The 57,671-nt window shown below is 42.7% G+C and carries 56 protein-coding genes (1 of these 56 running past the window's edge); 41 read left to right on the forward strand and 15 right to left on the reverse strand.

From position 1 onward, the window contains the following. The 7 genes from ACYVGZ_RS00440 to ACYVGZ_RS00470 all read left to right on the forward strand — a co-directional run. A partial coding sequence (locus tag ACYVGZ_RS00440) for a tandem-95 repeat protein (protein WP_460749635.1) occupies positions 1-1,510 on the forward strand: 1,510 nt, incomplete at its 5' end. A gap of 23 nt (positions 1,511-1,533) precedes the next feature. Next, complete coding sequence (locus ACYVGZ_RS00445; RefSeq protein ID WP_460749638.1) at positions 1,534-3,036, forward strand: TolC family protein; 1,503 nt, start codon at positions 1,534-1,536, stop codon at positions 3,034-3,036. Between the two features lies 1 nt (position 3,037). Continuing rightward, the gene (locus tag ACYVGZ_RS00450; RefSeq protein ID WP_460749641.1) at positions 3,038-3,865 is read left to right on the forward strand and encodes an efflux RND transporter periplasmic adaptor subunit; all 828 of its coding nucleotides are present in this window, start codon (positions 3,038-3,040) and stop codon (positions 3,863-3,865) included. Continuing rightward, positions 3,862-5,211: an efflux RND transporter periplasmic adaptor subunit gene (locus ACYVGZ_RS00455; protein WP_460749644.1), complete on the forward strand. Its 1,350-nt coding sequence runs from the start codon at positions 3,862-3,864 to the stop codon at positions 5,209-5,211. Before ACYVGZ_RS00450 ends, ACYVGZ_RS00455 begins: the two co-directional genes overlap by 4 nt. After that, positions 5,212-7,326, forward strand: coding sequence for a site-2 protease family protein (locus tag ACYVGZ_RS00460; RefSeq protein WP_460749647.1), 2,115 nt, complete (start codon positions 5,212-5,214; stop codon positions 7,324-7,326). Positions 7,327-7,353: 27 nt separating this feature from the next. Further along, positions 7,354-8,343, forward strand: coding sequence for a Bug family tripartite tricarboxylate transporter substrate binding protein (locus ACYVGZ_RS00465; RefSeq protein WP_460749649.1), 990 nt, complete (start codon positions 7,354-7,356; stop codon positions 8,341-8,343). Between the two features lie 317 nt (positions 8,344-8,660). After that, positions 8,661-10,052, forward strand: a complete 1,392-nt coding sequence (locus tag ACYVGZ_RS00470) for an L-cystine transporter (protein WP_460749652.1) — start codon at positions 8,661-8,663, stop codon at positions 10,050-10,052. 53 nt (positions 10,053-10,105) lie between these two features. Here the strand turns inward: ACYVGZ_RS00470 and ACYVGZ_RS00475 are convergent, their stop codons facing one another. From ACYVGZ_RS00475 to ACYVGZ_RS00485, 3 genes are all read right to left on the reverse strand, one after another. Further along, positions 10,106-12,247 (reverse strand): methyl-accepting chemotaxis protein, encoded by a 2,142-nt coding sequence (locus tag ACYVGZ_RS00475; RefSeq protein WP_460749656.1) that lies wholly within the window; start codon positions 12,245-12,247, stop codon positions 10,106-10,108. 313 nt (positions 12,248-12,560) lie between these two features. Beyond that, complete coding sequence (locus ACYVGZ_RS00480) at positions 12,561-14,150, reverse strand: sensor domain-containing diguanylate cyclase (protein ID WP_460749659.1); 1,590 nt, start codon at positions 14,148-14,150, stop codon at positions 12,561-12,563. A gap of 183 nt (positions 14,151-14,333) precedes the next feature. Next, positions 14,334-15,494 carry an iron-containing alcohol dehydrogenase gene (locus tag ACYVGZ_RS00485; RefSeq protein ID WP_460749662.1) on the reverse strand — a complete coding sequence of 387 codons (1,161 nt, stop codon included), beginning with the start codon at positions 15,492-15,494 and terminating at the stop codon, positions 14,334-14,336. A 179-nt stretch (positions 15,495-15,673) separates the two neighbouring features. Here ACYVGZ_RS00485 and ACYVGZ_RS00490 point away from each other — a divergent pair, with 179 nt between their 5' ends. Beyond that, positions 15,674-16,558, forward strand: coding sequence for an AraC family transcriptional regulator (locus ACYVGZ_RS00490; protein WP_460749665.1), 885 nt, complete (start codon positions 15,674-15,676; stop codon positions 16,556-16,558). Between the two features lie 126 nt (positions 16,559-16,684). Next, positions 16,685-16,930: a hypothetical protein gene (locus tag ACYVGZ_RS00495; protein ID WP_460749668.1), complete on the forward strand. Its 246-nt coding sequence runs from the start codon at positions 16,685-16,687 to the stop codon at positions 16,928-16,930. 51 nt (positions 16,931-16,981) lie between these two features. On the opposite strand, the gene leuA is transcribed toward ACYVGZ_RS00495, so the two are convergent. Next, complete coding sequence (leuA, locus tag ACYVGZ_RS00500) at positions 16,982-18,631, reverse strand: 2-isopropylmalate synthase (RefSeq protein WP_460749671.1); 1,650 nt, start codon at positions 18,629-18,631, stop codon at positions 16,982-16,984. 191 nt (positions 18,632-18,822) lie between these two features. Here leuA and ACYVGZ_RS00505 point away from each other — a divergent pair, with 191 nt between their 5' ends. Then, a complete protein-coding gene (locus ACYVGZ_RS00505; protein WP_460749674.1) occupies positions 18,823-19,296 on the forward strand; it encodes an Lrp/AsnC family transcriptional regulator in 474 nt (157 codons plus the stop codon). A gap of 72 nt (positions 19,297-19,368) precedes the next feature. Continuing rightward, on the forward strand, positions 19,369-19,974 hold the full coding sequence (ribA, locus tag ACYVGZ_RS00510; protein WP_460749678.1) for a GTP cyclohydrolase II: 606 nt from the start codon (positions 19,369-19,371) through the stop codon (positions 19,972-19,974). Positions 19,975-20,094: 120 nt separating this feature from the next. Here ribA and ACYVGZ_RS00515 read toward each other — a convergent pair whose 3' ends face one another. Together ACYVGZ_RS00515 and ACYVGZ_RS00520 are read right to left on the reverse strand one after the other, a co-directional pair. Beyond that, positions 20,095-22,896, reverse strand: a complete 2,802-nt coding sequence (locus ACYVGZ_RS00515) for a bifunctional aconitate hydratase 2/2-methylisocitrate dehydratase (protein WP_460749681.1) — start codon at positions 22,894-22,896, stop codon at positions 20,095-20,097. Positions 22,897-23,077: 181 nt separating this feature from the next. After that, positions 23,078-24,826, reverse strand: coding sequence for an SUMF1/EgtB/PvdO family nonheme iron enzyme (locus tag ACYVGZ_RS00520; protein WP_460749682.1), 1,749 nt, complete (start codon positions 24,824-24,826; stop codon positions 23,078-23,080). Positions 24,827-24,914: 88 nt separating this feature from the next. On the opposite strand from ACYVGZ_RS00520, the gene ACYVGZ_RS00525 reads away from it, so the two are divergent. Further along, a complete protein-coding gene (locus tag ACYVGZ_RS00525) occupies positions 24,915-25,523 on the forward strand; it encodes a MiaE family protein (RefSeq protein ID WP_460749685.1) in 609 nt (202 codons plus the stop codon). 76 nt (positions 25,524-25,599) lie between these two features. Further along, positions 25,600-25,911: a hypothetical protein gene (locus tag ACYVGZ_RS00530; RefSeq protein WP_460749688.1), complete on the forward strand. Its 312-nt coding sequence runs from the start codon at positions 25,600-25,602 to the stop codon at positions 25,909-25,911. 77 nt (positions 25,912-25,988) lie between these two features. Here the strand turns inward: ACYVGZ_RS00530 and ACYVGZ_RS00535 are convergent, their stop codons facing one another. The 3 genes from ACYVGZ_RS00535 to queC form a co-directional block, all read right to left on the reverse strand. Continuing rightward, the gene (locus tag ACYVGZ_RS00535) at positions 25,989-26,756 is read right to left on the reverse strand and encodes a UDP-2,3-diacylglucosamine diphosphatase (RefSeq protein ID WP_460749691.1); all 768 of its coding nucleotides are present in this window, start codon (positions 26,754-26,756) and stop codon (positions 25,989-25,991) included. Beyond that, positions 26,756-27,259 carry a peptidylprolyl isomerase gene (locus tag ACYVGZ_RS00540; protein ID WP_460749694.1) on the reverse strand — a complete coding sequence of 168 codons (504 nt, stop codon included), beginning with the start codon at positions 27,257-27,259 and terminating at the stop codon, positions 26,756-26,758. Before ACYVGZ_RS00540 ends, ACYVGZ_RS00535 begins: the two co-directional genes overlap by 1 nt. Positions 27,260-27,368: 109 nt before the next feature. Continuing rightward, positions 27,369-28,031, reverse strand: a complete 663-nt coding sequence (gene queC, locus ACYVGZ_RS00545) for a 7-cyano-7-deazaguanine synthase QueC (RefSeq protein ID WP_460749697.1) — start codon at positions 28,029-28,031, stop codon at positions 27,369-27,371. A 121-nt stretch (positions 28,032-28,152) separates the two neighbouring features. Here queC and ACYVGZ_RS00550 point away from each other — a divergent pair, with 121 nt between their 5' ends. From ACYVGZ_RS00550 to cysS, 5 genes are all read left to right on the forward strand, one after another. Further along, positions 28,153-29,097, forward strand: a complete 945-nt coding sequence (locus tag ACYVGZ_RS00550) for a bifunctional helix-turn-helix transcriptional regulator/GNAT family N-acetyltransferase (RefSeq protein WP_460749700.1) — start codon at positions 28,153-28,155, stop codon at positions 29,095-29,097. Continuing rightward, on the forward strand, positions 29,094-29,819 hold the full coding sequence (locus tag ACYVGZ_RS00555) for an AzlC family ABC transporter permease (RefSeq protein ID WP_460749703.1): 726 nt from the start codon (positions 29,094-29,096) through the stop codon (positions 29,817-29,819). Before ACYVGZ_RS00550 ends, ACYVGZ_RS00555 begins: the two co-directional genes overlap by 4 nt. Next, the gene (locus ACYVGZ_RS00560) at positions 29,806-30,132 is read left to right on the forward strand and encodes an AzlD domain-containing protein (RefSeq protein WP_460749706.1); all 327 of its coding nucleotides are present in this window, start codon (positions 29,806-29,808) and stop codon (positions 30,130-30,132) included. Before ACYVGZ_RS00555 ends, ACYVGZ_RS00560 begins: the two co-directional genes overlap by 14 nt. Before the next feature lie 158 nt (positions 30,133-30,290). After that, positions 30,291-31,964, forward strand: coding sequence for a glutamine--tRNA ligase/YqeY domain fusion protein (locus ACYVGZ_RS00565; protein WP_460749709.1), 1,674 nt, complete (start codon positions 30,291-30,293; stop codon positions 31,962-31,964). 6 nt (positions 31,965-31,970) lie between these two features. Continuing rightward, complete coding sequence (cysS, locus tag ACYVGZ_RS00570) at positions 31,971-33,353, forward strand: cysteine--tRNA ligase (protein ID WP_460749712.1); 1,383 nt, start codon at positions 31,971-31,973, stop codon at positions 33,351-33,353. A gap of 68 nt (positions 33,354-33,421) precedes the next feature. On the opposite strand, the gene ACYVGZ_RS00575 is transcribed toward cysS, so the two are convergent. Continuing rightward, positions 33,422-33,856, reverse strand: coding sequence for a universal stress protein (locus ACYVGZ_RS00575; protein ID WP_460749714.1), 435 nt, complete (start codon positions 33,854-33,856; stop codon positions 33,422-33,424). A gap of 61 nt (positions 33,857-33,917) precedes the next feature. Between ACYVGZ_RS00575 and ACYVGZ_RS00580 the strand changes: the two genes are divergently transcribed. Then, positions 33,918-34,421, forward strand: a complete 504-nt coding sequence (locus ACYVGZ_RS00580; RefSeq protein WP_460749717.1) for a hypothetical protein — start codon at positions 33,918-33,920, stop codon at positions 34,419-34,421. A 1-nt stretch (position 34,422) separates the two neighbouring features. Here ACYVGZ_RS00580 and ACYVGZ_RS00585 read toward each other — a convergent pair whose 3' ends face one another. Beyond that, entirely contained in the window at positions 34,423-35,199 is a 777-nt protein-coding gene (locus ACYVGZ_RS00585) for a DNA topoisomerase I (protein WP_460749719.1), read from the reverse strand. 180 nt (positions 35,200-35,379) lie between these two features. Between ACYVGZ_RS00585 and topA the strand changes: the two genes are divergently transcribed. The 3 genes from topA to ACYVGZ_RS00600 are packed head-to-tail and all read left to right on the forward strand — an operon-like array spanning position 35,380 to position 38,748. Continuing rightward, entirely contained in the window at positions 35,380-38,010 is a 2,631-nt protein-coding gene (topA, locus tag ACYVGZ_RS00590) for a type I DNA topoisomerase (protein ID WP_460749722.1), read from the forward strand. Further along, positions 38,007-38,474: a DUF6586 family protein gene (locus ACYVGZ_RS00595; RefSeq protein WP_460749724.1), complete on the forward strand. Its 468-nt coding sequence runs from the start codon at positions 38,007-38,009 to the stop codon at positions 38,472-38,474. The genes topA and ACYVGZ_RS00595 overlap by 4 nt, the downstream gene beginning before the upstream one ends. Position 38,475: 1 nt before the next feature. Beyond that, on the forward strand, positions 38,476-38,748 hold the full coding sequence (locus tag ACYVGZ_RS00600) for a hypothetical protein (RefSeq protein WP_460749727.1): 273 nt from the start codon (positions 38,476-38,478) through the stop codon (positions 38,746-38,748). Positions 38,749-38,809: 61 nt separating this feature from the next. Here ACYVGZ_RS00600 and lexA read toward each other — a convergent pair whose 3' ends face one another. Next, the gene (gene lexA / locus ACYVGZ_RS00605) at positions 38,810-39,430 is read right to left on the reverse strand and encodes a transcriptional repressor LexA (RefSeq protein WP_460749730.1); all 621 of its coding nucleotides are present in this window, start codon (positions 39,428-39,430) and stop codon (positions 38,810-38,812) included. 70 nt (positions 39,431-39,500) lie between these two features. On the opposite strand from lexA, the gene dinG reads away from it, so the two are divergent. The 8 genes from dinG (at position 39,501) to ACYVGZ_RS00645 (ending at position 47,958) form a co-directional block, all read left to right on the forward strand. Continuing rightward, positions 39,501-41,621 (forward strand): ATP-dependent DNA helicase DinG, encoded by a 2,121-nt coding sequence (gene dinG, locus ACYVGZ_RS00610; RefSeq protein ID WP_460749732.1) that lies wholly within the window; start codon positions 39,501-39,503, stop codon positions 41,619-41,621. 94 nt (positions 41,622-41,715) lie between these two features. Further along, positions 41,716-43,008, forward strand: coding sequence for a DEAD/DEAH box helicase (locus ACYVGZ_RS00615; RefSeq protein WP_460749735.1), 1,293 nt, complete (start codon positions 41,716-41,718; stop codon positions 43,006-43,008). Positions 43,009-43,031: 23 nt separating this feature from the next. Next, the gene (locus ACYVGZ_RS00620) at positions 43,032-44,450 is read left to right on the forward strand and encodes a protein adenylyltransferase SelO (RefSeq protein ID WP_460749737.1); all 1,419 of its coding nucleotides are present in this window, start codon (positions 43,032-43,034) and stop codon (positions 44,448-44,450) included. A 28-nt stretch (positions 44,451-44,478) separates the two neighbouring features. Then, complete coding sequence (locus ACYVGZ_RS00625) at positions 44,479-45,501, forward strand: NAD(P)H-dependent glycerol-3-phosphate dehydrogenase (protein WP_460749741.1); 1,023 nt, start codon at positions 44,479-44,481, stop codon at positions 45,499-45,501. Beyond that, positions 45,501-45,785 (forward strand): DUF4389 domain-containing protein, encoded by a 285-nt coding sequence (locus tag ACYVGZ_RS00630; RefSeq protein WP_460749743.1) that lies wholly within the window; start codon positions 45,501-45,503, stop codon positions 45,783-45,785. Before ACYVGZ_RS00625 ends, ACYVGZ_RS00630 begins: the two co-directional genes overlap by 1 nt. Continuing rightward, entirely contained in the window at positions 45,772-46,263 is a 492-nt protein-coding gene (sixA, locus tag ACYVGZ_RS00635; protein WP_460749746.1) for a phosphohistidine phosphatase SixA, read from the forward strand. Before ACYVGZ_RS00630 ends, sixA begins: the two co-directional genes overlap by 14 nt. Next, entirely contained in the window at positions 46,263-47,141 is an 879-nt protein-coding gene (locus tag ACYVGZ_RS00640) for an alpha/beta hydrolase (protein WP_460749749.1), read from the forward strand. Before sixA ends, ACYVGZ_RS00640 begins: the two co-directional genes overlap by 1 nt. A 19-nt stretch (positions 47,142-47,160) precedes the next feature. Continuing rightward, entirely contained in the window at positions 47,161-47,958 is a 798-nt protein-coding gene (locus ACYVGZ_RS00645; protein ID WP_460749751.1) for a DUF4892 domain-containing protein, read from the forward strand. Here the strand turns inward: ACYVGZ_RS00645 and ACYVGZ_RS00650 are convergent. Beyond that, the gene (locus ACYVGZ_RS00650) at positions 47,936-48,544 is read right to left on the reverse strand and encodes a Maf family protein (protein WP_460749754.1); all 609 of its coding nucleotides are present in this window, start codon (positions 48,542-48,544) and stop codon (positions 47,936-47,938) included. The two genes, ACYVGZ_RS00645 and ACYVGZ_RS00650, sit on opposite strands and share 23 nt — an antisense overlap. Positions 48,545-48,659: 115 nt before the next feature. On the opposite strand from ACYVGZ_RS00650, the gene ACYVGZ_RS00655 reads away from it, so the two are divergent. The 7 genes from ACYVGZ_RS00655 to fabF all read left to right on the forward strand — a co-directional run bounded on the left by ACYVGZ_RS00655 (position 48,660) and on the right by fabF (position 53,759). Continuing rightward, positions 48,660-49,202, forward strand: coding sequence for a YceD family protein (locus ACYVGZ_RS00655; protein ID WP_460749757.1), 543 nt, complete (start codon positions 48,660-48,662; stop codon positions 49,200-49,202). A gap of 18 nt (positions 49,203-49,220) precedes the next feature. Further along, positions 49,221-49,400 (forward strand): 50S ribosomal protein L32, encoded by a 180-nt coding sequence (rpmF, locus tag ACYVGZ_RS00660; RefSeq protein WP_460749759.1) that lies wholly within the window; start codon positions 49,221-49,223, stop codon positions 49,398-49,400. A gap of 11 nt (positions 49,401-49,411) precedes the next feature. Beyond that, entirely contained in the window at positions 49,412-50,362 is a 951-nt protein-coding gene (locus ACYVGZ_RS00665) for a phosphate acyltransferase (RefSeq protein ID WP_460749762.1), read from the forward strand. After that, entirely contained in the window at positions 50,359-51,285 is a 927-nt protein-coding gene (gene fabD, locus ACYVGZ_RS00670) for an ACP S-malonyltransferase (protein ID WP_460749764.1), read from the forward strand. Before ACYVGZ_RS00665 ends, fabD begins: the two co-directional genes overlap by 4 nt. A 30-nt stretch (positions 51,286-51,315) precedes the next feature. Continuing rightward, complete coding sequence (gene fabG, locus ACYVGZ_RS00675) at positions 51,316-52,050, forward strand: 3-oxoacyl-ACP reductase FabG (RefSeq protein ID WP_460749767.1); 735 nt, start codon at positions 51,316-51,318, stop codon at positions 52,048-52,050. Positions 52,051-52,180: 130 nt separating this feature from the next. Continuing rightward, on the forward strand, positions 52,181-52,414 hold the full coding sequence (gene acpP / locus ACYVGZ_RS00680; protein ID WP_115896560.1) for an acyl carrier protein: 234 nt from the start codon (positions 52,181-52,183) through the stop codon (positions 52,412-52,414). 103 nt (positions 52,415-52,517) lie between these two features. Next, positions 52,518-53,759 carry a beta-ketoacyl-ACP synthase II gene (fabF, locus tag ACYVGZ_RS00685; RefSeq protein ID WP_460749771.1) on the forward strand — a complete coding sequence of 414 codons (1,242 nt, stop codon included), beginning with the start codon at positions 52,518-52,520 and terminating at the stop codon, positions 53,757-53,759. Between the two features lie 79 nt (positions 53,760-53,838). Here fabF and ACYVGZ_RS00690 read toward each other — a convergent pair whose 3' ends face one another. Continuing rightward, complete coding sequence (locus ACYVGZ_RS00690) at positions 53,839-54,246, reverse strand: PA2817 family protein (RefSeq protein ID WP_460749774.1); 408 nt, start codon at positions 54,244-54,246, stop codon at positions 53,839-53,841. Between the two features lie 58 nt (positions 54,247-54,304). Here ACYVGZ_RS00690 and ACYVGZ_RS00695 point away from each other — a divergent pair, with 58 nt between their 5' ends. The 3 genes from ACYVGZ_RS00695 to queF are packed head-to-tail and all read left to right on the forward strand — an operon-like array spanning position 54,305 to position 56,823. Next, a complete protein-coding gene (locus ACYVGZ_RS00695; protein WP_460749776.1) occupies positions 54,305-55,219 on the forward strand; it encodes an ABC transporter ATP-binding protein in 915 nt (304 codons plus the stop codon). A 4-nt stretch (positions 55,220-55,223) separates the two neighbouring features. Further along, complete coding sequence (locus ACYVGZ_RS00700; RefSeq protein ID WP_460749779.1) at positions 55,224-55,997, forward strand: ABC transporter permease; 774 nt, start codon at positions 55,224-55,226, stop codon at positions 55,995-55,997. Positions 55,998-56,007: 10 nt separating this feature from the next. Further along, on the forward strand, positions 56,008-56,823 hold the full coding sequence (queF, locus tag ACYVGZ_RS00705; protein WP_460749781.1) for an NADPH-dependent 7-cyano-7-deazaguanine reductase QueF: 816 nt from the start codon (positions 56,008-56,010) through the stop codon (positions 56,821-56,823). Between the two features lie 62 nt (positions 56,824-56,885). Here queF and bcp read toward each other — a convergent pair whose 3' ends face one another. Beyond that, positions 56,886-57,335: a thioredoxin-dependent thiol peroxidase gene (gene bcp / locus ACYVGZ_RS00710; RefSeq protein ID WP_460749784.1), complete on the reverse strand. Its 450-nt coding sequence runs from the start codon at positions 57,333-57,335 to the stop codon at positions 56,886-56,888. Between the two features lie 195 nt (positions 57,336-57,530). Between bcp and dapA the strand changes: the two genes are divergently transcribed. Beyond that, positions 57,531-57,671: the start of a 4-hydroxy-tetrahydrodipicolinate synthase gene (dapA, locus tag ACYVGZ_RS00715; RefSeq protein ID WP_460749787.1), read on the forward strand. 738 nt of this gene lie beyond the right edge of the window; 141 of the gene's 879 nt are visible here — the first part of the coding sequence; it begins with the start codon at positions 57,531-57,533; its stop codon lies off the right edge, out of view.

Below are 57,671 nucleotides of genomic sequence, written 5' to 3' on the forward strand. Positions count from 1 at the left end.
AACGGTCTCTAATCCTGTGTTGGACTCGGGTCAAGGTAGTGTGCAGGTTAGTGATAATAAAATTGTCTATACGCCAGCCTTAAATTTTAATGGTGAAGCGCAAATCAGCTACACCATATCAGATGGCAATGGTGGTAGTGATACGGCCACAGTGAGGGTAACTGTGTCGCCTGTTAACGATTCTCCAGTTGCTAGTGATAGTAGTGCAGATGCACGTTCAGGTATTAGCACTGTTCTGGATGTGTTATCGAACGCAAGTGATATTGAGGATAACACCTTGATGGTTTCCAACCCAAGTTTGGTTTCCGGTTCTGGCAGTGTATCAATCGAAAATAATAAGTTGGTTTTCACTCCTGATTCTAGTTTTATTGGCAACGCGGTAATAGATTATCAAGTTGTTGATTCTGAAGGAGGAAGTGATACAGGCTCAATTACGGTGACAGTAACTGAAAATCATACTCCCGTGGCCAATGATGTCTCTGTTAGTAGTAATGAGGACACCACAGTTGTTATTAATGTATTAGAACAGGCGTCTGATGCGAATGGAGACAGTTTATCGGTTTCTGAGGCAGCACTTGTGTCCGGGCAAGGCTCAGTTAGCATTGAGAATGGTAATATCATCTTTACCCCTGCGGAAAATTATAATGGTTCTGTACAAATTACCTATATGGTAGTTGATCAATATGGAGCTAGTGATAGTGCTACCGTCTCTCTAGATGTTGAGCCTGTGAATGATCAACCAGAAGTTGGGTCAAGTACTGGTTCAGCAACTGCCGGTAACAGTGTAACCATAGATGTATTAGCAGCTGCAGATGATGCGGAAGGGGATGAACTAACATTAAGTAACCCCATTTTGATCTCTGGTGAAGGCGAGGTTAGTGTTTCGGATAATAAAATAGTTTATGAACCGGATGAAAACTTCAGTGGCCAAGCTGTTATTCAATATACGGTAACTGATTCAAATGGTGCAAGTACAACCGCCACCATCACAATTAATGTCACTGGTAATGCACCGACACTTCTAAATGATCAGTCTGTAAACCTAAACTTCATAGAACAGGTTCTTAATCGTACAGATAATTTTAGCTATCAAGCAATTGATTATGACCCAGTTTTGCTGGATGCGGTTAATAGTATTTCGCTACTGCCTACTCAAGCAGATGTATCAGCAAATCAACCAAATCTTAATGTTATTAACAATTTTTCTGTTTTTGAAGCAGCAGATCAACTCGATACCTTAGCGGACATTGATACGGGCAACAACTTTGATTTAAGTGAACCCCTTAATCTAGAAGACAACCCTAATATTGAAAATGACACTAATGAGCAAGAAGAGTTTACAGATCCAGAGTCTTTGCAAAGCCCCGCTAATGAAGAAAGTGAGCTGGTGAATATTCAGGGTCAAGAATATCTTCAGAGAACCAACAACTCAGGCTTTTCTAATGAACTAGAAATAATTTCAAATCAACAACTTGAAGAGCTAAAAGCATTGCGAGATATGTTGGCATAATTTAACGATTGGAGTAGTACCATATGGTAGTTATGTGCAAGAAAACGGTTTTAGCTGGCATGCTTTTAGGGCTTGCAGGTTGTGCACCTAAAGTTGTACAGCTAGATATGAATAAGCTATCTGTTCAAGCTCATAGGGAGCTGCTGGCAAGTATTAGTACAAATGAACCAATTGTTGAACCTATTTCTCTCTATGAGGCGATGGCTAGAGCGCTTAAATATAATCTTGATGCGCAGATAGAAATCAAAGATGAAGAGTTTCGAAGAAGACAAAACCTTGTCATTAATACCGGCATGTGGCCAAGTTTGCTAGCAACTTTTGGGATTCAATCTAGGGATAGTGTTGCTGCTTCAAGTAGCCGATCTATTGTAACGGGGCGTGAGTCGTTAGAGCCATCAACGTCATCAGAGCGCTCTTATAGTACTGCAGATTTAACGGCTAGCTGGGACCTCCTTGATTTTGGCGTTGCTTATGCAGAAAGCCAACAAGGTGTGACGGAAGAAAGTATTGCTAGGGAAAGGCGCCGTAAGGTAGTTAATAGGATTATTGAAAATGTCAGGACAGCCTACTGGCGTGCTGTAAGCGCTGAACGGACGTTTAGCAAACTATTAGAGTTGGAGAGCCTAGCGCAACAGGCCTTAATGCAAACAAGGGCTTTAGAGGAGGGAAGAAGAACCCCAATCCTCTTTGCTCTGGAGTATCAAAGAGACTTGTTGCGTATTCAAAAAAATGTACAAAAATTACAAAGAGAATTGATATTAGCTAAACACCAGTTAGCAACTCTCATTAATCTACCTCCTAACTCAGACTTTGAATTGGCAATACCAAAGCGAACTGACATCGTTCCTGTGTTACCTGGTTCAGCGCGCCAAATGGTGCGCTATGCATTGTATTACCGTCCTGAACTTAGAGAAGTTTTCTTCCAGCAGCAAATTGAAGAGTACAAAGCTGATATCGCTTTGTATGAAAGCTTGCCGGGCTTTAACGTTTTGTTCGGTGCTAATTACAGTTCAAATGACTTTCTATCAAATAGCCAATGGTTGAGTTTGAGCACCAATGTGAGCTGGAATTTAATGTCATTGTTTCGATACCCCTTAAAAATGGATGCACTAGAAGCGGAATCGGAAGTGATTTTAGCGCGTCGTCAAGCGATTACCATGGCAATTATTACTCAGGTGCATGTGGCCCGTGCAAGATTCATTCGTTTATCACAAGAGCTCAGTACGATTCGCAAGAGTCATCAGGTGCAAACGCGTATCTTGGCTTTAACGGAAGCTGGGCACAACGCCAATCAAATTAGCCAACGTGAGCTAGTAATGGAGAAGATGAACGAAATTCTTGATGAAATTAGCTACGACGCAGCTTATGCAGATTTACAAAATGCTTATGCGGGTTTATATGCCTCAATGGGGATTGCAAATTTTGATATTGAAATTGGTGACGATCAAGATTTATACGATTTGGCCGAGCAACTGCGCTTAAGATGGACCCAGTATTCACTTGTGTTGCCAGAGTTAGGGGGTTGATATGAGGAAACAGCTTTTAAGCAGCATTATTTTTTTCATTATCTCATCAAGCGGTTTTGCCGAAATGCCCACACAATTAAAAGAAAAGTATGGGTTGCTTTCTGCCACGCAAGATAAAGTGAAAAACTCGGTAAGCAAAAAAAGTCAGTTATCTGCGAGAGGGGTAATTCAGGCTCAGTTTCAGGCAACCCTAGCATCGGGCTTAGAAGCACAAATTAGCCAATTTAAGTTCCGACAAGGAATGAAATTTAATGAAGGCGAAACGTTGGTGAAATTTGACTGCCGTAAGCCAGAAGCAGAGATTAGGAAGATTCAAACAGGAATCAAGATTCACGAGCAAAAAGTAGCCATGAACGAAGAGATGGCCAAATTTGATTCCATTAGCGACTATGAGCTGAAACTTTCAAGAATTGAACTAAGTCAAGCTAAAGCAGAGCAGGATGCCAAGCAAATCGAGCTTGAAGCTTGCCAAATCAAAGCGCCATATGAAGGCCGTGTAGTAGAAACGTTCGTAAATCAATATGAGGTTGTTGGCAAGAATGAGCCGCTGCTAAGCATAGTAAATACCAGCGTGTTAGAGGCCGTAATTATTATTCCATCACAATGGTTAGTTTGGCTACAGAGAGGAACAACTATCTATTTTTTCATAGACGAACTTAAACAAAGTTTAAAGGCAGAAGTTAGTTATATTTCTCCAGTTGTTGACCCTGTCAGCAAAACCGTGAATATCACGGCTGAATTTGAAAATGGGTCCATAGCCGAATTAAATATTTTACCAGGAATGAGTGGAACGGCGAGGTTTACGTCTAAACAGGAGGCTTCGCTATGACGATTAGAGAGCTTAACAGTAGTCAGCCTTCTAAACCTAACAAATTAGATATCGCAACACCTGCTTTGAAACTATTGCAGTTCGAAGCAGATGTACGTCATTGTAATACTACGAAAGAGCTCATATTTGATTTAGCAAATCATTTAAATACTATTTTGCCCTATGAAAAGGCCTTTATTTTTGCAGAAGGGCAAGGTTCCAAAAGAGAAGTCGTTGCTGCGAGCGCTGCCTCCTACATTGAAAAAAGCAGCCCTCTTATTAAAGAACTTAATCTGTGGGCAAAACAGTATGAACACCTTCTTGTTGCGTCCAGTATCAAAGTAAAAGATATCCTTAGTACTACGGAGTTACCTTATAGTGAAGCGTATTGGTTGCCCATAAAAGGAGAGTCAGAAGAAGCGCAGTATTACTTATTGTTGTTTGCAAGTAAGGGGTATACGGACAATCAAAAAGCATTACTTCAACGTTTAGCATTTACTTATCAGCATGCTTTTCGTGCTGTTCAAGCTAACCCCATGTCTTCTTTACCTTGGTGGAAGCAGTATTGGGTAAAACTTATTGTGTTGGTAAGTTTTATTATCATCGCTTCTCACTCAATGCCCATAAACGTTTTAGCTCCAGTAGAAGTTGTGGCGAATAAGCCTTTCATTGTAACGGCGCCTTTTAATGGGGTGGTGAAAGAAGTGGTTGCCCTCCCGAATAGTGAGGTGACAAGTGGAGACATAGTTGTAGAGTTTGAAGATCTCGAACTCAGAAACGAATTTCTTTTAAGTCAACGAAAACTTGCAGTCGCTAAAGCGAAATATGACAAAGCTCAAGCGGCATCTTTTGTGCAAATAAGTGGTACTGAAAGCGTTGCGGTGAGTCGTGCAGAGTTAAATCTTGCGCTAATAGAAAGTGAGTATGCACGTGAAAAACTCGCAAAGTCGGTCATTCGAACACCCCAATCGGGAGTTGTCATATATAACGATAAAGAAGAGTGGCAGGGTAAAGCGGTTCAAGTAGGAGAGCGCTTAATGCAGGTTGCCGATACAGGTGATGTTCGTTATAGAATTTCAGTTCCTACAGGCCAGATGATGGAATTTAATCATAATGCGGACATCATGATATATCTTGATAACTCGCCCTTAGGAGGTCATACAGCTCGCCTAGAAAGCATAGGTTATCAAGCAGTAGTCACTCCAGAGGGAGTGGCAAGCTATATTTTGACGGCAATGCCTAGTGAAAATCAGTTAGCAGCCATTGGGACAAGAGGTACAGCAAGAATTTATGGTGAAGAAGCCCCGCTCATTTGGCACTTAATTAGACGACCAGTAAATAGCGTTAGACAATGGCTGGGGGTCTAAATGTTACAAGATTCTTTGGCATTACCTCCATTAAGAGAAGAACTTGAAATTGAAGAGATGATTGACGCGCAAACAGCTCAGAAAAGTTGGCGCTTATACGATCCATTGCATCATAGGTTATACATTCTGGATGAGTCAGATATCACCCTGCTGACACTATGGAAAATAGGTACAGTTGGGCGCTTAAAATTTACTTTAAAGAAGATGAATATCTTATTTAATGAGCAACAACTAGAAGAGTTGCTACACTTTTTCAAAGTCAACGAATTGATCAAGGTTAAAGAGAAAAAAGATTATATAGAGTTGAAAAAAAACTATTTAAGCTCTGATTCTTTCTCTTTATACCAATTTATCGGAAGAATAAGGAGCACTAGAATTCCTTTATTCTTTGTTGAGCCACTTCTTAATACCATAGAACCAATTTTTAAATTCTTTAATAGCAGAGTCGTCATAGCAATATGGTGTTTTATAACTTCGTTTGGATTGTATTTTTCGCTACGTCAATGGGATGAGTTTATTCATACCGCTTCGAGTTTTTATTCGATGGCTGGTGTTATCAGCTTTGCCATGACACTGATCGTATTAAAGCTTTTTCACGAGTTGGGGCATGCTTACTTTGCCCGCCATTTCGGATGTAGAGTAGGGCGCATTGGTGTGGCCACTTTTTTTATGATGCCCCTCCTGTATACAGAAATGGATGATGTGACTCGTTTAAAATCAAAGTATCAAAAAATGATGGTGTCTTTGGGGGGCGTGTTTGTCGAGCTTTTGTTCGCAGGGGTTGCCACATTTGTATGGGCTATTTCGGACGATGGTGCTATTCGAAATATAGCATTCTTAGTGGCAACAACATGTTGGGTTACGAGTATTTTCTTAAATTTAAACCCTTTTGCCAAATACGATGGCTACTATGTGCTTAGTGATTACTTAGGGATAAATAACTTACAAGCTAAAGCGATGAGCTGGACTAGTTGGGCAGTAGATAACGTTATTCTAGGAAAAGCAGAAGCCCCCGAGCAGGCTAATAAAAAGAAAGTTTTCTTGTTGGTCGGACTAGGGCTAGGAACTTGGGTGTATCAAGTCATTATTCTGTGTGCAGTGAGCTACTTTTTTTATCACTACTTCTATCCCATATTTGGTTTATTGTGGTTGTTAATCATGATGGGGACTTTTTTCGTTTTTCCGATCCTTAAGAATATGTTGCGTTTATGGTCAAAGCGCCAGGAGGCTTCTATGGTCAGAAGAGTCATTCTTATTAGTATAGTTGGCCTGTTGTTACTCATATTATTTCTTCCGATGAGCCGTAACATAGATATGGTTGGATTAAATAGACACAAGCAACTAGAGACAATATATGCTCCAGCAGAGAGTAAAATTTCTGAATGGTTGGTACCTGTAAATAGTAAGGTAAAAGCGGGCCAACTCATTGCTAAATTTTATTGTCCTGAACTGATGGCTGAATTGGCTTCTATTAATGTCCTATTAGGGTTATCAGAAAGTCAGCTTAATAGTGTTGCGGGCGACCCGGAACAACGAGCATTAAGTCAGGTACTCATTCAAGAGTTTCATGAGCTGCAGGTTCAAAAGGTTGCTTTAGAAAAACAAATTAAGCAGCTTGAGTGGCGAGCTCACTTTGATGGTCGTCTTGTTGATGCGGTACAGCAAATTGATCAGCATCAGTGGGTGTCACCGATGCAGTCATTAGGGCGGATAATTTCAACCGAAGAAAGCCATGGTATAGCCTACCTTCGAGAAGAAGACCTTACTCGGCTTGACCTTACTCAAACGGCCAAATTTTACCCCATCGACCCTTCTTGGCCTGTTGCCACCGCCAAAATTACAGAGCTCTCATCAGCCACGCTTAAAACCGTTTCTCCTGTTGAATTAAGCAGTTTATACGGTGGTGCTATTGAAACGTTAAAAGACAGTAAAGGAGAACTTATTCCTAAGCAGGCATATCGAGCAGTTTATTTCAAAATAGATCAAACGTTAGATGCAAATCAACTTCCGATTCAGTTGCACGGAAAGTTAGTGATTAAAGCCGAGCCGATGAGCTTAGCTGAGCAAGTTTGGAATAACATTTGGCAATTATTATTAAGTGAATTACGACGCTAAAGCGAAATAATTTTAAGAGAGGTTAATATGAACAGGCGAACCTTCTTACAAGCAAGTGGTGCATTACTCGCTCAACCTTTTGTGCCAAGTTTTGCTGATCAGATATCTGAGTCGAGTAAACAGATTTATTACGGTTACAGCAATACGGGCTTAGGATCTGTATTGGGTCATACAGCTAAAGATTTATTGAAAGAGCTATACCCCAAAATGGATTATACATTTATTCATGAACCTAAAGACAACACCATTAGGGCAAGCCAAATAGTAAAGCAAGCACCTGCAAACGGTGATACGTTACTGCAAGTAAATGGCACAATCATGTCTTTGTTCAGCTGCTTGTATCGTAACCTTCCATATAATCCCATTATGGATTTTATTCCAGTAGCATTTTTGGGTGAGTATACCTATATGTTTGTTGTGGGTCCTAAGGTTAGTCGCAAAGTGAAAACCATAGATGAATACCTCGATTGGGTGTATGAACACCCTGAGTACCGAGACTTTGGCACTGTCCTTTATGGATCTGAATCTCATCTAGCAGGCTTGACGTTTGCTAATGAGAAAAAAATAGCATTAAGAGCTCAAGCCTACGGAGGAACCTCTTTAATGGTGGAAGATTTGCTAGATGGTGTACTGGGTGCGGGTATCATTGCGACAGGAAATGCGGGGGGAGCGATACTTTCTGGTAATCTTAGAGTATTAGCTGTTTGTTCAGCAGAGCGACACCAACCATTGCCTAACATACCTTGCTTTACAGAGCTTGGAGTTAATAACATGGATTTTCGAGGCTGGTATGGTTGGGTTGCACCTAGCAATATGGATCTTGACGTATTGCTAAAACTTCATCGAATAGTCGATTCATTGCAAGAGCACCCTAAATTTAAGAATATGCAGAGAAAGTTTGATCTTAATGCGATTCATATGTCACCAATGGATATACGAAGACGTATCATTTCTGATACTGAACACTGTGAAGAACTATATAAAAAGTTTCAATTGTCTCAGATTGATTATATTTAACCGCATTATTTTAAATGAGCTCTTTGACTAGTTAATAGATAAAAGCCTTATTGTGGTCTTGCTTCATACTTCTGTGTTTCTAGCTATCTCAATTCCATTGAACTGAACGCTTAAATTAAGTTAAATCATTATAACTCAATGGTTTAACTATATTTCTACTTGTTATTTTAAAAAGTCCTATTTGCTTCTTTGCTCTGCATTTCAATCTTAACTGAAGCGTCAAGAATTTGTTATTATGGCGCCGATTTAATCGACCTAGCTCGTTTGAAGGATTAGGGTGACCTAACGTCGATCATTTAATTTGTTAAGGTGAAAATATGTTGTATCCCGCTTTGAATATTGCGGTTTTTGTTGTGCTTCTAGTGCTGTTGTTTCGACAGCAAAAAGGGCAAAAATCCCTCTCTGTACGTGTTTTTACGGGGTTGGGTATGGGCGTCTTGTTCGGTGCATTTTTGCAGTGGGTATATGGGGTTGGTAGTGGTGAAATTGCTGACACATTAGAGTATGTGAATATTGTTGGATCTGGCTACGTTAGCTTGTTGAAAATGATTGTCATGCCATTAATTTTAGTTTCGATCATTGGAGCGATAATAAAGGTAAAAGACACGGGCTCCCTTGGCAAAATGTCTGGTTCCATTATTGGGATTTTGCTTGCGACAACAGCGGTGTCTGCGTTGATTGGTGTCTTTGTTAGTAATCTGTTTGGTTTATCGGCTGACGGTATTGTGCAAGGTGCTCGCGAGATGGCAAGAGGGGAGTTACTTGAGACTCGCCTTGATGGGCTGGCCACAACCTCTTTTGCAGATATGGTACGTTCATTTTTCCCAGGTAACCCTTTTGCTGATTTAGCAGGTAGTCGTCCAACCTCGACCATTGCGGTAGTAATTTTTGCTGCATTTGTTGGTATTGCTGGTGTGACAGTTGCGAAAACACAGCCTGAACTTGGAGCGAGTTTTGAGCGATTTGTTGATGTTGCTCAGGCGATTGTTCGAACCTTAGTTAGAATGGTTCTAAGTCTTACGCCATATGGCATCTTAGCGTTAATGACCAAGGTGGTTGCGGGCTCAAATATGGCAGATATTTTAACACTGCTTAATTTCGTCGTTGCGTCCTATGTGGGGCTTGCTTTGATTCTGGTTATGCACTTATGCTTGCTTGCCTTCAATGGTATTTCACCATTTAAATACTTGAAGAAAGTATTGCCAGTCTTGTTATTTGCTTTTACGTCTAGGTCTAGTGCGGGCACGATTCCATTGAATATTGAGACTCAAGTTAAAAGTTTAGGTAATGGCGAGGGAGAAGCGAACTTTTCGGCATCTTTTGGTGCGACTATGGGACAAAACGGTTGTGCAGGGCTTTATCCAGCTATGTTAGCAGTAATGATTGCCCCTACAATTGGCATAAACCCATTAGATCCAAGCTTTATTCTTACCTTAATTGCCATTGTGACTATCAGTTCTTTTGGTATTGCCGGAATAGGGGGAGGAGCGACTTTCGCTGCTCTAATAGTATTGTCAGCATTAGATATGCCAGTAGCTCTAGCAGGGTTGCTCATCTCCATTGAGCCATTGATTGATATGGGGCGAACTGCGATCAACGTTAACGGCGCAATGACCTCTGGAACGATAACGTCCAAGTGGCTTAACCATACTGATCAAAAGCAATTCGAGAACGATCAGGATATGAGTGCGGAGCTAAAGGTAAGCTAGTTTAATTTTTATGTTGCCCCCAGTAAGGTGTTTAACTTACTGGGGGCATAAAGCTAGTTTTTGCTAACCTGAAACTCTCCTATTAAAGAGTTTAGTTTTAGAGCAGATAGCCCCATTCTAGCTGACCTGTTCTGTAAAGCATTGATAGAGCGTTTCATTTGCTCTGTAGCCGCCCCCATTTCCTGAACGGTACTCGAGTTTTCATCGTTGCTATTGTTTAACAATTGCATTGCATTAAAAATGGTATCAACAAGATCATACAAGGCAACATCACCATTATTTGTTTGTTCGTTTGCTTGTAAGTTCTTGTCGACATTTTCGGCGCCTGTCTCCATAAAGCTAACAGCATTACGAGTTTCTTCTTGGATGTTCTCTAACATGTTTTGTATTTGTTCTGCTGCGGAAGCGGTTTTTGAAGCAAGACTTCGCACTTCGTCAGCAACCACAGAGAAACCGCGGCCGTGTTCACCAGCTCGCGCAGCTTCAATTGCGGCGTTAAGGGCCAATAAGTTTGTTTGGTTGGTTATATCAGTAATTGTGGTTATGATACCTGCAATTTCGTTCGTTTTTTGGTCAAGTGACTTTACGGAATCGGCTGAGGATCGGACTACATCGCGAATCTCTTGAGTCCCTTTTTTGGCTTCAATTAAACGCTCTTGGCTTTCAGCAACCACTTGATCCATTGTTTGTTTCAGACTTTGAGCCGTTTGAGAAACCGTCTCTATTTCAGTGACCTGTTGTTTGAATACGTTCAGCATGCTTTCAACAGAAGTGTCTAGATATTGAGATGCTTGCAGAGCTTCATCATTGGTGGTCGACATGAAGTCGTTCGAGCGTTTGACATTATTACTGGCTGAAATAACTTGACCTATAGTGTTATCTAGGTTGTCGATAAAGCTGTTCATCCAGCGCCCCATATCCCCTGTTTCGTCGTTGCTCAGGTCACCATCTAGGCGTTGCCTTAGATTTCCTTCTCCTTCTGCAATGGTTTGAATGACCTCTGTCATTTGTGCCATATTCCGACTAATTTTTTTCGTCGCTAAACGGTTATATAAAAGTCCAGTTATTGCTAAGCCTGCTAGTGTAATAATTGAAATGCTTGTATTCGATAAATCTGTCATGCCATGAAGTGTTGCATTACCTCCTAGGGGGATTATTGAGGCAAGTGTGAAGCCCTTCATAAGCTTCAAATTGATTGAGCGGCGGCGATATACTTCTTCTAAATCACCTTCACACATCATGCCCCAGCGGTCTGGTGAGCCTTTAAGTTGAAACGTAACTCCCTTGCCAATAACTGGGATGTGTCGGTAGTCTGAGTAGCCTGGGTAGGTCACAAAAAGGTTCTGACCATTTTTAATGGTTTCGCGAACGCCAGGGTGTAGCTCTTTCGTAGCTGGGTCGGTAAAGCGAATTTCAAATTCGGTATGCTTATTAACTTTTACCGTGCCCCAGTTGGTGCTGACGCCGGTTTTGAGGTTTTCGCCATGACTAAAGGTGTCGTCTTCAAAACGTGATCGTGATAGCGCTGTACCGGGAAGAATTGAGTGGTCAAAATTAGAGTTCACCATAAACAAATAGTTATCACCAGACTCTTTGTATATGTGACCAGCCTCACGCTGAATAATGTCTCCTAAAACATCATTGGGAACGCGGGCACAGATAGCCCCAACACTTTGACCATTCTGCACTATTGGCAAATAAAACATGAGTGTAACAGCATCATGAAATTTTGAGCTAGAAGCCCCAATTCTAAGCGTATTCTGATCTATGTAGGGGCCATGTAAAAAGCTATCTTTCAGGCCTGATTGAACTGCTGTTTTATCAAGATCTGAGCTTCCTATGCGCTGTTTGTCGGTAGAGTTTATAACTTTGCCGCTATTATCAATAACAAAGTACTCGCTAACATCTTTTACGATATCTCTGCGCTCGATAAGTGCATGAGAAGGAATGTTTGGAAATTGAAAGCCGATATTATCCAGTAAAACGTCTAATTGTGACCACTGGTTATTGACCCAATTTTCAAGCAACTTAACTCTTGTGTTAGCTATGCCCTCGAAAGTTTTTTCGACATTGTGATAGGTTTCTTTATTTAGATAACATGACCAAAATAGTGATATTTTGTTGTTGCTACCAAACCAAGGAAGCCACTTTTTTTCGGCATTAGATAAAGACATTAAATTGCTTTTTAAATTCATTTCTCAGCATTTCTCCGTAAATAGTGAAGTAATCTATGGAATAACAAGAGGGTTGATATTTTTTAGCAATATATTTGCCAATTTGATTTTGAAAAAATAATAGAGGCGAATGCTCTGAGCTAGAGAAGTCGGATGGTGCTAATCACTATTAATGAAGAAGGTGGTGGTGTAATCTTTTGTTGTAAAAAAGTGTTTTTATGTAAGCAAAAACTGTAGTACTGCTTATCTATGATGTGTCCGAACTAAAATGGTGCAAATGTTCTTTTATGCACTATTTTGGTTTGTTTGTTTTATTTTTATGGGGCGTTTGTAACTAATTTGCTGGTTGGCAACGGTTGCGTCCCAAATGTTTGGCTTCATATAGTGCTTTGTCGGCTTTTTTGAGGAGTGCGTCGGGGGTGTTCAAATCTCCTTTAATATTGCCATCTGTACATGCGACACCGACAGAAACCGTAATATGATTCACCGTTTCAAAATACTCACTTTCTATGCTTTCTCTAAGTCGCTCAGCAATTTGCATCGCATCTTCGAGATTGGCATCTTTAATAACCAATATGAATTCTTCACCCCCAGTCCTGGCAACAAGGTCATAGGTTCTTGAAAAGCGATTCATGATAGAAACCAGTTTTTTTAGAACCTGATCTCCTACATCGTGTCCGTAGGTATCATTTACAGATTTGAAGTGGTCTATGTCTAAACAAAGTGCAGAATAACGTGTGTTTTCGTTATGGAAGGCATCTAAAACATATTGAAGTGCGCGACGGTTTTTGGCACCAGTTAATGGATCTGTATCCGCATCAAGCTTAAGTTTACCTATTTCCGTTTGAAAGTCTTTTACTTTAAAAGTAATGGCCTTTTTCAGTTCAGAACTTTCACTGTACCATGAGTTAATATCTTCTATGTCTCTGTCTACTTCTCTTTCATCGACTTCTTTCTCATCAAAGCGTTTAACCTGACGAGCAAGCAACTGTAAGGGTTTAGCGATTGCCCGAGCAAAAAGCCAGATAAAAACAAAAACAGTCATAGCAAGAGGAAAAGTTTTCAGTATAACTTTTTCCATAATATTTGATAAAGGTGCAAGCGCGGTTTCGACTGGGCTTTGGGTAATGACAATCCAACCGGTACTGGGTACTTCCGCAAAGCCCGCTAACATTTCTGCACCATCATTGCGATGTAAAATGGTACCACCTTGTTTTTTAAGAACTTGGTTAATGTCTTCTATGTCGTCAACAGATGTACCAATAATGTCATTATTCGGATGAAATAAGACTTGTCTTGACTTGTCGATGACATACACATATGACCCGTTTTGATAGTAATGAGAGGCTAAAATATCACTCATAATATTAGCTTCTTTAAGATAAATGGTGCCACCAACAAAGCCCATGTATCGAAAGTTCTCATTGAATATAGGTGCCGTTATAGAAACTAAGAGATTTTTAAGGGGAGATACAAAAGGTTCACTGATATGAGGGCTTTTTTTCGCAATCGCTTCTAGGCTGCTCTTCGAGGTTAGCCTTCTTCCTTTAAGTGCTAATGCTTCTGGGGAAATTGATAGGACGAGTCCTTCTGCATCACTGACTACCACAGAGTTGAAGCTCTCATTTTGTTCTCTTAGGCGATCTGTTTCAGCTTGTATCTTATTTTCATTATCAAAGCTCTTTCCGAGTTGTATCGCGGAATACTCTAATTGCTGCTTTGCCGCGATGATGAATACTTCGGTAGTATCTGCGAGCTTTCTTGCGTATGAGCGGTTTATTTCAATATTCTGATTGATGAGTTGCTCTTTCTGCACCTCATAGACGGAGTAGAAGCTATTAACGAATGTGATTACGGTCGCACTGAGTGCCAGTAGCAAAATTAGGTGGTTTAACTTTAAAAATTTAGTTCTAAAGGTTTCCAAGGGGGCCGTCCAGTGCAGTTTGTGGTTAGGTTTAACAATATTATTGTACGTGCAAAAGAGGTGGTTTTGTAGTATTAAAATGTAAGGATTGTGTGTAGTAGATAGCAAAATAGCATTATAAAACATGAATATAAAAAGCTACTAATAACTCTTAACCAATTATTAGTAGCTTAATAAAAGTACTTATTTTGTGGCGGTCAGGATTCTACGCACAACATCTAGCGTTAAATCACCTGTTTCAGATAAAGCTGTAAGTCCCATTTTTTCCATTTGGTTAATAATGCGGTCAATGCCAGCATCATCGATACCATAATGAGTAAGATTAGTTTCAATGCCTAGGGAGTTAAAGAAAGCTTCGGTCTTATCGATTGCTTGGTCAATCTTACTGTCATCGCTGCCTTCCCGAATGTCCCAAACTCGCTCGGCGAATTGGAGAAGTTTTTCACGTTTATGGCTTTTTCGTTCTCTCATAAGGTTCGGTAAAATGATGGCAAGAGTTCGTCCATGAGCAATTCCATATTGCGCAGTCATTTCGTGACCAATCATGTGAGTTGACCAATCTTGCGGTACGCCAACGCCTAAAATGCCATTAAGGGCATTAGTGGCTGACCAAATAAAGTTCTTGCGAGCCTCCATGTCGCCGTTATTGGCTAATGTCACAGGACCATCTTCAATTAAGGTTTTCAGTACGCCTTCGCTAAAACGATCTTGGATTTTTGCATTGGTTTTCTGTGTTAAATATTGCTCAATAACATGAACGAAAGCGTCAGCAACGCCATTGGCAATTTGCTCTTTTGGTAGAGTCTTTGTTAATAGGGGATCTAGAAGTGAAAATTTAGGGAAAACCAAAGGAGACATGAAAGGATATTTTTGATCCTTGTAAGTAATAACACCACCCATGTTCATTTCTGAACCTGTTGCAGGAAGGGTCGCAACGCAACCTAGCGGTACCGCTTGTGTTGCGGGGACTGGAGAGAAGCCGTTGAACAATATGTTTTGATGTTCATTTGACTCTTGCTTGGCGGCAAGAGCAATAAATTTGGTGCCGTCCATGACTGAACCACCGCCAATCGCTAACAAGAAATCTACGCCTTCAGCCTTAACGATGTCAACTGCTTTAACTAATGTATTGAATTGTGGGTTTGCCTCAATACCACCAAATTCAATGATGTTGCGGTTTTTTAAGGCACCGCGAGCTTTGTCTATCGTCCCGTACTTTTTAGCACTAGCGCCACCAAAAGTAATCATGACCTTAGCGTTTTCGGGTATTAGTTTGTCTAGCTCTTCAAAGCGATCTTCGCCAAATACAATATGAGTAGGATTGTAAAAATCAAAGTTATTCATTTTCTGCCCTCAATGAATCTGTTTAGTGTGCTGTGCACTATAGTTCTAAAATCTAATCATTTATATACATAAAAAACCATAAAGCATGCCTAATCGTTCTTAACTTCACGTTATAGAATAAACTGTCGAAACTTTTAAAAAAGCAGTTTAAAATCGGAATCGGTTTAAATGGGGGGGATATGAAAGCTAAAATTGAGCAGTTAACTAGGCAGATTAATCAGCTAGCAAGTAAGGAAGGTTTTACTGATTTGCCGATTAAAGGGGCGGGGGTGTTTAAGTCTTCTACATTGCAAGAAAAGAAGCATGCTTTTTATGAGCCTCTGATTTGTATGATGGGGCAAGGAGCAAAACGATGCCATGTGGGGGACAACTCATTTACTTATCAGTGCGGGGATTTTTTTATTAATTTTTTGCCCATGCCCGTTTCTACGGAAGTTGTGGAGGCGCAACAAAATAGGCCTATGCTGTCTGCCTCACTTGCGATTGATTTAGTTCGGCTTGCCGATATGGTGTTGAAAATTGAGCGCTTTGAAGGGCCCTCAAAGCCAATAACTTGTGAAAAGTCCTCTAGTTTGGTAATTGGCCAGGCTGAAGATAAGCTCATTGATCTCTTTGCTAAATTGTTGGAGTTAAGTGAAACACCAATGGATGCGAAAATCCTTGGTGATCAGGTGGTTGATGAAATTTATTACCGTATTCTAACCAGTTCTCATGGGTATGCGTTACGAACTCTTCTAAACCAATATGGGGGGATACAGCCAATCTCGAAGGTGGTGAGTTACATTCATGAGAATATTGATAAAAGTATTGCCAGTCAGGAGCTTGCTGAGATAGCTAACATGAGTAAAACCAGTTTTTATAGCTCCTTTAAACAAATTATGCATGTTCCTCCAAATCAATACATTAAATCGAGTAAATTGCAGAAGGCGCAAGTTCTATTGATGCAGGGCGTCTCAGCAACAGAAGCTTGTTATCAGGTTGGTTATAATAGTTTTTCTCAGTTTAGTCGTGAGTATAAGCGCTTTTTTGGATTCTCGCCGTCCTATACAAAGCAGGCATCTTAAAGATAAATAGAGTAATTAAATTACAAATCGTCCAAATTACAAAAATGTAACTCTATCTAGGTTTATATTTTAGAGTATGCTGTGCTTTAATCTTGGGATTCTATTAATCATATAAAAGGTAGTTTGATGTTAAAGAAAGCTTTTTTAACTGGTATTTGTGTTGTATCTATGTCTGTTGGGTCATCCGCTCTGTTGGCTTTCGAGGATTATTGTACCCCTAAATTAGAAAGTCATATCCAGACTTTGCAAAAAACGGTGGATTCTAAGTACATGCCTAGTAGTCAAAAGAAAACAGCTCAGGCTATTTTGGATAAAGTAAATGCGAGTCGCAATGAGAAGGGTGACTGTGTTTTAGTTGACGAACTGTTTTAGAGAAAGAGGAAAGCTGGGCGATATATCCATCGCCCAGTTTTTCTATGTGCTTTACGCAACTTTTTGATTGACAGTAGCAAGTAATGCTTGGATAGAAGCGGTTACTATGTCGGTGTTAATTGCAGCGCCGTTGAAGCGTTCACCGTCAATATTGGCTTGAACGTAGGCTATGGCTTGAGAGTCACTTCCGACTGTTAAGGCATGCTCTTGATATTGAATAATATCAATACGAATACCAAAATGTGCGCCAAGTGCTTCACTGAAGGCGGAAAGGGCACCATTTCCTGTGCCTGATATCTCGACTTTTCCATTGCTGCTTTCTAGTTCTGCACGAACTGTGTCGTTTTCATCTTTCGTTAAGTCGTAACGACCAAGTTTGTAAGGATCAGCGCCAGTCATAAAGCTAGATTCAAACAAGTTACGCATGGACTCGGCATTAACCACTCCGCCATCTTCTTCAGCAAAGCGCTGTACGATTGGGCTAAACTCAACTTGCAACCAGCGAGGTAATGCTAAGCCGTATTCTTGTTCAAGAGTATAAGCAATGCCGCCTTTGCCTGATTGGCTATTTACTCGGATGACTTCTTGGTAGCTGCGACCAACATCACGTGGGTCAATCGGTAAATAAGCAACATCCCAAGGCTTGTCATCCGTTTGATTGGCTAAGCACTTCTTAATGGCGTCCTGGTGAGAGCCAGAGAAGGCAGTGAATACCAATTCGCCAGCGTAAGGGTGGCGAGGGTGAACCTGCAGTAATGTACAGGCTTGTACTACGCTAATAATACGGTCCATGTCGGCAAGGTTTAGTTCAGGAGCTACTCCTTGGCTATACATGTTCATGGCCATGGTAACAACGTCCATGTTGCCGGTGCGCTCACCATTGCCTAGCAAAGTGCCTTCAATACGATCTGCGCCTGCCATTAAGCCTAATTCAGCCGCTGCAACGCCACAGCCGCGATCGTTATGGGTGTGTAGGCTAACAATCATTTTGTCGCGATTTTTAACTTCGCGGCAGAAGTATTCGATTTGATCTGCAAAGCGGTTAGGGGTTGCTACTTCCACAGTGGCAGGAAGGTTGATGATAGCTTTGTTGTCCGCAGTTGGTTGCCAAACATCCATAACCGCATCCACTACTTCTACAGCAAAGTCAGTTTCAGTGCCTGTGAAGCTCTCTGGGGAATATTGGAATACCCATTCCGTTTCAGGGTGTTTTGCAGCGTGGTCTTTAACGCATTGTGCACCATCGACAGCAATTTGTTTAATGCCGTCTTTTCCTAAACGGAAAACTTGCTCACGTTGTGTTTTTGATGTGGAGTTATAAACGTGAACAATAGCTTTTTTAGCCCCTTTTAGAGATTCATAAGTGCGAGCGATTAGCTCAGGTCTTGCTTGAGTTAATACTTGGATGTAAACGTCATCGGGTACTTGGTTTTCTTCGATCAACCAGCGTACAAAATCAAAATCTAATTGGGAAGCTGCAGGGAAGCCCACTTCAATTTCTTTAAAGCCTACATCTACAAGAAGGGCGAAAAATTGTTTCTTTTGTTCCACCGTCATAGGTTCAACCAGAGCTTGGTTACCGTCTCGAAGGTCAACACTAGACCATATTGGTGCTTTGGTAATTTCTTGGTCAGGCCAGGTGCGGCCGCTAATGCTTACCGGTTGAAATGGCAAGTATTTAGTGTGGTCAAAAGAGGTCATACTTTCTATTCCTTGTCAGAGTGAAGCGGGTGGCTTCGTTATTAGTGGCATTTAATCTGCCGCTTTTTTATTTAGTAGGCATATCATACCTAATTTTTCGGGGTAAAAGATTGCGTTTTTTGTAAAAAAATCATTATCTATGGCATTATATTGCGCATTATGAATGAAAGTTGGCATACAGGGGGGTTGATGTGAAGTTTGATAAAATTGATTTGTGTATTTTAAGGGAGCTGCAGCAAGATTCTAGCTTAACCAACCAAGATTTGGCAGATCGGGTTGGATTATCACCTTCCCCTTGCTTGCGCCGTGTAAAAGCATTAGAGGAGAGTGGCGTCATTGATCGACAAGTCATGTTGTTAAACAAAAAGATGCTGGGCTTAAAATTAACGGCATATATTCAGATTAGTATGGATAGGCACACTCCTGATAGGTTTGAAGTCTTTGAGGCGCAAGTGGAGTCTTTTCCTGAAGTGACTGCCTGTAACATGGTGACAGGCCAATCAGCAGACTACCTTTTAGAGGTGGTAGTGGAAGATATGGAATATTATCATGAATTTTTATTGGGTAAGTTGACTCGTATCGAGGGTGTTACAGGGGTTCATTCGAGCTTTTTATTGCGTCGCATTCTCAATCGTACTTCTTTGCCATTAGATCATCTTGTTTAGCTTTCCTAATGCTTGAAATGCGAAACTTCAGCCCCAATACAAGGGGCATCAATTATTTTTAGAGGCATGTATATGGCTGAATTATCGGTGAAGCGCCGCGTTGTGATTCCAATGCGCTCCGGTGACGTAATGGCTGAGTTTATTTCTTTTGATGGCGATATGCTCGGCAAAGAACACATTGCAATTCATTGCGCTGGGAAAGAAGGGTTGGTGGAAGAGATTCCTTTAGTGCGTTTGCATTCTGAATGTTTAACGGGTGATGTCTTTGGCTCAGGGCGTTGTGATTGTGGTGATCAGTTAGATGAAGCCATTGATAAAATTGACGAGCAGGGTGGGTATATCCTGTATTTGCGCCAAGAGGGTAGAGGGATTGGTCTGTACGCTAAATTTGAGGCTTATGCTCTACAGGACCAAGGCTATGATACCTATCAAGCTAACGAGATGTTGCATTTGCCTGAAGATGCCAGAGACTTCACTGTAGCGGCTCGCATGTTGCGTGCTATGGGACTGACAAAGGTGCGCTTGCTGACGAATAACCCAGATAAAGCTCAACAGCTTGCTGAAAATGGTATAGAGGTGGTCGAATTAGTACCAACCCAAGTTCATGTTAATCAGCACAACCGAGAGTATTTAAAGACCAAGGCTGATCGCAAACAACATACTTTAAAACTTGATTAGCAACAGTTTTTTGTTCCCAAGAGACGCTGGACTTTAAGTCTGGCGTTTTTTTTAGGGGGTTATAACTGAAAAAGCCATAGATCGTTGGATCTATGGCTTTTTGTGTTTTATATGTTTTGCTTAGACGCGAGCGGCAGGGATGAAATCAACAGGTGCTGATGTCAACTCTTCAGCTGGTGGCGCGAAATCCGTTAAGTTAATACCTTCAACGGCTTCTTTGTATTCCTCGATAGTTGGGAAGCGGCCTAAAATTGTAGATAGTACCACTAGAGGAGTAGAGCCTAGTAGAGATTCACCTTTCTTCTCGCTGGTATCTGCAACAACACGGCCTTGGAATAAGCGCGTAGAGGTTGCGATAACAGTGTCACCTGGGGCTGCTTTTTCTTGGTTACCCATGCATAAGTTACATCCAGGGCGCTCTAGATACAGGATATTTTCGTAACTAGTACGCGCTTGAAGTTTTGGTGCTGCATCGTCAAATTCGAAACCAGCGTACTTCTGTAGGATTTCCCAATCGCCTTCCGCTTTAAGTTCATCAACAATGTTGTAAGTTGGCGGTGCCACAACGAGCGGGGCGCTGAAGTTAATGGTGCCATTCTTAGCTTCAAGGTTGCGAAGCATTTGCGCAATGATTTGCATGTCGCCTTTGTGCACCATACAAGACCCAACAAAGCCAAGGTCAACGGGTTTGTCTTTGTAGAAGGAAACCTGACGAATCACATCGTGAGTATAGCGTTTAGACACATCATCGTTGTTCACATCTGGATCAGCAATCATGGGTTCATCGATTTGGTCAAGGTCGACCACAACTTCAGCTTCGTATTTGGCATTGCTGTCAGGTGCAAGTGCTGGCTCTTTGCCAGATTTAATGCCTTCAATGCGCTTATCAGCAAGTTCAATTAAGCCGTGCAACGTTTTCGCTTCGTTTTCCATCCCTTTGTTGATCATGATCTGGATGCGGCTCTTAGCAAGTTCAATAGACTTGATTAGAGTTTCGTCGTTTGAAATACAGATAGAAGCTTTTGCTTTCATTTCTGCAGTCCAGTCAGTGAAGGTAAAGGCTTGGTCCGCCATCAAGGTTCCAATATGAACTTCGATGATACGACCTTGGAAAACGTTTTCGCCGCCAAATTGTTTAAGCATCTGTGCTTGCGTTGCGTGTACCACGTCGCGGAAATCCATGTGTCTTTTCATTTTGCCTTTAAAGGTCACTTTAACAGACTCAGGGATAGGCATAGCTGATTCGCCTGTTGCAAGAGCTAGCGCCACAGTACCAGAATCGGCACCAAAAGCTACACCTTTTGACATACGAGTATGGGAGTCACCACCGATGATAATGGCACGATCATCAATCGTAATGTCATTAAGTACTTTGTGGATTACGTCAGTCATAGCTGGATAGACGTTTTTCGGATCGCGTGCAGTTATTAAGCCAAAGTTGTTCATGAATGCCATAAGCTTAGGTATGTTTGCTTGTGCTTTTGCATCCCAAACAGAAGCGGTGTGGCAACCAGATTGGTAAGCACCGTCAACGATTGGAGAAATGACAGAAGCGGCCATAGCTTCAAGCTCTTGGCAGGTCATAGGGCCAGTCGTGTCTTGTGATCCTACAATGTTTACTTTTACGCGTACATCTGAACCTGCGTGTAATGGCGTTTCTGAAGCGACGCCTACTGAATTGCGGTTGAAGATTTTTTCTACAGCAGTAAGTCCTTGGCCTTCATGAGATATTTCATTAGAAGGAGCGTAAACGGCTTTAGCTTCAACACCAAGGGTTTGTGCAGCAAAAGTTTGTAGCTTCTTGCCGAATACTACGGCATAAGAACCGCCAGCCTTCATAAACTCGACTTTTTGTGGCGTGAAAGCAGAAGAAACATCAACAAGCTCTTTGTCGCCGTTGTACAGTTTTTTCTCTTTAGTGTTAATGGTTAAAACCGTACCAGTCGCTACTGAGTAAGCTTCTTCAAGTACTGCATCGCCATTAGCATCAACTACAGTGTTACCATTTTCGTCTACTTTCTTAACCCAGTTTTTAAGGTCAAGACCGATACCACCCGTCACACCAACGGTAGTAAGGAAGATAGGAGAAATGCCATTTGTACCTGCAACAACAGGAGCGATATTTATAAATGGGACATAAGGGCTTGCTTGCTTACCAGCCCATAGTGCCACGTTATTCACACCAGACATGCGTGAAGAGCCAACTCCCATGGTGCCTTTTTCAGCAATAAGCATGACTTGCGCGTTTGGGTGTTTATCACCTAATGCTTTAATTTCTTCCTGGGCCTCTGGGGAGATCATGCATTTACCATGTAGTTCACGGTCGGCACGAGAGTGAGCCTGGTTACCAGGAGACAGAAGGTCGGTAGAAATATCACCTTCCGCTGCGATGTAGGTTACAACATCAATAGTTTCATCAATGTCTGGTAGTTTTGTGAAAAACTCAGCGTCAGCATAGCTTTTAAGAATGTCCGTTACAGTGGCGTTGCCAGCTTTGTGGGCGGTGGCTAAGCGTTCCATATCTGCTTCGTAAAGGAATACTTGTGTTTTTAGAACATCAGCAGCTTGTTGAGCAATCGCTTCGTTGTTACCTAGGGTAAGGTCAATAAGCACCTCAATAGATGGGCCACCTTTCATATGAGAAAGCTGTTCAAAAGCAAAATCAGGGGTGATTTCAGCAACTGTCGCTTCACCCAAGATGATTTCTTTAAGAAATTGAGCTTTAACAGATGCAGCGCTTGTTGTGCCAGGGATTGTATTGTAAATGAAGAAATTTAAAGAAGCTTCGCGGTGTTCGTTCGTTGTGTCTTTGATTTGAGCAATGATTTCGGCGAGTAACTTGCCGTCATCAATTGGTTTAGGGTGTAAGTCTTGAAGTTTACGGTCTTCAATTTCTTTTAAGTAATCTAGATATAGGCTCATGCTCACCTCTGATTTTTAGAATTGCTCAACAACAAACCCTGTTGATGAGTGGAATACTTAATTTACTTAGTAAATTAAGTATTCGTGAATAATGTTTTGTTATTTGATTATTCTATAGAAAAAAAGCGACAATGACTTATTCTTGGTCATAACAATTTCGAATAGGTGACATTTAGTGGAATTATTCTGATTTAGCTTTTGTTATCACCCTGACAACGCGGAAACCCCAGTTACTTGCCCTTAAATCTGGGTTCGCACGATAGCGTGTTGAGCTGCGCCCCACTCTTGGTATGTCAAACCAAGAGCCGCCTCGTATTACACGACTATCGCATTGTTCTGATAGCCAAACCTGATTACTGTTAGGAGCACCTTCGTAAGTCTCGTGATAACAGTCTTCGACCCATTCGGCTACATTGCCATGCATGTCGAATAAGCCAAAGGGATTGCTCGCTTGACTACCAACAGGGGCACTGGATACAGCGTCCCATTGGCTGCCGCAACTGTCGCAAACGCTGTAGCCAGCTTTAACTGTGTCGCCATACCAAAAAGAGGTGTCGGAATTAGCCCGTGCAGAGTATTCCCATTCTATCTCAGTAGGGAGACGATACTCTTGGCCAGTTTGTTCTGAAATCCAAGCTGTGTAAGCTTTAGCATCGTACCAGCTAACATTCACCACAGGTCGTTGCCCGCGCCCCCAGCCGTTGTCTGGAGGTAATGCTCGTCCAGTGGCGTTAGCAAATTGGTCGTATTGATCAAATGTCACTTCGTATTTGCCGAAATAAAAACCAGTCGGTACATCAACTGTGTGAACGGGCCGCTCATTATCATCACCAACCCTTTGTTGGTCACCCATTTTAAATACAGCGGGCTTAAGTTTTTCAACCTTGGGTGCTGTATTGCCAACCTCTAGGGGCTCTTCAAGGGATTGTGGTAAGGCGTCAAAAACTTCTTCAGGGCTAGGTTCGGGTTCAATGATGGGTGTTTTAGTAATAGACACGGGCGCGGTTTTAGGTGGCTCAGGCCAAAGTAAAGTGGCAATAACGGCAGTGCTTACAACGCCTGCTCCAGTTAGCCATATTTTGCTGGAAACTCGGCGAGTGGCGGCTCTTAATAAACTTTTCTTTTTTCGGGTGGTGCTGGTTTCTGGTTTATAGAGATTAGCTCTTAACAGCTGTATAACCTCAACCAACTGTTTGGGGCGTGAGCGTTCAGCCGTTTTGCTCCATCTTAATAATTTGCTCCACACTTTATCGCTTAATAAGGGGTGGCTGTCAGGTAAGCTAGCGGGAAGTTCTTTATCTAAAATGGATTCACCGCATAGGGCCGCCATTAGTAAGCGCATAAAGGCAAACTTGTCTGCTGCGGGGGTGCGTTTTTGATTCTTCTTCTTATATTCAGGGGGCATTAATCTAGGGTCAAACTCTTCCTTTCCTATGTTGTCCATCCAGTGGTGAGCGCCAAACCCCGTCATAATACCAACACCGTTTACTACGTTTATGGCGTTTAGGTCTAGGTGGCCGTGAAAAAGATCGTTTTGATGAACTTTGTCTAAGGCTTTGGCGATGTTATCGAAAAGACTGATTACCACGTTAAGTGGCGCACCATCAGGATATTTTCCAAGAAAACTGTATAAATTTTCGCCTCCGCACACAGCAGAGCAACCAAACACCCAAAGGTTTGAATAAAAGGGAGGGTAGTTGGGTGTGATTGCAGGGTGTTTGATACCTGCATAACGACGTGCGCTCTGTAAAAAATCTTCTACTTTGCCTTTTGAGGCTTGATAAAAATATAAGGTGAAGGGTCTTCCGCCTTGATCGGCAACCCAGGTTGTTTTGCTTTCGTTAAGCGAGTAATTCAGCACATAGGGATCTACTTCTACCCCGACGTGTTGGTTGATTTTTAATTTTTGCGGATCGTAGTATTCATTCATCAGAAATTTGATATCCAAATCAAGACGTTGCTGTCTAAAAACATAATACCGAGTATAATCAAGTTTTTTTAGATGAAAAGGTAGAATAATGTTATCAGCGTATCCCGAATTAGTTGCTTTCCTTCCCTGTGAGTCTCCAGAGGCGTGGGTAAATTGGGCGCTTGAAAATCAAACATTATTGCTAAACGACCATGCTCATTGCGAAAAGAAGGCTGCTTCTACCGCCATGAGCCTTATGTATCGCTATGTCGACAGAGATAATTTACTTCATAAAATGTCCCGGTTGGCCCGTGAAGAGTTACTGCATTTCGAGCAGGTGCATAAATTAATGCGCAAGCGCGGAGTGGCTTATGAGCACTTAACGGCCTCACGCTACGCAGATGGCATGCGCAAACATATCCGAACACATGAACCTGCACGGTTAGTGGATACCTTGATTATAGGGGCCTTTGTTGAGGCACGTTCTTGTGAGCGTTTTGCTGTTTTGGCTCCTCATTTGGATGCCGAGCTGTCAAAATTTTATGTTTCGTTATTAAAATCAGAGGCTCGTCATTTCGAGGATTACTTGGCTTTGGCAGAAGAGTACGCAGGTGAGCCGATCGATGAAAGAGTGGCCTTTTTTAGGGAGATCGAACATAACTTGATCGTTGAACCAGATATTGAGTTTCGTGTGCACAGCGGGCCGCCAACTCAATAGTAAAAAAACTGCAGGTAAAAAAATAACTGCTAGACTCATAGTGTTGCCCTAAAGGAATGGTTATTTGGAGGGGACTATGAGTCTGTCTAATTATCAAGTGTTACCTGATGTTACTTACTGGATTGCTCTGGAAATATCTAAGAAAAATTATCAAGTGAATCTTGATTATGTCTATCAGGGGTCTATTGAATTAGACTACCTCTACCAATTGTTGACCAGTCAAGCTATTTTGCATTGGCGTAATAATTATGGCGTTGAGTTGGGGCCTGTAACAGTCAATAATGCCTTTTTTAAAGCAGTGGGAATTTTAAATGAAAGGGACCTGGAGTTTCGACGATCAAGAGTGGAGTCTGAAACCAGCTGGGTGAAAGATCTACTGCATCTTTAGGTAATAAAAAGCCGTTCAATTAAAGGGCATGTAAAACACCCAATTCAGAACGGCTTTTTAAATGAATCTATATGTTCTTAATCAAGCACTAAGTCGTGCTTAAGGCTAAGAGCGCTCATTCCTTCTAAAACAAAGTCTTCAGTTTTTGCGCTGTACTGGGTGAAATGCTGTCCATTTAAGCTGGCTAGCCAGATGTTGTCATCCCAATCTCCAAGTACGATACGGGTGCGATCACCTTGGTGTACAAAAGGTCGATGGGTGTGCCCGTGGATTAGGTAGCGGCAATCATGTCGATGCATGTCTTCCTTTACGCTAATTGGGTTTACATCCATGATAGCCATGCTTTTTTCACTGGAGCTGCTTTGACTGTCGGCTCTCAATTTTGCTGCCAGTTCAATTCGTTGAGTGATAGGAAGAGCTAAGATTTGTTGTTGCCATTGGTCTGAGCGAACCATGGATCGAAAAGCTTGATAATTATGATCATCGGTACAGAACTCGTCCCCATGGCAAAGTAAAACAGACTGTTGGTCATTAAGAATAATACTTTGTGAAGCGAGTTGTGTGACGTGAGTGCGTTGGCACCACTCTTTCCCAATCAAAAAATCACGATTGCCGTGAATAAAAAAGACACGGATTTGAGTTAAGTGAATGAGGCTTTCTTCAATAGTGTCGTTCCAATCTGCTTGAAAGTCATCGCCTATCCAAGCGTCGTAGAAATCCCCGAGGATATATAATTCCGCGTTTTCATTGCGAGCGTTTAGTTCTTTACATAAGCGAACAAACGCTTGGATGAGATCCAAGCGTTTGTTACTCAGATGGAGATCTGAAATAAAATAGCGGGTCATTAGGCTTCGTCAGCAACTAACTCGGCACTTTCGATGATTACATCATCAACAGGAACGTCTTGGTGACCGCTTTTCATGGTGGTTTTTACTTCCTTGATTTTATTTACCACATCCATTCCAGCAGTTACTTTACCAAATACCGCATAGCCCCAACCATCCGTTGTTTTGCTGCGGTGGTTCAAGAAACTGTTGTCAGCCACGTTAATGAAAAACTGAGCTGACGCTGAGTGAGGGTCCATGGTGCGAGCCATTGCCAATGTGCCAACTTCATTCTTCAAGCCGTTGTCTGCTTCGTTCTCAATGCTGGTGCGAGTATCTTTTTGAGTCATGCCAGGCTCAAAACCTCCACCTTGTACCATGAAACCATTGATAACGCGATGGAAAATAACGCCATCGTAAAAACCTGAAGTTACGTACTCTTCAAAGTTTTTAGCGGTTTTTGGAGCTTTTTCATAATCCAATTCAACATGGATATCGCCGTGGTTTGTATGCAGAATGATCATTTTCAATCCTTAGTATGTAATTTGTTACTAATTAGAACTTAGCCTAATTCAAAAGTCTGGAGCATTTTATGTGTTTGTGGTTGTGGATGCCAGTAGCAAGTTTCTAAATTTAAATGGGTTCGTACTTAAGGGGGTCTTTTTTATTTAATACTGCGAAGGCTTCCAGACGTTCATCGCAAGCGCCACATTTTCCACAGGCCTGCTCGCGGCCATTATAACAAGTCCAAGTGTGTTGGTAGTCTAGCCCCATAGCGAGCCCCGACGCTAAAATTTGCGCTTTATCAGATTGTAAAAACGGAGTAACGATTTCAACAGCTTGATAGTTCGCAATTTTAGAGACAGCGTTCATCGCCTCAACAAATTCAGGACGGCAATCGGGATATATGTGGTGGTCTCCAGAGTGAGCACCATAATGCACTTGCTCTGCTTCTAGTGATACGGCATAAGCAATAGCCATGGATAACAGTACCATGTTGCGGTTTGGAACCACTGTGGATTGCATGTTTTCACTTTCATAGTGGCCTTCAGGGATGTCAATGTCATCTGTTAAGGATGAGCCAGACATAAGGCTTGTGATACTAGTAATGTCGACTACTTTATGGGGGATGTTGTGCATGGCGCAAACACGGCTAGCCACATCAAGTTCTTTGCTATGTTTTTGGCCATAATTGAAGGATAGGGCGTGGACATCAAGTCCGTCTGCTAATGCTTTGTGTAAAACGGTGAATGAGTCCATGCCGCCTGAGTAGACGACAACAGCTTTGGTGGTCATGTTAGTTCCTTAGGGGTTCTTTAAGCGTATTTTAACAGACGATTGGGTAAATGTGTCTTGCTTATCAGAGATCTCCATAATATTATCCGTAACCAGTTACGGATAATATTATGGAGATCTCATGCAACAGTTTGGAGTGCTTTCATTGGGTAGTCGTTTAAAGCGTATTAGCGATACCCTGTTTTCAGAAGTACAGTCTTTATATGAAAGATGTGAGTTACCGATCTCGTCGACTTATTTCCCGATTTTGCGTTTACTACAGGCTGAAGGTGCAATGACGGTGGTTGCCATAGCGGATCATTTGGGGTTGAGTCATCCGGCTGTTAGTAAACAGACGAATAAAATGATTCATGAAGGTTTGCTGCTTAAAGAACCTCACGATACAGATCAGCGCAAGTTTTTATTGCGTTTGTCCTCTTCGGCTATTGCTGCCATGCGCAGTGCAGAACCGATTCTTCAAGCTATGGAGCAAGTATTAAGGCGCACCTTGCATTTTTCGAGTGAGCATTTCATGGAAGCGCTCGAAATGCTAGAGCATGAATTTCTAAAAGCAGGCTTGGCTAGTAAGGTGCTAGATCGGCTTGAGCCTTTCGATTTTCTTGAGTATCAGCCTACCTATCAACGGGAGTTTGAAGCACTTCATATGGGCTGGCTGACTAAATTTTTTCCGGAGCAAATTACCGAATTTGATAAAGCGTTATTGACACATCCTGAGCAAATATATGATCAGGGTGGCAGTATTTTGCTGGCTGTGAGTCGTGATAGTCGCCGCTTGATTGGCTCGGTTGTGATGTTGGAGCAAGGTGAGGTCATGAATGTCTTAAAACTTGCCGTAGTGACTCACTGTCAAGGCTTAGGGGTGGGTGAAGTGTTGTTGAACCATGCTGTTGCGCGCGCTGAGAAGGCGGGTTTAAAAAAGGTGGCGTTAGAGTCAGCATCAAGCCTAAAGCCGGCCATGGCTTTATATGAAAAAAGAGGCTTTGAACTCAAGCCGCCTCCGCAAGCGAGTCAGTACGAGAGAGCTGATGTTTATATGGAGAAACTGTTATTGGGAGAGCAGCAATGAGTATGCAAGTAGCTAGAAAAGGGATGCTTGCTTCCATTCCTATGTTGGCAGGCGGTGCCCCATTTGGTCTCCTGTTTGGGTCTTTGGCGGCGGCAAATGATCTTGGTGTTTGGTTTGCTGTGGCGATGTCGAGTATTGTCTTTGCTGGCTCCGCCCAGTTTGTTGCGCTGGGCCTAATTGCAACAGATGCACCTATTTGGGTGATTGTTTTTACCACGTTTGTGGTTAATTTGCGCCATTTGCTGTATGCCGCAGACATGGTTAAATTTGTAAAACACCTCCCTTTTAAACTGCGTTTGCTAATGGGCTTTGGTTTGATTGATGAAACCTATGCAGCCGTACGGCCAATGTATCGTTCTGGCCAAGTGAATACTACGGATGGTCATTTTGCTTATTTAGGTTCTTTCATTTCTTTTTATTTAATGTGGAATGTCACGACACTGTTGGGGGTGATAAGTGGTGAGCTCATTCCGGGGATGAGTGAATGGGGGCTGGAGTTTGCAATGGTGGCAACCTTTATTGGTATTGTGACACCTTATTTCACACGTGTTCCTTTTGTTATGGCTGGGTTGTCTGCTTTGGTAGCGTCTTTGTTGCTGCATACTATGCCAAACAATCTAGGCATGCTTCTAGCGGCCCTTATTGGTGTGTCCATCGGCTATGTTTGTGATTGTTTGGGCTCTAAGGAAAGTGTTCAGGGAGGAGCAAATGACTGTGCTTAACGCTATAAGTATTTTGTTTGGTATGTTTGCAGTGACTTTTTGTGTGCGGTTTGTGCTTTTTGCGCGAGCGAATAAGTTTAAAATGCCTGACTGGGTTGAGCGTGCTTTGAAGTTTGTTCCAGTGGCAGTGTTAACAGCCATTATTTCACCTATGGTCTTTATGCCAAACCAAGAGTTTGATTTATCAATCAGTAATCCTTGGCTATTAGGAGGCGTCGCTTCATTAGTGGTGGGGATTTGGCGGCAACAGCAGTTACTGACCATTTGTGTAGGAGTGGCAGTGTTTTTTCTCAGCAAGTACTTCTTTAATTAGGTTTTCTTGCAAGAAAATAGATGTGTGATTGTCTTTCTGAGCGTGAAATCAGATATACTTATCGGCTCAGCAAACAATTATGGAGTTGATGCGCACAAGGCGCTCCTCTATCTGAATCAAATACTATTAGTCAAAATAGATTAGGACTTACCTCTATCATGTCAGAAACGTCAAAACCGGGTAACTTTATAACCCAAATTATTGATAAAGATAACGAAACAGGGCTATTTGGTGGTGAAGTAATGACCCGCTTTCCGCCGGAGCCAAATGGCTATCTTCACATTGGTCACGCCAAATCCATATGTTTGAATTTCGGTTTGGCACAAAGATACAACGGCCAGTGTAACCTTCGTTTTGACGATACTAACCCTGAAAAGGAAAGTGTTGAATACATTGATTCAATCAAACGTGATGTATCCTGGTTAGGCTTTCAGTGGAAAGATGAGCCCAAATTTGCTTCTGACTACTTTGACAGTTTATACAAGTTTGCGGTGCAGTTAATTGAAGCCGGTAAAGCTTATGTGTGTGAGTTAAACCCTGAGCAAATGCGTGAGTACCGTGGGACATTGAAAGAGCCAGGGAAAAACAGCCCATATCGTGATCGCAGCGTTGAGGAAAATCTGTCTTTATTTGCTGATATGAAAGCCGGTAAATATCAAGACGGCGAAGTAGTGTTGCGCGCCAAAATTGATATGGCAAGCCCAAACATTAACCTTCGCGACCCTATAATTTACCGTATCCGCCATGTGCATCATCACCAAACAGGGGATAAGTGGTGTGTCTATCCTATGTACGATTTCACTCACTGTTTATCGGATGCTGTGGAAAATATTACGCATTCTGTTTGTACTTTAGAGTTTCAGGATCACCGTCCACTTTATGATTGGGTGCTTGAGACGTTAGGTACGGCGCATCCTAAACAAATTGAATTTGCACGTTTGAATCTCAACTACACAGTAACCAGTAAGCGTAAACTTAAGCAGCTGGTGGATGAAAAACATGTTCATGGTTGGGATGATCCAAGAATGCCAACCATTTCTGGCTTGCGCCGTCGTGGCTACACTCCAGATTCGATCCGTAACTTCTGTGACCGTATAGGGGTAACTAAGTCTGATAGTGTTGTTGATATGGGAATGTTAGAGCACGCTATCCGTGAGGACCTTGATGCCAATGCAAACCGTGCCATGGTAGTACTCAAGCCAATTAAAGTAACGTTAACAAACTACCCGGAGGATAAAGAAGAGATCTTCACGGTAAATAACCATCCGAAAAATGAAGCAGCTGGTACCCGTCAGGTGCCATTTAGTAAAGAACTTTACATAGATCAAGCCGATTTTGCCGAAGTGCCACCACGAAAATGGAAGCGTTTGACCCTTGATGGTGCCGTGCGTCTTCGGGGCGGTTATGTGATTACTTGTGACCAAGCGATTAAAAATGATGCAGGTGAGGTAGTCGAGTTGCTGTGCCGTTACGATGAAAATACTTTGGGTGTTAACCCAGAAGGCTACAAGCCTAAAGGGGTGATTCATTGGGTCAGTGCAAAGCATGCAGTGACTGCTCAGGTTAATCTATACGACCGTTTGTTTAATGAAGAGGCCCCTGACGCGAATCATGAAGGTAAAACCTTCTTAGACTTTATTAATCCTGATTCATTAACACAGTTGACTAATGCCAAAGCAGAACCTTCGTTATTAGACTCCGCTAAGGGGCAAGGCTATCAGTTTGAGCGTGAAGGTTATTTCTGTCGTGACCTTGAGGCGAATGAGCTGGTGTTTAATCGAACGGTCACGTTACGTGATTCTTGGGCGAAGATTGAAGCAAAGGGAAAATAACCCATTATGTTAAAAGTGTTTAATACTTTATCAGGACAAAAAGAAGAGTTTAAGCCCATTGTTGAAGGCAAGGTTAGCATGTATGTGTGTGGTAACACCGTGTATGACTACTGTCATATAGGCCATGCACGGGCGATGATCTCTTTTGATATTATTTCACGTTTTATTCGTCACTTAGGTTATGACTTGACGTACGTGAGAAATATCACGGATGTTGATGACAAAATCATTAAGCGTGCTAATGAAAATCAAGAAACCACGCAAAGCTTGACCGAACGAATGATCGCGGCGCAACGAGAAGATGAACTGAAGTTGGGTAATAAAATGCCTGACCGTGAGCCTAAAGCAACGGAATTTATCGATGAGATCATTGCTATGGTTCAAACTCTGATTGATAAGGGGTTTGCCTATCACGGTGAATCTGGTGATGTGTATTATCGTGCAAGTGCTTTTAAGGAGTACGGTAAACTCAATAACCGTAAACTTGAAGATATGTTGGCTGGGGCTCGTATTAATGTGCAAGAAGCCAAAGAGCATCCAGCGGATTTCGTTTTATGGAAGCAAGCAAAAGAGCACGAGGTGAGTTGGCCTTCGCCATGGGGGGCTGGACGTCCAGGTTGGCATATTGAGTGTTCAGCTATGTCGACTAACTGCTTGGGGAACCATTTTGATATACATGGTGGTGGACCTGACCTTAAGTTTCCTCACCATGAAAATGAGATTGCTCAATCCGAGGCGTGTACTGGTGAACAATATGTTAATTACTGGATGCACTGTGGTGCAGTTCGAGTAAATAACGAGAAAATGTCCAAGTCCTTAGGGAATTTTTTCACTGTTAGAGATGTTCTGGCCAAGTTTAACCCTGAAGTCATTCGTTACCTGATGGTATCTAGTCAATACCGCAGTCCAATCGATTATTCAGATCAAAGCTTGCATGAAGCTAAGGTTGCCTTAGAGCGTTTGTACACCGCTTTGAGGAATCAGCAGGTTGCGCAATCTTATGAAGCGACAGAGTTTACTGAGCGCTTTGTTGCGGCCATGAGTGATGATTTCAACACGCCAGTGGCTGTGTCGGTATTGTTTGAGCTGGTGCGTGAGCTGAATAAGGCGAAAACAGACGATGAAGTCAAGGCAATGCAATTGGCAGCTGAGTTGAAAGACCTAGCAGAATTGCTTGGTTTGCTGTATCAGGATCCAAGCTTTTTCTTGCAGAACTCAACGATAGTTGCAGGCTTGTCTGAAGAGCAGATCCAAGCGTTAATTGATGAGCGTACTCAAGCACGTAAAGATAAAAACTTTGCTCGAAGTGATGAAATACGCGATGAACTCGCTGAGCAAGGAATTGAGTTGCTAGACAGTAGAGAAGGCACTAGTTGGGCGCGACGTTAGTCTTGTTGGGCTAGCGTGTTAAACAAACTAAAACCCCAACCATATGGTTGGGGCTTTATCTAGTAAGGCTAATCTTTTTTGACGCGCACGGCCAATACATCGCATGGCGCATCATGAAGAACACCGCTGGCAGTAGAGCCAAGTAATAAGGCTAAACCGTGTTTACAGTGACTACCAACGACAATCAAGTCAGCACTTTGCTCCTTAGCAACACGATGGATTTCGTTTTCTATACCGCCTTGGGTAATGCAGGTTTCTTTGTTGGGTAGGTCAATTTGAGCTTCAAGAATGGCCATTTTTTCTTGCGCTGTTTCTTTTAGTTGGGACTGGATGTCAGTCACATCGATCGGAACGTCTCCACCGTAGGCATAATTTAGTGATTCAATAACGTGTAGAATGGTGAGATCTGCGCCAGTGGCTTGGCAAAGTGCCACACCTTTATTCGCAACGAGTATGCTTTCATCCGTTAGGTCTACAGCAACAATGATTCGGTTATACAGCATGGATACCTCCAAATTTTGCTCTACTTGTTTGCATGGCTTTTAAACACCTTAAGAGAAATATATGACAGTTTTTATTGTGATTTTTATAACCCTGTCTTTGATGGGGTCTGCACTCTGGGTTTTGCCTTCAAAAGGTGAAAGACAAAAAATGTCGTTAAGAATGCAGGCTCGTCAACACGGTCTTAGTGTTCAGCTTACCTCAATTGAGCTCCCTGACAAGTGGGACAAGACAACAAACAAACAAAATGTTTGTGCTTATTCTATTTTTCGCCATAAAGCGATCGAATTTGATGCTAGAGAGGTACTAATATTGCCTTTCGAAGTATGGAAGTACCATGAGCTACTAGATGGTTGTTGGGTTAGCCATGGATTGAGTTTGGATGAAAAACAAAAAAAACTTTTAAAACAATGTGTTGGGCTTTTTTGTGCCATTAAAGTTACGGCTAAAACAGTGGATTTCTATTGGCACGAAAAAGGGCAAGAAGCAGACGTTAAAAAGTTATATGACTTGCTATCCATGTTAGAAAAATTGCCTGTTGACCAGTTAACAGAAAACAATATGTAATTTATTTTTCTGAATTGTTAACTGTTGGTGTTTCTGTGCTGGAGTCCAAGTTCTGTAGTAGTTCAACAATCGCTTCATCTGGGTTTTCAGCGTCTTGGGCTGCTTGAATACTGGGGGCTAATAGCTTCTTCATACGTGCTTCTACAAAATCTTGTAATGCTTTTTTCTCAGGTCTTTCTATACTGTCAGCTTTTATGTGTGACAAGATGACCCCATAAAGTGTTTGTGCAACGCGACTGTCACCACCATTAAAGTTGCTATTTGCCTGAACAAGTTGACGGTTCAATTGGACCCAAAGATTGAGCCAACGTAAGTAATCATAGCATTCTTGGTAGTGGTTATTGCTGATGCGGCCTTTACGACGTAAGAAAAGCAGCATTTTCGCGACCTTGGTTAAACGCTCTTTGTAGTTTGCTTTAGTTTGAAAGGTGAGCTCCTCAGCTTCAGGGTTGAACGCTCTGATTTCACTATCACGAGCCTCTTCAGCTTTTGCGATCATAACTTCAACCCGTTCAGGATCGTCAGCGTATTGCAGAAGTTCGCGTAATGTGTCTAGATAAAAGTCATACAATACATCGCTGGCGATACTGTCTGTATTAAGGTCCTTGAGCCCTTTAATGTGGTGTTCAACGCGTTCAGCACGGTTAGCAAGTTGCATTTGTTTGAAACGGCGTGCAGTTGCTTCTTTTTCTTTTTGGTGGGCCCGCGTTCCTATGATCACTGACAGAATCACAATGATTAAAAGAAAAATAATGGTAAGAATTTGAAGAGTGGCCATGATTGTCCTTAAACAATGAATTCAGTATGGTAAATAAGAAATACTGGCTTCGGCAAGATTTATTGTGCGAAACAATACAGGGATCTCTTGTTATATAAAAGGTGTTTGCTTAATATCTGCGCCCAAAGACGTAACTACGCAAATGAATAGACGTAATTAATAGAAGGCTTACTCAGTTCAATGGGAAAATCACTGGTAATCGTGGAATCGCCAGCAAAGGCGAAAACCATCAATAAATACCTAGGTAGTGACTTCGTGGTAAAGTCGAGTGTTGGACACATTCGTGATTTGCCGTCTGGAGCTACGGCCACATCAACGCCTCAGGAAAGGGCAAAACAAGCGGCTTTGACTCGTAAAATGAGCCCTGAAGAGAAGCGTGTATACAAACAAAAGAAATCACGCGCTCAGCTCATTGCGCGTATGGGCGTGGACCCTGAAAATGATTGGGCGGCTCATTACGAAGTCTTGCCAGGAAAAGAAAAGGTCGTTGATGAGCTTAAACGCTTAGCAAAAAATGCTGACACCATCTATCTCGCAACCGATTTGGACCGCGAGGGGGAAGCGATAGCCTGGCACTTGCGTGAAGCCATTGGTGGTGATGATACAAGATTCAAGCGAGTGGTGTTCAACGAGATCACCAAGAAAGCCATTAAAGCGGCTTTTGAAGAACCTTCAGAATTAGACATGGACAGGGTAAATGCTCAGCAAGCGCGACGTTTTCTAGATCGCGTGGTGGGCTTCATGGTCTCTCCACTTTTATGGGCAAAAGTTGCTAGAGGCTTATCTGCTGGACGGGTGCAGTCCGTTGCAGTGCGTTTAATTGTGGAGCGCGAAAAAGAAATACGTGCTTTTGTGCCTGAAGAGTACTGGGAGCTTGATGCTTTATTGGCGACCAATAATAAAGATGTTATTAAGTTTGCGACCACTAAGTATCAGGGAAAAGAGTATCGACCAGTTAATCAAGCTCAATCTGATGAGCATGTAAAACGCTTACACTCCTCTGAGTTTGTTGTGGCAAATCGTGAAGATAAACCCACCAAAAGTAAGCCGTCTGCGCCTTTTATTACCTCAACCCTTCAGCAGGCAGCGAGCACGCGCCTCGGTTTTGGTGTTAAGAAAACCATGATGTTGGCACAAAGACTGTACGAAGCAGGTTACATTACCTACATGCGTACAGACTCGACCAATCTGAGCGCAGAGGCGGTTGACGCTTTACGGGGCTATATTGAGAAAAACTTTGGTGAGGCCTACTTACCTAAAGACCCCATTCGCTATTCTAGTAAAGAAGGGGCCCAGGAGGCTCACGAAGCCATTCGACCTTCTGATATCAACGTTCGTGTTGATGACTTATTAGGTATGGAGAAAGACTCACATAGATTGTACGACTTGATTCGCAGTCAATTTATGGCATGTCAAATGACACCAGCAGAATACACTTCTACAACGGTTACCTTGGCTTCTGGTGACTATGAATTGAAGGCTAAAGGCCGCATTCTTCGTTTTGATGGTTACACTCGAGCGATGCAAAGTGTGGTTAAGAAAGGCGAGGATAATACGTTACCAGACGTTGCGAAAGGGGAGACTCTCACCCTAAATGAATTATTGCCAGAGCAACATTTTACCAAGCCTGTAGCGAGATTTAGTGAAGCCAGTTTGGTTAAAGAGCTTGAGAAGCGTGGTATAGGTCGCCCATCTACTTATGCTGCAATTATTTCTACGATTCAAGATCGTGGCTATGTAAGAGTCGAGAATCGTCGTTTTTATGCAGAAAAAATGGGTGATATTGTTACCGAAAGATTAGTTGATAGCTTTCATTCATTAATGAACTTCAGCTTTACCGCGCAAATGGAAGAGCAATTGGATGAGATTGCTGAAGGCCGTGAAAACTGGATTAAAGCGCTTAATGCGTTTTATAAAGATTTTAGTGATGTACTCGCCAAAGCAGAAGATCCTGAAGAAGGAATGATGCTAAATGAGCCCACACCAACGGATGTAGAATGTCCTACCTGTTCAAGACCCATGCAGATACGCACCGCTAGTACGGGGGTCTTTATGTCTTGCTCAGGGTATGCATTGCCTCCAAAGGAGCGCTGCAAAGCGACCATTAACCTTATCCGAGGTGATGAGGCGGTAGCAGTAGACGATGAAGAAGGCGAATCTAAGGCGCTCATAAACAAACGCCGTTGCCCAATTTGCGCCTCTGCTATGGACAGCTACCTAATGGATGAACAGCGCAAATTGCATGTGTGTGGCAATAACCCAGCGTGTTCAGGTTATGAAATTGAGCATGGGGCATTCAAAATAAAAGGTTATGATGGCCCAATACTTGAATGTGATAAGTGCGGCTCAGATATGCAACTTAAAACAGGTCGTTTTGGTAAGTATTTTGGTTGCACTAATGAGACTTGTAAAAACACGCGAAAGTTACTTAAAAATGGTGAGGCAGCACCGCCAAAAATGGACCCAGTGCCAATGCCTGAGCTAGCCTGCCAGAAGGTTGAAGATCATTATATTTTGCGTGATGGTGCAACTGGCCTGTTCTTAGCAGCCAGTCAATTCCCTCGTAAACGAGAAACAAGGGCGCCATTGGTTAAAGAAATATTACCTTACATGGATCAAATTGATCCCAAGTATCATTTCTTCAAGACGGCACCTGTGAGTGATTCTGACGGTAATAATACGGTCATACGTTACAGCCGTAAGACTAAAGAACAATATGTTATGACCGAAGTTGAGGGTAAACCTACAGGCTGGAAAGCCTTCTATGTTGGTAATCAATGGGTCATTGAAGAAGGTAAGAAAAAGAAATGACAGGAGCCAGTGTTGCCAGTGCTACAAACCAGAAGTTGGATGCGGCAAGGCGCTTGATTCAGCAAAGCCAGAGTTGTGAAGAAACTTGGCTTAGTGCTGGCCTTGAAAGCTCTGCCGTGTTTCAGTTACGCAGTGCGCTTAATGGTTTGTTGCAAGAAGTGTGTGCAGGTTATGGCTTAAGCTTTTCTACTGATATCAGCCAGTTGTATCAACAGGCTGAAGAAAAGCAGTTGGTGATTCCTGTATTGTCTGAGTTAGCCAGTTTATTGAATGAGTCCGGTTCGTGGTTGTCGCAACTTGAGCGTGCTTATCAGGTTCAGTTTGAATGTCGAGCTGCCAGCTCAGTACAAATGAGTGATAACTTGATTGGTAAAGGGTCAGATGATGGTGCGGCCTCAGCCTTGTACTTATCCAAATTGGTGGAATTGGTGTTACGTTTTAGAGAGGAATCTGCAGAGTATTAATATGAAAGAAGCCTATTTGGAAATTGTCGAGCTTGATGACGGTGAGATTGTTTTACGACCTGCCAGTGAAGATGGTGAAGAAACATCCGCCCTGGTAACACTAAAGATCTCAGACGAGACCAAAAGCTATTTGCAAGATCGCTATTTCGAGTTGGCGAAGTGTATGTTTCATGCGGGAATTGATTTTGTCTATTCTGATCAAGCCACATTTGGAGACGATGTAGATCAAATGGAAGCTGAAATGGCTGATATGCGACCGAAAATCTTGCATTAATTTAGTTGAGTGTTGAAAGATTAGGTCACCTTGTAAAGGTGACCTTTTTGATTGGCCGCTATTAGATGTGTTGGCGCACAACGCCAACAGAAAGGCCCTCAATGGCAAATTCTTCACTCTCTAGATCCACAAGGATGTCATTGAAATCGTCATTTTCTGCGATTAACTTAACTTGACTGCCTTTTTGCTCAAAGCGCTTAACGGTTACTTCATCGCCAATCCGGGCGACAACAATCTGGCCATTACGCACGGCGGTTGTTTTATGTACAGCTAACAAATCACCTTCTAAAATACCAATGTCTTTCATGCTAGTGCCTGACACTGATAAAAAGTAATCGGCTTTAGGGGAAAACATGGCGGCAGGAACTTGGACATGGGAGTCAATGTTTTCTTGGGCAAGAATGGGGCAGCCGGCGGCAACTTTACCAATGACTGGAATACCAAGGTCGCCCTCGTCGTTGTCAGCACTTTGGGTGACTAGGCGAATCCCACGAGAAGCGCCTGTCAAAATTTCAATGGCACCTTTTTTTGCTAAGGCTTTGAGATGCTCCTCTGCTGCATTAGGGGACTTGAAGCCCAAGCGTTTTGCAATTTCAGCACGTGTAGGTGGAAAGCCGGTATCGTCGATGAATTCGCGAATGGTATCCAATACGTCGGATTGTCTTTTGGTTAATTTAATCATAAGTCATCTGGTTGTTTATACAGTTACTGTTATTATATACAGCATTATTACTATTACTCAAATTTTTTAGATGCTTACAGATAAACTAAAGAAAAAAATACACCAAGCTTACCGAGCCTCATTAGAAGCGAAATCTCATAAACCAAGGCTAGGGCAGCGGCAGATGATCGGCGCTATCGCTCGTACTCTTGGCAATATTAAGCAGGATAGCGAAGGATTGAGGTTAGGCGAGCAGCATGTCGCAGTGGTAGAAGCAGGAACGGGTACGGGTAAAACCTTATCTTATTGCCTTGCCGCCGTTCCTATAGCAAAAGAGCGTGGTTTAAAGTTGATCATCTCAACTGCGACCGTGGCTTTGCAAGAGCAAATACTTCATAAAGAATTACCAAATTTACTCTCTGATACGGATTTGTCTTTTAAATTTACCTTAGCAAAGGGGCGCGGGCGTTATCTTTGTTTGAATAACTTAGAGGGCTATTTAAGTCAGGATGAACAGCCAATGGAAGATATGTTTGCAGGGCTGTTTGAGCAACACTTGCAAGCAGATGATGTAAATACTGTGCTTTATCAAGAAATGGATGACGCCATTCGAGATGGTGTTTGGGATGGAGACAAAGATAACTGGGAGGGGGTCATTCGCGAGCAAGATTGGCGTAGGCTGACGACCGACCACCAGCAATGTACTAATCGAAATTGTGCAAACTTCTCTGTTTGCCCATTTTTCAAAGCAAGAGCTGAAATTGAGGTGGCGGATGTTATCGTAGCAAACCACGATTTAGTGCTGGCTGATTTATCATTGGGTGGCGGGGCGATTTTGACACCTCCCGCTGAAACCATTTATGTGTTTGATGAAGGGCACCATTTACCCGATAAGGCCATAGGGCATTTTCGCCATGAGGTGCGCCTACAGCAAAGTATTAACTGGCTTAGGCAACTGGATAAGAACTTGGTTAACTTAAAGCAGGAATTGACCGATGAAGTGAGTCTTACCGGGCAGCTTTTGATGAAAATCCCGCAACAAACCCAAAGTATTGTTAACTTTATACAGTATGTGCAGCAGGGCCTAGCGCCTTATATTCAAGGTTTAGGGCTCGACCAAGATAATAATCAGCATAGGTTTGAGTTTGGGGTTATTCCTGATGAGCTCAAACAATTAGCTTACAGTCTACAAACGGCCTATCAAAAACTGTTTAACAACATTGAAAGCATTCATGATGAGTGCAAAAAAGTGAAGCAAAATGAGGGTATGGGGGTGACCTCAGAGACGGCTGAGATCTGGCAGCCCATTTTAGGAGGTATTTTGGGGCGTTTGGAGCAGGCAGTGTCCCTGTGGCGTTTATACAGTGCTTCTGATGATCAAAATTACCCCCCTAATGCACGCTGGATTACATTATTTGGGCAAGGCTTAGAGCAAGATATTGAATTGGGTGGTTCTCCCATTTTAGCTGCTAATACCCTGCGCCAACAACTTTGGGATAAGTGCTATGGTGCGGTTGTAACATCGGCTACGTTAACGGCGTTAAATCAATTTCACCGTTTTAACATGCGTTCAGGTGTGCCGAGAGATAGCGAATATTTGAGAGTGTTAAGTCCGTTTGATTTTGCCAATAATGCTCAGCTCATTGTCCCAGACATGGAGCATGAACCCAATAAAGCCGACCTTCATACTAAGGAAATTGTGGCCTACCTTAACGCTAAGGTGGAAGTGGAAAAAGGCAGTTTGGTTTTGTTTTCTTCCCGTCGGCAAATGGAAGACGTTGCCTTAGCTGTGAGCGACGCTCTTAAGGAAATTCTTTCTGTACAAGGAGAACAGTCTAAGCGAGTGATTCTGGATGCTCACAGGTCAAGAATTGATGAAGGTAAAGGGAGTTTATTGTTTGGTTTGGCAAGCTTTGCGGAAGGGGTCGACTTACCTGGAGATTACCTTACCTGTGTGTATATTGCTAAAATTCCGTTTGCGGTTCCTGATGATCCAGTGGAAGCGACCTTGGCTGAATGGATACAGAAAAGAGGCGGTAATCCTTTCATGGAGATTACCATTCCAGATGCATCACTTAAATTGGTTCAAGCAACCGGGCGATTACTCAGAAGCGAAACAGATAAAGGCGATATTCATATTTTAGACAAGCGCCTTAAAACCAAACGTTATGGTCAGCAACTCATTGGCAGTTTGCCGCCATTTCGCTATTAACTTATTGCCTATGGGTGATAAAGTTTTTGTAATTAGGTACACTGCACCGCAAGATTATTCACTTACTAACAGAAAGATTATTTAAGATTCCAATATGGAAAATCAAACACAAGATAGAGCACCCGAAAAGAGCGCAAAACCGAAGCGCACGCGACGTCAAAATAAACGCCCTAAAGCGAGCGGAGCAGGGAATAAGCAGCAAAAAGTGTGGTCTATTGAAGACTTTCAAGTTGACTCGGTGGAAGGTAAATTGCGTTTCCACGATTTAAATCTGCCTGACCGAGTGCTTAAGTCCATTGCCGAAATGGGGTTTGAATATTGCAGTGAAATTCAGGCGGAAACTTTGCCTATGACACTGCTGGGCTACGATATTATTGGTCAAGCTCAAACGGGTACAGGTAAAACAGCAGCCTTTTTGATTGCGATGATCAGTGATTTCTTGGATTATCCTGCCGATGAGCAAAAGACGAGTAATCAAGCCCGGGGGCTTATTATTGCTCCGACTCGGGAATTGGCTCTACAAATTGCCGATGAAGCGGTGAAACTCACCGCTAATTGTCATCTGAATGTTGTTTCTCTTGTTGGTGGCTTGAGCTATGAAAAGCAGAAGCAGGCATTAGAAACAGAGCAAGTGGATATATTGGTTGCCACACCTGGCCGACTTTTGGATTTTGCACGTAGCAAAAAGGTCATGCTTAACAAAGTTGAGTGCCTAGTTCTTGATGAGGCCGATCGTATGTTATCAATGGGCTTTATTCCAGACGTGAAAAGTATTATCCGTATGACGCCTCACAAAGAGCGTCGCCAAACCATGCTGTTCAGTGCAACCTTCCCAAAAGACATTCAAGCCTTAGCGCGTCAGTGGACCTTCTTTCCAAAAGAAGTGTCTGTTGTGCCAAAAGAAGCCACCAATAAGAACATCGAACAGGTTATTTATACCGTTGAGGCTGAACAAAAATGGCCGGTATTAAAGCAGCTGATCGAAGAGAATGGTGAGCAAAGAACGATAATATTTGCTAATCGTCGTGATGAAACTCGTGATTTATTTGAGCGCCTCCGCAAGGCAAACATTAATTGTGCCATTTTGTCTGGTGAAGTGTCTCAAGATAAACGAGTAAAAACCCTTAAAAGCTTTAAAGCAGGACAAATTCAGGTGTTAGTCGCTACGGATGTGGCAGGACGCGGTATACATGTTGATAACGTTGAGTTGGTGGTGAATTATGCACTACCAGAAGATCCAGAAGATTATGTGCATCGTATTGGCCGTACTGGGCGTGGCGGTGAAATGGGTAAGTCTGTGAGTTTCGCAAGTGAAGATGATGCTTTCTTAATTCCTGAAATTGAAAAAGTAGTAGGTGAGCCCATTCGCTGTGAATACATGGCGTAACTAACTTTAAAAAGTGAGTCGTTATGCAGTTGGAACACCACTTTTATCAATTAGGTGGCGCGTTTTTCAGTGAAACGCGCATACATCCCCTCCATCAACAGCGCTTGGTTGAGTACAACCTTGATCTGGCGCAGTTTTTATCGATCGATTTTAAGTGCCAGAAAACTCTTGATATTTTAAGCGGTAAACAAGCGGCTTTTAAATCACTTAGTATGGTGTATGCCGGTCATCAATTTGGTGGATTTACCCCCCAACTTGGTGATGGAAGAGGTGTTTTATTGGGCGAATTACAGGGGCAAGACGGTCTCTGGTATGATCTGCACATGAAAGGGGCAGGGCCAACCCCGTATTCTCGTCGAGGTGATGGTCGAGCCGTTTTACGTTCCAGTATTCGTGAATACCTAGCTAGTGAAGCTATGCATGCATTGGGTGTACCCAGCTCAAGAGCATTGGCGTTATTTGATAGTAAAGAAGCGGTGTATCGAGAGCGCCCTGAAATGGGGGCTATGTTGTTGCGTACTGCTCGTGGCCATATCCGTTTTGGCCATTTTGAATACTTTTATTCCCAAGGAAAAACTCAGCAGCTTAACGAGCTGATTGACTACACGCTGCAGATGTATTTCCCTCAATGTTTGTCCCAACCTAATCCGATTTGTGCCATGCTTATTGAGGTTGTGTCTCGCACCGCCCAGCTCATGGCACGGTGGCAGGCGTTGGGCTTTCAGCATGGGGTTATGAATACGGATAACTTTTCTATCACCGGCGAGACCATTGATTATGGACCTTACGGCTTTATGGAAGGGTATGATGACAATTGGATATGCAACCATTCTGATTACGAGGGGCGCTATCGGTTTAACCGACAGCCAGGTGTCGGGCTTTGGAATTTAAATTGCTTATTGCGTTGCTTCTCCCATCGTTTAGAAAGAGATGATTTGGTTGCCATCTTGCAAACCTATGAAGTTACCTTGCAACAGACCTATGAGCACCTGATGCTGGCGAAGTTGGGAATAAACGATGGGCAAGCTTTAGACAGCTTGTTGCCACCACTGTTTGAAATAATGGCAGCTGAAAAATTAGATTATAGTGTATTTTGGCGCTTGCTCAGTAACTTGGAAGTCGATCAGTTTGCCCTCTTGTTGGATGAGGTGATAGACAGGGAGCGGTTGTTGCATTGGCTTAAGTCATATCAGAAAATCCGCGCTATACAGGGAGACTGGCAAACACAGCAAGACTCAATGCTGGCAGTTAACCCAAAATATATTTTAAGAAACTACTTGGCCCATCAAGTAATAGAAGCGGCTGAAAGAGGAGACTACCTGCCTTTCAGAAGACTGCTTAGCGTTTTAAAATCACCCTTTGATGAGCATGAAATGTGTGAAGAATTAGCTCAGCGTTCCCCTGAATGGGCAGAGTCATTGGAAGTGAGTTGTTCGTCTTAAAAAAGGACTATGATTAATAGGAGCCAACATGAAACATTCAGTATGTGTGTTAGGTGGTGGGAGTTTTGGCACAGTATTGGCTAATATTATGGCGCAAAATGGCCATCAAGTTAGCCAATGGATGCGTAATGAAAAGCAGGTTGAAGAAATTAACCTAACTGGGCTAAACAGCCGCTACTTACCAAATTCGCCTTTACATCAAGAGTTATTGGCAACAAGCAATCTAGAGCAAGCCATATTAGAGAGTGATACAGTCTTTGTATCTATACCTTCCAAATCATTTGAACAAGTAGCAGAACGAATTAAGCCGTTATTGACTGAACAAAAAATACTGATCAGTACGACTAAAGGCTTTAACCCTAACCGCTTTGAGCTGATGAGCGATATTCTTCGCCGTCACTCTGCCAGTGAATTAATCGGGGTGTTAAGTGGGCCTAATTTAGCCAAGGAGATTGCAGCTGGGCATATGACAGGAAGTGTGATTGCCAGCCGTCATGATATTGTTAGGCAACGTACAATTGAATTATTGAAATCCCCAACCTTTCGTATTTATGAGAATGCAGATGAAACGGGAGTGGAATTGGCCGGTGCCCTAAAGAATATTTATGCTATTGTCTGTGGTTTAGCCAAGGCTCTTGCTGTTGGGGAAAACACCATGTCTATGATTATGACTCGAAGTTTGGCTGAAATGAGTCGCTTTGCAGTGCATTTTGGTGCTAATCCGATGACTTTTCTGGGTTTAGCGGGAATGGGGGACCTTATTGCCACCTGTACTTCGCCGCTGAGCCGAAATTATCGAGTTGGGTTTGCCTTAGGTTCTGGAAAGAAGTTGGATGAAGCTATCGCTGAAATTGGTGAAGTTGCTGAAGGTGTGAATACTTTGCGGATGGTGGTAGATGAAGCAAATAAGCATGATTTATATATGCCTTTAGCAGAGGGCTTAGCAAAGCTGATTTTTGACGGGGCCAAGCTAGAAACGCTTATTGGTCCTATGATGACAGGTGAGCAAAAGTGGGATGTAGAGTTTGCAACGAATGAGGAAACTAAATAATGGCTAAACAAGGTTATCTAGATCAAAGTTACTGGGTTCGAATTATCTTTATGCTGGTGTTTTGGGCAGTGCTAAATCTTGCCATCACTGTTTTTGGCTTATTAGTATTGTTAGTCGGGGTAGTGCGCTTTGCATCAGCCCATAAGCCAACGACCCTATCTACTTGGCTTTTGTCAGTAGGGGCTTTTTTACAACAAATTTTTGCTTTCTTGTCTTTTAAAACAGATGAGAAGCCATTCCCTTTCCAGCCTTGGCCAAAGGTTGACTCTGATGAAGAAGGCTAAAACGCTTTTTATATTACGCCATGGTGAAGCGGAACCTTACGGCTTTGATGTTGAAGACGAAAAACGTCGACTAACAGATTTTGGTCGTCGTGAAGTGAGTTCAGTGGCGCAGCAGTTTGAGGTTCAAGGGGTTAAGCTAGATGCGGTTGTTGTAAGCCCTTATATTAGAGCGCAACAAACTGCAGAGGCGTTTATTAAGCAGCAGGGCTTGGAGCTCCACTACCTTACTTCTGACCTCATTACTCCAGACGGTCAAGAACACTTAGTAGCAGATTATTTGCAGAATTTGCCGTATGCAAGGATTTTATTGGTGACTCATCAACCCTTTGCTCATCAATTTGTGGATTATCTTGTTGATCAGCCCCTGCCGCGCCAATTTGCCATGACTACGGCCACACTCGCCGTGGTTAATCTTGATGTGGTGGCCATGGCGTGCGGTCAATTTAGTGGATCATTGTCTCCAAATGTTGAGTATTAATGGTGATGCAAAGAGAAGTTGTTGAGCTCGCCTATGATTTACCTAATGGTCAATTAGCCGCATGTCTATATCCGTGTGAAGGCGTAGAGCAACCCACGGTGTTGGCCTTGCATGGTTGGTTGGATAATGCAGCAAGTTTTAGTTCACTAGCACAGTTAATTCCTAACCAAGCTGTATTAGCACTGGATTTAGCAGGACATGGCCTTTCTTCTCATAAGGCAGCGGGCAATTTCTATCATATTTGGGATTATGCGCTCGATGTCGTGGCGCTATTAGAGCAACTTGCGTCCCCTGTGATATTGATGGGGCATAGTATGGGAGGTGCCGTTGCAAGCTTAGTTGCGGCTATTAGCCCTAATAAGGTGAAAAGTTTGATCTTGTTGGATAACGTTGGCCCATTGACCGCACAGTCAGAAGATAGGGTTGATGTTCTACAGCGCTCTCTGATTAAGATGTTAAGTCCAAAGTTAGAAAGAAAACGTCCTTACCAAACTCAAGACGAGATGGTGCTGGCCCGTGTCAATGGGTTTACTAAATTGACTAAGGCTGCTGCAAGTTTGCTGGTGGAGCGATCTAGCCACTGTTCTGATGGTCAATGGTTCTGGCGCCATGATGAAAAACTCAAGTTACCCTCGCCCTTTAGAATGGATGAGGAGAGTGTGCAAAGCTTCTTGCAGAAGATTCAATGCCCTGTGCTGGCTTTGTTCGCAGAGCAAGGAGTGTATCAAGCAAATAAAGCACTGGTTGGCTCTCGAATGAATCATATAAAACAGGTGGAATCCATCTGGCTATCAGGTTCTCATCATTTTCATTTAGAAGTGAGTTGTGTGGTTAATGTTGCAAACTGCGTGAAAGAGCATATAAATAAAATAAGATGATGTAATAATGGTGTGTCCTATGGTCAAGTCTGTCCCCTTAATGAGCGTATTGTTGTTGTCCAGTACAAGTTTGCTAGCAGACTTTACTGATATCCCCCCTTTTAGAGAGGCTCAGTTAGTCAAGAGTGCCAGCTTAGAGCAGCAAAGGGTGGAGGTGCCTTTAGGTGTCATTAAGCGTGTTGGTCGCGGCTGGGAGCCTGAGAAACTTGATCGTATAGAGGCTGATACCTATCAAGTGCTTTATAAAATTCACCGGAATGTTGAGCTAGATGAGGTAAATCGCTATTACCGACAGGCCTTGTTGGCGGAGGGGCAGCAAATCGCCTTTCAATGCGATGGTCGAAACTGTGGTAGCAGTAATGCGTGGGCCAATAATTTTTACCGCGAATACTTGCTCTATGGAGCAGATCAAAATCAATCACTACTGGTTGTGAAAGACCAGTTCAAAGGCTATCAAATGGCGTACATTAATCAGCGTGGCGCTGGTGATATTGTGGTGCGGCTGGATGATATTAAGCCTATCAAGAGTGATGATTTCCAATTTGAGTTAATGGCGCAAATGGATGCCCAAGATTTGCCTAGAATTCGCCGCTTTCTCAATGATCAACCTGAAGGCGTTAATTTGATAGGGCTGGTGACGAGTAGTGACTCAGGTGGGCAGTCGGCTATTGATAGGGCTGATCAATATATCACAAGTATTGAAGCAGGTTTAAGTGAGCGTTTGGCGCGCAAAGTTAGGTGGTTGAACTTAGCGAACTTGGCGCGCGAAGAATTGGGCGAGGACCAAGTTTCTTTTATGTTGCAGGAAGCTCAGTAGCGGTAAGCGGATTGATTTGGTGTTCCCTCAGTATCTCTGCAAGCTTAATAAGGGGTAGACCTATAAGGCTGTTTGGGTCGTCACCTGCCATTTTCTCAAATAAACAAACACCAAGTCCCTCGCATTTGAAGCTGCCAGCGCAATCAAGAGGGGACTCCAGTTCAATATATTTAATGATCTCTTGTTGAGAAAGTTGACGGAAAAATACGCTATATTGACTCTCATGGTATTGCGCCGTATTCGTAGACTTGTCATAAACACAAAGCCCTGTAATAAAATCCACTTGTTTGCCACTGAAGCGGCTAAGCTGCTGATAAGCTTTTTCTTTAGTGAGTGGCTTTCCTAAAATTTCTTCTGCTAAGCTGGCTACCTGATCTGATGCGATAATAACGCTATTGTTTGGTGACTCAGTAGAGACCGCATGTGCCTTAGCGAATGAAAGCCGTCTGACTAATTGACTGGCGGTTTCAGTTTCTTTTGGTGTTTCATCTATCTCAGGAGATCGGCACTGAAACGCTAAGTGAAGCCGCTTTAGGAGTGTTTTGCGGTAGCTTGAAGAAGAAGCAAGTATCAGTTTTTTCTGCATATTTTTCTGCTTGATTATCTATTTAGAGGTGGATTATCGTGTTTTTTAGATTTTATCGAAAAAAAACATGAAATAAACGCTTTTCATGGCACTTTCACTTTGACAATAGGGCGCCTTGGCAATATTATTTGCCGCCATGTTGAATGACACATTACCCAAATATTTTGACCCTCGTAAATACGCTAACCATGAGTCGGCGATTGAAGGGAACATACCTCTTAAGCAGTTTAAAGAGTTGTGCGCTCTCTTGGCGTCGGATGAGGGGGATGCTTTTATTCATCTAAACTTTAGAGTTGATGAAGATAGGCGATACATAGCAACAGGAAACCTTAAAGCGCAAGTACAAGTTGTTTGTCAGCGCTGCATGGGGCCTGTTGATCATGATCTGACGTTAGATTTATCTTTGGCTTTTGTTTATGACGAAGACCATGCGAAAAATATTCCGGCAGAATACGACCCTGTTGTCATGACCGATGGTGACGTAGTTCTGGCAGATATGGTTGAGCAAGAAATTATACTTGCTTTGCCAATTGTCGCTTATCACGAAGAAAGTGGTTGCAACCCAACAGCTGTAAAGTATGCATCGTCTACCGATGACGCACCGGATGACGAAAAACCGAATCCATTTAGTATATTGGCTCAATTAAAAGCCAAGTAAAAGTTAGGAGCTCCAAAAATGGCAGTACAAAAAAGTAAAGTGACTCGTTCACGCCGCGGCCAACGCCGTTCACACGACGCTTTAACAGGCGCAACTCTTTCTGTAGAGCAAACGACTGGTGAAACTCATCGTCGTCACCACATTTCTGCAGACGGTTTTTACCGTGGTCGTCAAGTTATCACCCCTAAAGGTGAGTAACTAAGATACCCATGATTAGGGTAGCTTTAGACGCTATGGGCGGGGACTTAGGTCCCCGTGTTGCTTTCAATGGGGCATTAAATGCTCTACATTATTGTGATGACCTTTTCATTTCCATTTTCTACACCCCCAGTGAATCCCTAGAACTTCCTCCTGCTCATGATCGTTTGGCACTATTGCCCTGTAAAGATGCTATCGGTGCCGATGATGAAGTATCTTTATCTATGTTTAAACGGCGCACGACGAGTCTTTATCAGGCTTTACGACACGTGAAAGAAGGGCATTCAGATGTTATGATTACCGCGGGCAATACAGGGGCTCTGGTTGCTTTGGCACGGCATATTTTGGGTTTAATCAAACCTAAGTTATATCCTGCATTAATACGTGAGCTGCGCACTTCTCCACTACGTTGTTTGACTGACCTAGGTGCAAATGTGCACTGTCCTGCTGTTATGTTGGAAGGTTTTGCTCAGCTTGGGGCGGCTTATGTAGAGATAATGGGAAAACAAAGTGCTCGAGTAGGGCTTTTGAATGTTGGTGTGGAAAGTTCAAAAGGCAGTTCTGTTATAAAACAGGCAAACGATTTACTTAAAGCGAATGTGTGGCCTGAATACCATGGGTATGCTGAAGGGTGTGAGTTGTTTGAAGGCAATAAGAACGTTATTGTTTGTGATGGCATGGTAGGGAATGCGGTACTAAAGGCCTCTGAAGGGTTGTTGGCCTTTTTAATGGGTCAATTCAAGGAGCAGGGGGTAGGGTTTCGGTCATTAGCTGAGAGTTTTTATCAAACTGAACGCCAGCATGGTGCTTGCCTTGTTGGGGTGCGTGGCAATTTGGTAAAAACTCACGGTAGTTCAGATGCTACTGCGATAGCAGGGGCAATAAGCTATGGTGTTGATCTTGCGCGGGCGAAGTTAGCTACGGCCCTACAAGCGCGTCTTTGTAATGAGGATATTAAATGAATAATGAGTTAGCTTTTGTATTTCCGGGGCAAGGTTCTCAACAGTTGGGAATGTTGGCAGATTTAGCCCAGAGTCATCCCGTTATTGGTGAGACCTTTGCACAAGCGTCTGCAGTGCTGGGTTATGATTTGTGGGAACTGGTACAAAACGACTTAGAGGCGTTGAATCAAACAGATAAAACTCAGCCAGCGTTATTAACGGCAAGTGTTGCTTTGTATCGTCTTTGGCAACAGCAAGGTGGTGAGCTGCCAGCGTATGTTGCGGGCCACAGTCTTGGGGAATATTCAGCTTTAGTTTGTGCTGGTGTGATTGAATTTACCGATGCAGTTGAGCTAGTAAAGTTGCGTGGTGAGTACATGCAAGCAGCCGTTCCTGCTGGAACGGGCGCTATGGCCGCAATCATAGGTCTGACTGATGAACAAGTCATTGGGGCCTGTGCTTCTGTGGAAGGTGTGGTGAGCGCTGTTAACTTTAACTCCCCAGGTCAGGTTGTGATTGCAGGGCATGTTGAGGCTGTAGAACAAGCTATGGCGAATGCTAAAGAGGCTGGTGCTAAGCGAGCTTTACCGCTTCCTGTAAGTGTGCCGTCTCACTGTGAATTGATGATTCCGGCGGGTAAAAAACTGGCCGAGAAATTAGAGTCTATTCAGTTTAATGCGCCAACCTGTACTTTGGTTCAGAACGTATCTGCTGAGGCGGTTGCTGATGCCGCATTGATCAAATCTAACTTGGTGGCGCAATTGAGCGAGCCTGTTTTATGGACTCAGTCTGTAGAGCTTTTGGCTAAACTGGGTGTCACTACGACACTCGAATGTGGGCCAGGTAAAGTACTGAGTGGCTTGAACAAACGTATTGTAAAAGGTTTGTCTGCTGCATCGCTAGGTGATGAAAAAGGCTTTACGTCTGCCTTGTCAGCGGAATAAATAATACGGATTTTAATAGGAGACTGAATAATGAGTCTAGAAGGTAAAATTGCACTAGTAACTGGTGCAACCCGTGGTATTGGTAAGGCTATTGCTACCTTGTTGGTAGAGCAGGGCGCAACAGTGATTGGTACTGCAACCAGTGAATCTGGTGCGCAAAGTATCAGTGAGTATCTTGGTGATAAAGGTAAAGGCTGGGTGCTGGATGTGTCTTCTAGTGAGTCAGTTGATACAGTCATTAAAGAAATTAACGCTGAGTTCGGCGCGCCAACTATTTTAGTAAATAATGCTGGCATTACCCGCGACAACTTAATGATGCGCATGAAAGAAGACGAGTGGGAGCAGGTGATGAACACCAACCTTTCTTCTGTTTTTCGCGTCACCAAAGCTTGTTTACGTGGCATGACCAAAGCCAAATTTGGTCGTGTCATCAGCATTAGTTCAGTGGTTGGTTCAATGGGCAACGGCGGTCAAACAAACTATTCCGCTGCTAAAGCCGGTCTAGAGGGTTTTAGTCGTTCTTTGGCGGCTGAGATTGCTTCTCGTGGCATCACGGTGAACTGTGTGGCGCCGGGCTTTATTGAAACTGATATGACAAAAGTATTGCCGGAAGATCATAAAGCTAAGTTGGTAGAAAAAGTGCCTTCCTCTCGTTTGGGTCAACCGGAAGAAATCGCTGCAGCAGTCGCGTTTTTAGCGTCTCAAGGTGCAGGATACATTACAGGTGAAACCCTTCATGTCAATGGTGGCATGTATATGTCATAATTAAGTTGAATTTTTATCTTAATTCAACGAGAATACGTGTCTGGTTCGGGTTTTGAATCACGCCGTAAAGGTGTCGAATATTATAATATGCTCACTATGAGCTGTTAACGAGTAAAAGTAGGAACTTCTAATGAGTAGCATTGAAGAACGCGTAAAAAAAATCGTTTGCGAACAACTAGGTGTTAAAGAGGAAGAGGTTGTTAGTTCAGCATCTTTCGTTGATGACTTGGGTGCAGATTCCCTAGACACCGTTGAGCTAGTTATGGCTCTAGAAGAGGAATTTGATACTGAAATTCCTGATGAAGAAGCAGAAAAAATCACAACTGTACAAGCGGCGAACGACTACATCAACGCTAACTTGTAATCTCTTTGTGAATTGAGTTTTCCGAAAAGCCGCTTGTATTCTATACAGCGGCTTTTCTTATTAAAGCCTATATAGTAGTAAAGGCTCTTTTTGGAGGAAACCTATGTCTCGTCGTCGGGTTGTGGTCACAGGAATGGGAATGGTGACGCCCCTTGGCAACAATGTAAAAGATACTTGGGATAACGTGTTAGAAGGGAAAAGTGGTGTCTCAGAGATTCAGTCTTTTGATGCTGCACAATTTTCCACTCGTTTTGCCGCCCAAGTAAAGGACTTTGATGCAACAGAATGCATGAGCGTTAAAGAAGCTCGTAAAATGGACTTGTTTATCCAATACGGTATTTCTGCTGCAGTGCAGGCCTTAGATGATGCCAACATTAATGAACAAACCGTTAATTTGAACAGAGTCGGTTGTGCCATTGGTTCTGGTATTGGTGGTCTGCCTATGATTGAAAAAAACCTTGAGTTACTGAATCAATCTGGGCCTAAGCGTATATCACCTTTTTTTGTCCCTGGTGCAATCATTAATATGATCTCAGGGCATGTGGCGATTCGCTTCGGCTTCAAAGGGCCTAATATTTCCATTGTGACGGCCTGTACAACTGGGACACACAATATAGGTATGGCTGGTCGCATGATTGCTTATGGCGATGCGGATATCATGGTTGCAGGTGGTGCTGAAATGGCGATCACTCCACTGGGTATCGGTGGTTTTGGTGCTGCTCGTGCATTGTCGACTAGAAATGATGACCCAGTTACAGCGAGCCGCCCCTGGGATAAAAACCGTGATGGTTTTGTCATGGGAGACGGCGCAGGTATTTTAGTATTAGAAGAATACGAACATGCGGTCGCTCGTGGTGCTACAATTTATGCAGAGCTTGCTGGCTTTGGCATGAGCGATGATGCTCACCATATGACGGCGCCACCTGAAACGGGTGAAGGCGCTGCTTCGGCAATGAGTGCAGCATTAAATGATGCTGGGATTTCTCCTGCTAAAGTGGATTATATTAACGCCCACGGTACCTCTACACCGGCGGGTGATCTGGCGGAAACCCGTGCTGTTAAAGCGGTTATGGGGGATGACGCTTCAGATGTGGCGATCAGTTCTACTAAATCTATGATTGGTCACTTATTAGGGGCTTCTGGCGCAGTAGAGTCAATATTTTCTATTCTGGCAATTCGTGACCAAGTGGCTCCACCAACCATTAATTTGGAAGAGCCAGGGGAAGGTTGTGATTTAAACTACGTCCCTTTTACCCCGCAAAAGAAAAAGATCAAAGTTGCGTTAAATAACTCTTTTGGCTTTGGCGGTACAAACGGAACACTAGTGTTTAAGAAAGTATCTTAATACTGTACTGACCAACATTCCTGAATGATGTTCGGGAATGTTGGTGTATCAAAACCACAAAGTAAGGGAGAGGGTTGGACTAATGTAGTGGGCTATGGTCACTTCGTAATTGGCTAATCTGCTGCTCAATATCGTAACTTTCGCCTTTTTGTTCAAGCTCATACAGTTGATCTTCCAGTGCTTGGTAAAGATTAATTTCTTCATCCCCTAGAAAATGTAAACATTCGCCCCCAATAAGCCAAAGTAATTCACGTTTGACTAAGGGAACAAGGTTGGCATAGCAGCGAATATATCGTGCTAACAGCTCTTGAGCAGCAAAAGTATAGTCTGGACTGTTTGATTCAATGAGTTCTAATGTTTGATCCCATTTGCTAACAAAGTCCTGTTCCTCTTCTGCTAATGGTACTTGGTCAAAAGGAAAATGTTCTTGGCTGCGACGTTTCAGTTCCATGAAAGCGTCATAAATGTATTGTGTACGTAAATTCACGAATCAACCTTTTAAATTAAACTTCGAGTTCGGCAATTGCCAATTGAGAGCTGTAATTATGACATATGCAATTGAAATTAGTGACTTAAAAAAACGCTATGATGGCGGTTTTGAAGCGCTAAAGGGTATTAACTTGACCGTAGAAAAGGGCGACTTTTTTGCGCTTTTAGGTCCCAATGGGGCCGGAAAATCTACCACAATCGGCATTTTGTGCTCTTTGGTCAACAAAACAGCCGGGAAAGTATCTATTTTCGGTGTTGATATTGACGAAAACTTTCCATTAGCAAAAAAATATCTTGGGGTGGTGCCGCAAGAGTTTAATTTTAACATGTTTGAAACCGTGTTTAATGTGGTGGTCACGCAAGCGGGGTTTTACGGCATTGGGTTGGAACTTGCCAAACAAAGAGCAGAAAAATATTTAAAGCAGCTTGATCTCTGGGATAAGCGTAATGAACCGTCTCGTAATTTATCGGGGGGAATGAAAAGGCGCTTAATGATTGCTAGAGCGTTAATACATGAGCCAGAAGTGCTTATTTTAGATGAGCCGACAGCAGGGGTTGATATAGAGCTGCGCCGCTCGATGTGGGAATTTATTAAGGATCTAAATAATGCGGGTACTACCATTATTTTGACTACCCACTATTTAGAAGAAGCCGAACAGCTATGTCGTAACATTGCCATTATTAACTCAGGTGAGATAGTTGAAAATACCAGCGTAAAGGCCTTACTTAAAACCCTCAGTCAAGAAACCTTTGTGTTGGATCTAGAGCAGCCTTTGCCAGATGGGTTTTCATTACCTAGTTTTAACTTGAGCAGTGTTGCTGGAGCATTGGTTGCAGAGGTTGATGTTGTAAAAGGGCAGTCTATTAATGAGGTGTTCAGCGCCCTTGATAAGGTGGGCGTTAAGGTTCTGAGTATGCGTAACAAGTCAAACCGACTTGAAGAACTGTTTGTTAAACTAATTAAAGGTTGATTGAATGAAAAACTCTGAAATTTGGGTTGCTTTCTATACCATTCTAATAAGAGAGGTGCGCCGTTTTACGCGTATTTGGCCTCAAACTTTACTGCCACCTGCAATTACTATGTCATTGTATTTTGCCATTTTCGGTAATTTTATTGGTGATCGTATCGGTCAGATGGACGGCTTTAGTTATATGCAGTTCATAGTGCCGGGGCTGATTATGATGGCTGTTATCACTAACTCTTATGCGAATGTTTCGTCTTCTTTCTTTTCTGCTAAGTTTCAGCACAGCGTTCAAGAGTTGCTTGTTTCGCCAACGCCGAATTGGGTCATATTATTAGGTTATGTTCTGGGTGGTGTCGTACGGGGGCTGTTAGTAGGCTTGATCGTGACCTTGTTGTCGTTGTTTTTTACGCACCTAACAATTGATAATATATTGCTGACCGTGCTAGTGGTTTTCTTAACAGCGGTTATGTTTTCTTTGGGCGGTTTTGTGAATGGTTTGTTCGCCCGCAATTTTGATGATGTATCCATTGTACCGACCTTTATTTTAACGCCGTTAACCTACCTTGGAGGGGTCTTTTATTCGATCCATCTGTTGCCCGATTTTTGGCAACATGCTTCCTTGCTCAACCCTGTGCTTTACATGGTGAATGCATTCCGTTTTGGTATTTTAGGTGTTTCTGATATCAGTGTGTATTGGGCGCTGGTCATGATTTGTGTGTTTATCTTGGTGTTTTTTACGCTCAGCTTGCACTTGTTAAACAAAGGTCGCGGTATAAGAAGTTAAGGATTTAGTAATGGCTATGTTACCTTTAGGTCAGCAAACAGAATACGTTTCTGAGTATGATGCTGGTTTGTTATTCCCCATTGCAAGGGTCGATAAATGGCAAGAAATGGGGGTTGAGCCAGATGGCTTACCTTTTTTTGGCGAAGACATTTGGAATGCCTACGAAGTCTCTTGGTTAAATCCGAAGGGCAAACCTGTTGTTGCTATGGTGGAATTTCGATTCCCTCACGATTCTTTGAATATCATAGAATCAAAGTCTTTTAAGCTGTATTTAAACTCATTAAATCAGATGCGCTACGAATCCACTGAGGTTGTGCAGAGTTTGCTTGAAAGTGATTTAAGTGCTGCATGCAAGGCGCAAGTTAGCGTTGTTATTCGTGATCTGGATCATGTGGATGGTTTGGTTACAGTGCCAGCAGATTATTGCATTGATGATTTAGATGTTGATATTGCAGACTATCATCCCAATGCGAATTTGCTCTGCTTATCAAAGGATCCCCTTGATGTTGATGAGTCACTCATCAGTCACTTATTAAAGTCCAATTGCCCAGTAACCAATCAACCTGATTGGGGGTCAGTTTATATACAGTATCAAGGCAAGCAGATTTGCCATGAAAGTTTGCTCAAATATATTGTTTCATTCCGCGAGCATACTGACTTTCATGAACAGTGTGTGGAGCGAATTTATATAGACATAATGAAGCGCTGCCAACCTAAACAACTGACGGTGTACGCACGGTATGTGAGAAGAGGCGGGCTTGATATTAACCCTTATCGTAGTTCTTGCGAACAGCAGCTTGGCAATAATCGTTTGCCAAGGCAGTAACTCTTAAGACGAGCACGCCGTATTTGAGAGATCAATGACGGCGTGCTTTAGGTTCTGATTTTCTAATCAAGTATTTGAGCGGCATGCTCCTTGGTTTTTACTTTTTTGATGATGTCGGTGATTTTGCCTTCTTCATCGATTACAAATGTGGTTCTGACCGTTCCCATAAATTCTTTACCCATGAATTTTTTTAATTGCCAGGTGCCATATAGCTCGTGAACTACACGTTCTGTGTCAGCAATTAGCGGAAAGGGTAGTTGCTGCTTTGCGATAAAATTCTGATGGCGTTTTTCTGTGTCAGTGCTGACACCTAAAATAACATAGCCTTGATCGAGAAAAGTTTGATAGTTATCGCGTAAGTTGCAGGCTTGTGCTGTACAGCCTGGAGTGGAATCTTTTGGGTAAAAATACAAGACCACTTTTTTCCCTTTAAAGTCCGTTAGGGCTATATCGTCGCCATTTTGGTCTTTAGCTGAAAAATCAGGTGCTATATCGCCAATTTCTAAACTCATTATTATCTCCAATACAGTGAAGGGTTGTGAAAGTCTTTGCATATTATAGGCTTAGCAAGGGCGAAAGAAGAAGGCTAGAAAACTGGTTAAGCGAAGAAAGTTATATTTTTACCGGTGCTTTACGGTCTCAATGATTGTGCAAAATCGGCCTTGACGGTAATATATGCGCGCTTATCATTTTTTTGGAGACTCATAATGATCACAGGTAGTTTAGTCGCTCTTATTACGCCAATGACAGCTGAAGGAGCGGTGGATACTGAAAAGTTAGACGATCTTATAGAGTTTCATATCAAAGCCGGCACCCATGGTATTGTTGCAGTGGGTACAACAGGTGAG

The sequence above is a fragment of the Marinomonas epiphytica genome (assembly GCF_054780655.1).

Coding starts and splice junctions, on each gene's coding strand:
- ACYVGZ_RS00445 (WP_460749638.1), top strand. CDS start 1,534: ATGGTAGTTATGTGCAAGAAAACGGTTTTAGCTGGCATGCTTTTAGGG.
- ACYVGZ_RS00450 (WP_460749641.1), top strand. CDS start 3,038: ATGAGGAAACAGCTTTTAAGCAGCATTATTTTTTTCATTATCTCATCA.
- ACYVGZ_RS00455 (WP_460749644.1), top strand. CDS start 3,862: ATGACGATTAGAGAGCTTAACAGTAGTCAGCCTTCTAAACCTAACAAA.
- ACYVGZ_RS00460 (WP_460749647.1), top strand. CDS start 5,212: ATGTTACAAGATTCTTTGGCATTACCTCCATTAAGAGAAGAACTTGAA.
- ACYVGZ_RS00465 (WP_460749649.1), top strand. CDS start 7,354: ATGAACAGGCGAACCTTCTTACAAGCAAGTGGTGCATTACTCGCTCAA.
- ACYVGZ_RS00470 (WP_460749652.1), top strand. CDS start 8,661: ATGTTGTATCCCGCTTTGAATATTGCGGTTTTTGTTGTGCTTCTAGTG.
- ACYVGZ_RS00475 (WP_460749656.1), bottom strand. CDS start 12,247: ATGAATTTAAAAAGCAATTTAATGTCTTTATCTAATGCCGAAAAAAAG.
- ACYVGZ_RS00485 (WP_460749662.1), bottom strand. CDS start 15,494: ATGAATAACTTTGATTTTTACAATCCTACTCATATTGTATTTGGCGAA.
- ACYVGZ_RS00490 (WP_460749665.1), top strand. CDS start 15,674: ATGAAAGCTAAAATTGAGCAGTTAACTAGGCAGATTAATCAGCTAGCA.
- ACYVGZ_RS00495 (WP_460749668.1), top strand. CDS start 16,685: ATGTTAAAGAAAGCTTTTTTAACTGGTATTTGTGTTGTATCTATGTCT.
- leuA (WP_460749671.1), bottom strand. CDS start 18,631: ATGACCTCTTTTGACCACACTAAATACTTGCCATTTCAACCGGTAAGC.
- ribA (WP_460749678.1), top strand. CDS start 19,369: ATGGCTGAATTATCGGTGAAGCGCCGCGTTGTGATTCCAATGCGCTCC.
- ACYVGZ_RS00515 (WP_460749681.1), bottom strand. CDS start 22,896: ATGAGCCTATATCTAGATTACTTAAAAGAAATTGAAGACCGTAAACTT.
- ACYVGZ_RS00520 (WP_460749682.1), bottom strand. CDS start 24,826: ATGAATGAATACTACGATCCGCAAAAATTAAAAATCAACCAACACGTC.
- ACYVGZ_RS00525 (WP_460749685.1), top strand. CDS start 24,915: ATGTTATCAGCGTATCCCGAATTAGTTGCTTTCCTTCCCTGTGAGTCT.
- ACYVGZ_RS00530 (WP_460749688.1), top strand. CDS start 25,600: ATGAGTCTGTCTAATTATCAAGTGTTACCTGATGTTACTTACTGGATT.
- ACYVGZ_RS00535 (WP_460749691.1), bottom strand. CDS start 26,756: ATGACCCGCTATTTTATTTCAGATCTCCATCTGAGTAACAAACGCTTG.
- ACYVGZ_RS00540 (WP_460749694.1), bottom strand. CDS start 27,259: ATGATCATTCTGCATACAAACCACGGCGATATCCATGTTGAATTGGAT.
- queC (WP_460749697.1), bottom strand. CDS start 28,031: ATGACCACCAAAGCTGTTGTCGTCTACTCAGGCGGCATGGACTCATTC.
- ACYVGZ_RS00550 (WP_460749700.1), top strand. CDS start 28,153: ATGCAACAGTTTGGAGTGCTTTCATTGGGTAGTCGTTTAAAGCGTATT.
- ACYVGZ_RS00555 (WP_460749703.1), top strand. CDS start 29,094: ATGAGTATGCAAGTAGCTAGAAAAGGGATGCTTGCTTCCATTCCTATG.
- ACYVGZ_RS00560 (WP_460749706.1), top strand. CDS start 29,806: ATGACTGTGCTTAACGCTATAAGTATTTTGTTTGGTATGTTTGCAGTG.
- ACYVGZ_RS00565 (WP_460749709.1), top strand. CDS start 30,291: ATGTCAGAAACGTCAAAACCGGGTAACTTTATAACCCAAATTATTGAT.
- cysS (WP_460749712.1), top strand. CDS start 31,971: ATGTTAAAAGTGTTTAATACTTTATCAGGACAAAAAGAAGAGTTTAAG.
- ACYVGZ_RS00575 (WP_460749714.1), bottom strand. CDS start 33,856: ATGCTGTATAACCGAATCATTGTTGCTGTAGACCTAACGGATGAAAGC.
- ACYVGZ_RS00580 (WP_460749717.1), top strand. CDS start 33,918: ATGACAGTTTTTATTGTGATTTTTATAACCCTGTCTTTGATGGGGTCT.
- ACYVGZ_RS00585 (WP_460749719.1), bottom strand. CDS start 35,199: ATGGCCACTCTTCAAATTCTTACCATTATTTTTCTTTTAATCATTGTG.
- topA (WP_460749722.1), top strand. CDS start 35,380: ATGGGAAAATCACTGGTAATCGTGGAATCGCCAGCAAAGGCGAAAACC.
- ACYVGZ_RS00595 (WP_460749724.1), top strand. CDS start 38,007: ATGACAGGAGCCAGTGTTGCCAGTGCTACAAACCAGAAGTTGGATGCG.
- ACYVGZ_RS00600 (WP_460749727.1), top strand. CDS start 38,476: ATGAAAGAAGCCTATTTGGAAATTGTCGAGCTTGATGACGGTGAGATT.
- lexA (WP_460749730.1), bottom strand. CDS start 39,430: ATGATTAAATTAACCAAAAGACAATCCGACGTATTGGATACCATTCGC.
- dinG (WP_460749732.1), top strand. CDS start 39,501: ATGCTTACAGATAAACTAAAGAAAAAAATACACCAAGCTTACCGAGCC.
- ACYVGZ_RS00615 (WP_460749735.1), top strand. CDS start 41,716: ATGGAAAATCAAACACAAGATAGAGCACCCGAAAAGAGCGCAAAACCG.
- ACYVGZ_RS00620 (WP_460749737.1), top strand. CDS start 43,032: ATGCAGTTGGAACACCACTTTTATCAATTAGGTGGCGCGTTTTTCAGT.
- ACYVGZ_RS00625 (WP_460749741.1), top strand. CDS start 44,479: ATGAAACATTCAGTATGTGTGTTAGGTGGTGGGAGTTTTGGCACAGTA.
- ACYVGZ_RS00630 (WP_460749743.1), top strand. CDS start 45,501: ATGGCTAAACAAGGTTATCTAGATCAAAGTTACTGGGTTCGAATTATC.
- sixA (WP_460749746.1), top strand. CDS start 45,772: ATGAAGAAGGCTAAAACGCTTTTTATATTACGCCATGGTGAAGCGGAA.
- ACYVGZ_RS00640 (WP_460749749.1), top strand. CDS start 46,263: ATGGTGATGCAAAGAGAAGTTGTTGAGCTCGCCTATGATTTACCTAAT.
- ACYVGZ_RS00645 (WP_460749751.1), top strand. CDS start 47,161: ATGGTCAAGTCTGTCCCCTTAATGAGCGTATTGTTGTTGTCCAGTACA.
- ACYVGZ_RS00650 (WP_460749754.1), bottom strand. CDS start 48,544: ATGCAGAAAAAACTGATACTTGCTTCTTCTTCAAGCTACCGCAAAACA.
- rpmF (WP_460749759.1), top strand. CDS start 49,221: ATGGCAGTACAAAAAAGTAAAGTGACTCGTTCACGCCGCGGCCAACGC.
- ACYVGZ_RS00665 (WP_460749762.1), top strand. CDS start 49,412: ATGATTAGGGTAGCTTTAGACGCTATGGGCGGGGACTTAGGTCCCCGT.
- fabD (WP_460749764.1), top strand. CDS start 50,359: ATGAATAATGAGTTAGCTTTTGTATTTCCGGGGCAAGGTTCTCAACAG.
- fabG (WP_460749767.1), top strand. CDS start 51,316: ATGAGTCTAGAAGGTAAAATTGCACTAGTAACTGGTGCAACCCGTGGT.
- acpP (WP_115896560.1), top strand. CDS start 52,181: ATGAGTAGCATTGAAGAACGCGTAAAAAAAATCGTTTGCGAACAACTA.
- fabF (WP_460749771.1), top strand. CDS start 52,518: ATGTCTCGTCGTCGGGTTGTGGTCACAGGAATGGGAATGGTGACGCCC.
- ACYVGZ_RS00695 (WP_460749776.1), top strand. CDS start 54,305: ATGACATATGCAATTGAAATTAGTGACTTAAAAAAACGCTATGATGGC.
- ACYVGZ_RS00700 (WP_460749779.1), top strand. CDS start 55,224: ATGAAAAACTCTGAAATTTGGGTTGCTTTCTATACCATTCTAATAAGA.
- queF (WP_460749781.1), top strand. CDS start 56,008: ATGGCTATGTTACCTTTAGGTCAGCAAACAGAATACGTTTCTGAGTAT.
- bcp (WP_460749784.1), bottom strand. CDS start 57,335: ATGAGTTTAGAAATTGGCGATATAGCACCTGATTTTTCAGCTAAAGAC.